At 70.9% G+C, this 44,766-nt stretch carries 32 protein-coding genes; 18 read left to right on the top strand and 14 right to left on the bottom strand.

Annotated features, from left to right (window positions below; translation table 11 throughout):
• The first annotated feature begins 234 nt into the window (after window positions 1–234).
• Window positions 235–828 (top strand): hypothetical protein, encoded by a 594-nt coding sequence (locus tag ACLBXX_RS18540; protein WP_447659231.1) that lies wholly within the window; start codon window positions 235–237, stop codon window positions 826–828.
• 1 nt (window position 829) lies between these two features.
• Here ACLBXX_RS18540 and ACLBXX_RS18535 read toward each other — a convergent pair whose 3' ends face one another.
• Window positions 830–1,444: a hypothetical protein gene (locus ACLBXX_RS18535; RefSeq protein WP_447659230.1), complete on the bottom strand. Its 615-nt coding sequence runs from the start codon at window positions 1,442–1,444 to the stop codon at window positions 830–832.
• Between the two features lie 278 nt (window positions 1,445–1,722).
• On the opposite strand from ACLBXX_RS18535, the gene ACLBXX_RS18530 reads away from it, so the two are divergent.
• From ACLBXX_RS18530 to ACLBXX_RS18520, 3 genes are read left to right on the top strand one after another with little or no spacing between them, the layout of a single operon-like run.
• Window positions 1,723–2,559 (top strand): hypothetical protein, encoded by an 837-nt coding sequence (locus ACLBXX_RS18530; RefSeq protein ID WP_447659229.1) that lies wholly within the window; start codon window positions 1,723–1,725, stop codon window positions 2,557–2,559.
• Window positions 2,556–2,975 carry a phage holin family protein gene (locus ACLBXX_RS18525; protein ID WP_447659228.1) on the top strand — a complete coding sequence of 140 codons (420 nt, stop codon included), beginning with the start codon at window positions 2,556–2,558 and terminating at the stop codon, window positions 2,973–2,975. Before ACLBXX_RS18530 ends, ACLBXX_RS18525 begins: the two co-directional genes overlap by 4 nt.
• Window positions 2,972–3,622, top strand: a complete 651-nt coding sequence (locus ACLBXX_RS18520) for a DUF3618 domain-containing protein (protein WP_447659227.1) — start codon at window positions 2,972–2,974, stop codon at window positions 3,620–3,622. The genes ACLBXX_RS18525 and ACLBXX_RS18520 overlap by 4 nt, the downstream gene beginning before the upstream one ends.
• An 82-nt stretch (window positions 3,623–3,704) precedes the next feature.
• Here ACLBXX_RS18520 and rpoC read toward each other — a convergent pair whose 3' ends face one another.
• The 3 genes from rpoC to ACLBXX_RS18505 form a co-directional block, all read right to left on the bottom strand.
• Window positions 3,705–7,577, bottom strand: coding sequence for a DNA-directed RNA polymerase subunit beta' (gene rpoC, locus ACLBXX_RS18515; RefSeq protein ID WP_310288308.1), 3,873 nt, complete (start codon window positions 7,575–7,577; stop codon window positions 3,705–3,707).
• Window positions 7,578–7,618: 41 nt separating this feature from the next.
• Window positions 7,619–11,122, bottom strand: a complete 3,504-nt coding sequence (rpoB, locus tag ACLBXX_RS18510) for a DNA-directed RNA polymerase subunit beta (RefSeq protein ID WP_447659226.1) — start codon at window positions 11,120–11,122, stop codon at window positions 7,619–7,621.
• Between the two features lie 291 nt (window positions 11,123–11,413).
• Window positions 11,414–11,761, bottom strand: a complete 348-nt coding sequence (locus ACLBXX_RS18505) for a hypothetical protein (RefSeq protein WP_447659225.1) — start codon at window positions 11,759–11,761, stop codon at window positions 11,414–11,416.
• A 218-nt stretch (window positions 11,762–11,979) separates the two neighbouring features.
• Between ACLBXX_RS18505 and ACLBXX_RS18500 the strand changes: the two genes are divergently transcribed.
• The 4 genes from ACLBXX_RS18500 to ACLBXX_RS18485 all read left to right on the top strand — a co-directional run bounded on the left by ACLBXX_RS18500 (window position 11,980) and on the right by ACLBXX_RS18485 (window position 21,835).
• The gene (locus ACLBXX_RS18500; protein ID WP_447659224.1) at window positions 11,980–14,598 is read left to right on the top strand and encodes a DUF4062 domain-containing protein; all 2,619 of its coding nucleotides are present in this window, start codon (window positions 11,980–11,982) and stop codon (window positions 14,596–14,598) included.
• The gene (locus ACLBXX_RS18495) at window positions 14,592–17,231 is read left to right on the top strand and encodes a DUF4062 domain-containing protein (protein WP_447659223.1); all 2,640 of its coding nucleotides are present in this window, start codon (window positions 14,592–14,594) and stop codon (window positions 17,229–17,231) included. The genes ACLBXX_RS18500 and ACLBXX_RS18495 overlap by 7 nt, the downstream gene beginning before the upstream one ends.
• 158 nt (window positions 17,232–17,389) lie before the next feature.
• Window positions 17,390–19,591, top strand: a complete 2,202-nt coding sequence (locus ACLBXX_RS18490) for a CHAT domain-containing protein (protein WP_447659222.1) — start codon at window positions 17,390–17,392, stop codon at window positions 19,589–19,591.
• 39 nt (window positions 19,592–19,630) lie between these two features.
• Window positions 19,631–21,835: a caspase family protein gene (locus ACLBXX_RS18485; RefSeq protein ID WP_447659221.1), complete on the top strand. Its 2,205-nt coding sequence runs from the start codon at window positions 19,631–19,633 to the stop codon at window positions 21,833–21,835.
• A 115-nt stretch (window positions 21,836–21,950) separates the two neighbouring features.
• Here the strand turns inward: ACLBXX_RS18485 and ACLBXX_RS18480 are convergent, their stop codons facing one another.
• Window positions 21,951–23,585, bottom strand: coding sequence for a 5-oxoprolinase subunit B/C family protein (locus ACLBXX_RS18480; protein ID WP_447659220.1), 1,635 nt, complete (start codon window positions 23,583–23,585; stop codon window positions 21,951–21,953).
• A complete protein-coding gene (locus ACLBXX_RS18475) occupies window positions 23,579–24,334 on the bottom strand; it encodes a LamB/YcsF family protein (RefSeq protein WP_447659219.1) in 756 nt (251 codons plus the stop codon). Before ACLBXX_RS18475 ends, ACLBXX_RS18480 begins: the two co-directional genes overlap by 7 nt.
• Before the next feature lie 92 nt (window positions 24,335–24,426).
• Here ACLBXX_RS18475 and ACLBXX_RS18470 point away from each other — a divergent pair, with 92 nt between their 5' ends.
• The 3 genes from ACLBXX_RS18470 (at window position 24,427) to ACLBXX_RS18460 (ending at window position 26,457) form a co-directional block, all read left to right on the top strand.
• Window positions 24,427–25,290: a spermidine synthase gene (locus tag ACLBXX_RS18470; protein WP_387144760.1), complete on the top strand. Its 864-nt coding sequence runs from the start codon at window positions 24,427–24,429 to the stop codon at window positions 25,288–25,290.
• A gap of 97 nt (window positions 25,291–25,387) precedes the next feature.
• Window positions 25,388–25,915 carry a hypothetical protein gene (locus ACLBXX_RS18465; protein WP_310288287.1) on the top strand — a complete coding sequence of 176 codons (528 nt, stop codon included), beginning with the start codon at window positions 25,388–25,390 and terminating at the stop codon, window positions 25,913–25,915.
• Window positions 25,916–25,965: 50 nt separating this feature from the next.
• The gene (locus ACLBXX_RS18460; protein WP_056372354.1) at window positions 25,966–26,457 is read left to right on the top strand and encodes a SprT-like domain-containing protein; all 492 of its coding nucleotides are present in this window, start codon (window positions 25,966–25,968) and stop codon (window positions 26,455–26,457) included.
• Between the two features lie 6 nt (window positions 26,458–26,463).
• Here the strand turns inward: ACLBXX_RS18460 and ACLBXX_RS18455 are convergent, their stop codons facing one another.
• The 3 genes from ACLBXX_RS18455 to ACLBXX_RS18445 all read right to left on the bottom strand — a co-directional run bounded on the left by ACLBXX_RS18455 (window position 26,464) and on the right by ACLBXX_RS18445 (window position 31,698).
• Complete coding sequence (locus tag ACLBXX_RS18455; RefSeq protein ID WP_447659218.1) at window positions 26,464–27,105, bottom strand: 2-phosphosulfolactate phosphatase; 642 nt, start codon at window positions 27,103–27,105, stop codon at window positions 26,464–26,466.
• 184 nt (window positions 27,106–27,289) lie between these two features.
• Window positions 27,290–30,088, bottom strand: a complete 2,799-nt coding sequence (locus ACLBXX_RS18450; RefSeq protein WP_447659217.1) for a LamG-like jellyroll fold domain-containing protein — start codon at window positions 30,086–30,088, stop codon at window positions 27,290–27,292.
• Window positions 30,089–30,138: 50 nt separating this feature from the next.
• Window positions 30,139–31,698, bottom strand: coding sequence for a hypothetical protein (locus ACLBXX_RS18445; protein WP_447659216.1), 1,560 nt, complete (start codon window positions 31,696–31,698; stop codon window positions 30,139–30,141).
• Window positions 31,699–32,001: 303 nt separating this feature from the next.
• Here ACLBXX_RS18445 and ACLBXX_RS18440 point away from each other — a divergent pair, with 303 nt between their 5' ends.
• Window positions 32,002–32,511, top strand: coding sequence for a hypothetical protein (locus ACLBXX_RS18440; protein WP_447659215.1), 510 nt, complete (start codon window positions 32,002–32,004; stop codon window positions 32,509–32,511).
• 93 nt (window positions 32,512–32,604) lie between these two features.
• Here ACLBXX_RS18440 and ACLBXX_RS18435 read toward each other — a convergent pair whose 3' ends face one another.
• On the bottom strand, window positions 32,605–33,198 hold the full coding sequence (locus ACLBXX_RS18435; protein WP_375871652.1) for an NADPH-dependent FMN reductase: 594 nt from the start codon (window positions 33,196–33,198) through the stop codon (window positions 32,605–32,607).
• A 139-nt stretch (window positions 33,199–33,337) separates the two neighbouring features.
• Here ACLBXX_RS18435 and ACLBXX_RS18430 point away from each other — a divergent pair, with 139 nt between their 5' ends.
• Both ACLBXX_RS18430 and ACLBXX_RS18425 read left to right on the top strand, forming a co-directional pair.
• A complete protein-coding gene (locus tag ACLBXX_RS18430; protein ID WP_447659214.1) occupies window positions 33,338–35,080 on the top strand; it encodes a hypothetical protein in 1,743 nt (580 codons plus the stop codon).
• Window positions 35,077–36,399, top strand: a complete 1,323-nt coding sequence (locus ACLBXX_RS18425) for a hypothetical protein (protein ID WP_447659213.1) — start codon at window positions 35,077–35,079, stop codon at window positions 36,397–36,399. The genes ACLBXX_RS18430 and ACLBXX_RS18425 overlap by 4 nt, the downstream gene beginning before the upstream one ends.
• 111 nt (window positions 36,400–36,510) lie before the next feature.
• On the opposite strand, the gene ACLBXX_RS18420 is transcribed toward ACLBXX_RS18425, so the two are convergent.
• Together ACLBXX_RS18420 and ACLBXX_RS18415 are read right to left on the bottom strand one after the other, a co-directional pair.
• Entirely contained in the window at window positions 36,511–37,893 is a 1,383-nt protein-coding gene (locus ACLBXX_RS18420) for an FtsX-like permease family protein (RefSeq protein WP_447659232.1), read from the bottom strand.
• Window positions 37,894–38,042: 149 nt separating this feature from the next.
• Window positions 38,043–38,825 (bottom strand): ABC transporter ATP-binding protein, encoded by a 783-nt coding sequence (locus ACLBXX_RS18415; protein ID WP_310288269.1) that lies wholly within the window; start codon window positions 38,823–38,825, stop codon window positions 38,043–38,045.
• Between the two features lie 140 nt (window positions 38,826–38,965).
• Between ACLBXX_RS18415 and ACLBXX_RS18410 the strand changes: the two genes are divergently transcribed.
• Entirely contained in the window at window positions 38,966–39,655 is a 690-nt protein-coding gene (locus ACLBXX_RS18410; RefSeq protein WP_447659212.1) for a hemerythrin domain-containing protein, read from the top strand.
• 3 nt (window positions 39,656–39,658) lie between these two features.
• On the opposite strand, the gene ACLBXX_RS18405 is transcribed toward ACLBXX_RS18410, so the two are convergent.
• Complete coding sequence (locus ACLBXX_RS18405; RefSeq protein WP_310288265.1) at window positions 39,659–40,297, bottom strand: response regulator transcription factor; 639 nt, start codon at window positions 40,295–40,297, stop codon at window positions 39,659–39,661.
• Window positions 40,294–41,481, bottom strand: a complete 1,188-nt coding sequence (locus ACLBXX_RS18400; RefSeq protein ID WP_447659211.1) for a sensor histidine kinase — start codon at window positions 41,479–41,481, stop codon at window positions 40,294–40,296. Before ACLBXX_RS18400 ends, ACLBXX_RS18405 begins: the two co-directional genes overlap by 4 nt.
• Window positions 41,482–41,790: 309 nt before the next feature.
• Here ACLBXX_RS18400 and ACLBXX_RS18395 point away from each other — a divergent pair, with 309 nt between their 5' ends.
• The 3 genes from ACLBXX_RS18395 to ACLBXX_RS18385 all read left to right on the top strand — a co-directional run.
• Window positions 41,791–42,639: a nitrilase-related carbon-nitrogen hydrolase gene (locus tag ACLBXX_RS18395; RefSeq protein ID WP_447659210.1), complete on the top strand. Its 849-nt coding sequence runs from the start codon at window positions 41,791–41,793 to the stop codon at window positions 42,637–42,639.
• Window positions 42,640–42,650: 11 nt separating this feature from the next.
• Window positions 42,651–44,093 (top strand): dihydropyrimidinase, encoded by a 1,443-nt coding sequence (gene hydA / locus ACLBXX_RS18390; RefSeq protein ID WP_447659209.1) that lies wholly within the window; start codon window positions 42,651–42,653, stop codon window positions 44,091–44,093.
• Window positions 44,094–44,103: 10 nt separating this feature from the next.
• A partial coding sequence (locus ACLBXX_RS18385) for a TIGR03842 family LLM class F420-dependent oxidoreductase (RefSeq protein ID WP_447659208.1) occupies window positions 44,104–44,766 on the top strand: 663 nt, incomplete at its 3' end.

The raw sequence follows: 44,766 nt of genomic DNA, 5'->3' as shown, positions 1-44,766 counted from the left end.
CGCGGGGGCCGCGGGGGGCGGCCGGGGCGCCGGGGGGCCCTTCGTTCGCACGGCCGACGACGTCGTCGACGCCGTTGGGCTCGTCGACGGGTTCGCCGTAGGACGACTTGGGGTCACTCATCGCAGGCACTCCTCACGCAGGGCTCATCCCCGCAGAGGCAGAGTAGCCCGCGGTCCCGCGCACACGACGGAGGCGTGCCGGGGGAATCCGCGCCCGCCCACTACCCTGAGCCCATGGCACCACGGGCGTTCCGGCTCGCCGCGGCCGCGGCATCGACCCTCCTCGCACTCGCCGCGCTGACGGCGTGCGCACCCGACGCGCCCTCGGGGGGCGGACTCACCTTCACGCCCACACCGTCCACGTCCGCGTCCGGATCGGCGACGCCCACCCCGACGCCGTCGCCCACCGCGAAGGCGGAGATCCCCGACGACTGCCGCGCGATCCTGACCGCCGACGTGCTCGCTGAGCTCGAGGGCGTGCCGCTCAACGACCCCGCCTTCGGCGCATCGGGACCGCAGCCCGACGGCAGCCTGGTGTGCGTGTGGGGCGATCCCGCCGCCGACACGACGGGTCTGGTCACCAAGATCTCCTACATGTCGCGGGGTCCGGCGCTCGACATGCTCAACAAGCTCGTCACCGACGAGGGCTACACCTGCTACACCCCCGATGGCGGCACGCGCTGCGAGAAGACCTGGCCGAACGAGACGTACCCGGTCACGGACGGGCGCACGCTGTTCTGGCGCGACGACATCCTCATCGACACGCAGTACTCGAACCTGGCGCCGACCGGCTACACGGCCGCCGTCGTCGCGAGCATCTTCGGCTGAGTCAGCCCCAGACCGTGTGGTCGAGCCGCGGGCCGTAGTCCTCGGGGTGCCACGTCGTCTCGACGCTCACGAGCCACAGTCCGTCGCGGAGGGTGTGCTCCTCGAGCACCGCGCCCCGCGTGCGGTCGCAGACGGTGGCGGCGTCCGCCGCCCTGCATGAGAACCCGTCCCCCGCCAGCGCGGCCTCCGCGATCGTCGCGGCATCCGCGTCCACCTTCGACAGTGTGGTGACGATCCCGCCCGAGTCGAACCGCCACGTGCACGTCACCAGCACGTCGGGGGCGGCGGCATCGGCGAACGCCGTCGCCGCCGTCGCGGGAGCCGCCATCGACTGGTTGAGCAGCGATCCCTCCCGCCACGTCAGCTCGTTCCAGAGGTCGTCGGAGTACAGCGTGCGGCAGTCGATCGCGCCGCCGTCCGCCGCGGTCCGGGCGGGTGTCTGCACCGGCGTCGCCTCGGGCCGCGGCGCGGTGGCACTGCGCAGCGTGTCTCCGACCCACGCGACGGCCACCGGGATCATCGGCAGCGCCAGCCACACGAGCGAGGCGACGACCGCGGCGCACAGCATCCCCGCGGGCACGGCGATCCACGAGTTGCGTCCACCGATCCTCGCCATGGGGCCCCCACCTCCGTCTCCACGGTAAGCCGGAGAGACGGATGCTGCGCCGCGGCGCGCGCGGGGCCTCCGAGGACGCGAGTGGCCACAGCACCCGTCCACATCCTCGCCCCTGAGACGGAGGTCCGCTGCCGCAGGCGTCGGCAGGATACTCCGTCGCGGCCGAGAACTCGACCCCCTCCTTTCTTCCCTCCTCCTGCCGGACGGTTGTTCGCCACGGCGGATTCCCCCGGCCGGCACACCGCCGGCCGACGCCGGCCGTGAGATGGAGGAGGAGCATGTCGACCTATGAGACCGGATCCCCCGTGGACCGCACCGCCGACGGGTCACCGGCAGGGCAGAGCCCGGGCACGCCGGACATGAAGGAGCGCGCCGTCGACTCGGTGGCCGAAGTGGACGCCGGAGCGATGCACGTCGCCGGTGTCGCAGGCGACGAGATCCAGAGCGTGGCACATGACGTGAAGGACGCCGCCCGCGGCTTCTTCGACGAGACGCGCGCGCAGTTGTCCGACCAGGCGTCCACGCAGCAGCAGCGCGCCGCCGCTGCGCTGCGAGGCACGAGCGACGAGCTCCACGGACTGGCCTCGGGGACGAGCACGGGCTCCGGGGGCATGGCGACGAGCGCCGTGCGCGCGATCGGCGAGCAGAGCCGGCGTGCGGCCGACTGGCTCGAACAACGTGAGCCCGCGGACGTCGTGCGCGAGGTGCGCGGATACGCTCGCCGGCACACGGGCGCGTTCCTGCTGATCGCCCTCGGCGTGGGCATCGTCGCCGGCCGCGTGACGCGCGCGCTCATGGCTGACGCCCACAACGGGAGCGGCACGCTGAGCGGCTCGTCGGGCGCGCCGCGGCCGGCTCTCGCTGCGGGCACGCCGGGCGTGACGAGGGCCACGCCGGCTGCGCGGACCGGCTCTGCCACCGGAGCCGACGGGTTCGGCGTCGGCGGCGGCACCCACGACGAGGGGACGCCCATCGCCGATGCCCTCGCCGACCAGGCGCCGGGTGACCCGTTGTCACCCGACGCCGGACGCACAGCGGCGAACGGGCAGAACCCCGCGTCCGCCGACGGACCGGTGCAGGTCGAGTGGTCACCGAGCGGGGAGGCGCAACGATGACCGACATGCCCACACCGTCGCAGCAGAAGGCGGCGGAGACGTCGCTGGGCGACCTCGTGGGCGAGGTCTCCCGCGACCTGTCGACCCTGATGCGCAAGGAGCTCGAGCTCGCCAAGGCGGAGCTCGCCGAGTCCGCCAAGCGCGCGGGCATCGGCGCAGGACTGCTCGGAGGCGCCGGCTACGCGGCCGTGATGGCCGTGTTCTTCCTGAGCGTCGCCCTGTGGTGGGCGCTCGGCGACCTGATCGACAGCCTCGGATGGTCGGCCGTGATCGTCGCCGTCATCTGGGCCGTGATCGCCGGGATCCTGTACGCCGTCGGGCGGAGCCGGCTGAAGACCGTGCAGGGGGCGCCCCAGACGGTGGAGACCGTCAAGGAGATCCCCGAGGCACTCAAGAGGAATGAGGAGAACCGATGATGAGCAACCCAGACCAGATCCGCGCCGACATCGAGGTGACGCGCGACGAACTCGGGCGCGATGTGGACGCCCTCGCCGACAAGGTGTCGCCTCCGAAGATCATGGAGCGACAGACCACCCGGGTGCGCCGCGCCTTCGGCGACATGAAAGGCCACGTGATGGGCGTGGCCGACGACGTCGGCGACACGGCCTCCTCGGCCGGTCATTCCGTCGGCGACGCGGTGGGCGCCGCCGGCGACGCCGTCAAGGAACTGCCGCACAAGGCGAAGCAGAAGGCGCAGGGCGCACCGATCGTCGTGGGACTGCTCGCCGCCGGCGTCGGGTTCCTCGTGGCCAGCCTGATTCCGACCACCGACTCCGAGACGCGGCTCGCGACCTCGCTGCGCGACAAGGCCCAGCCGCTGGTCGACAAGGCCGTGGACGAGGCGAAGGATGCTGCGCAGGAGATGGCCCAGAACCTCAAGGGTCCCGCGCAGGACGCCGTCGAGCAGGTCAAGGAATCGGCGGTGAGTTCCGCCGAGACCGTCAAGGAAGAGGCGCAGGACACCGCCGAGCGCGTCAAGGAGAACGTCGCCGACAACCTGTCACAGGGCGACCGCGCTGCATCTCAGCCCGATGACGCGGAGGGATGGCACCGCCTCGGCTGAGGCATCCGTCCCCGAAACGGCGAGAGGCCCCGGCGATGCCGGGGCCTCTCGTTCGAGCGTCAGGGTCTTTCAGACCCGGGACTCAGTTGTAGTCGGTGGTGAAACCGTCCGTGGAGAAGCTGTCGAAGTCGACGTAGCTCAGGTCGGCGTCGGTGTACGCGCCGTCCGAGGCGAAGATGCGGTTGGGGTACCGCTCGCTCTTGGCCTCCTCCGTCGCCTCGACCGTGACATCGCGGTACTTCGCGAGTCCGGTTCCGGCGGGGATGAGCTTTCCGATGATGACGTTCTCCTTGAGGCCCATGAGCGGGTCGCTCTTGCCCTCCATGGCCGCCTGCGTCAGGACGCGGGTGGTCTCCTGGAACGACGCGGCCGACAGCCACGACTCGGTCGCGAGCGACGCCTTCGTGATACCCATCAGCTCGGGACGACCCGACGCGGGACGCTTGCCCTCGCCGACCGCCTCGCGGTTGATGGTCTGGTACTTCTTGAAGTCGACCAGCTCACCCGGCAGCAGCGTGGTGTCGCCGTGGTCGACCACGGTGACCTTCCGCAGCATCTGACGGACGATGACCTCGATGTGCTTGTCGTGGATCGGCACACCCTGCGAGCGGTACACGCCCTGGACGCCGTTCACGAGGTACTTCTGCACCTCGCGGGCACCCATGACACGCATGACCTCCTTGGGGTCGAGCGTGCCGACCAGGATCGGCTGACCGACGGTGACGTGCTGTCCGTCCTCGACCAGGAGCGTCGCGCGCTTCAGGACCGGGTAGACGTGCGGCTCGTCGCCGTTGTCGGGCGTGAGGATGACCTTCTTGGCCTTGTCGGTCTCGTCGATCGTGATGCGGCCGTCGGCCTCGGCGATCGGCGACGCACCCTTCGGGGTGCGAGCCTCGAACAGCTCCTGCACGCGGGGAAGACCCTGCGTGATGTCGTCTGCCGACGCCGAACCACCGGTGTGGAAGGTACGCATCGTCAGCTGCGTGCCGGGCTCACCGATCGACTGGGCCGCGATGATGCCGACGGCCTCGCCGATGTCGACGATCTTGCCGGTCGCGAGCGAGCGGCCGTAGCACTTCGCGCAGACACCGACGGCCGAGTCGCACGTGAGCACCGAGCGCACCTTGATGGACTCGACACCCGCCGCGACCAGCTTGTCGATGAGCACGTCGCCGACGTCCTCACCGGCCGAGGCGACGACCTCGCCCTTCGGGTCGACCGCGTCGGCCGCGAGCGTGCGGGCGAACACCGAGTTCTCGACGTTCGCGTCGCGCACCAGCGTGCCGTCGGCACCGGGAGCGGCGATGGTGAACTCGAGGCCCTTGGTCGTGCTGCAGTCCTCTTCGCGGATGATGACATCCTGCGAGACGTCCACGAGGCGACGGGTCAGGTAGCCCGAGTCGGCCGTACGGAGGGCCGTGTCGGCCAGACCCTTACGGGCACCGTGCGTCGCGATGAAGTACTCCGCCACCGACAGACCCTCGCGGTACGAGGAGATGATCGGGCGCGGGATGATCTCACCCTTCGGGTTGTTCACCAGGCCTCGCATACCCGCGATGTTGCGGATCTGCAGCCAGTTACCACGAGCGCCCGACGAGACCATGCGGTTGATGGTGTTGTCGGCCGGGAAGTGGTCGCGCATCGCCTTCTGGACCTCGTCGGTCGCCTCGGTCCAGATCTTGATGAGCTCCTGACGACGCTCGGCGTCGGTGGTGAGACCCTTCTCGAACTGCGCCTGGACCTTCGCGGCCTGCTTCTCGTAGCCCGCGACGATCTCGCCCTTGTTCGGGGGCGTGAGGATGTCGCTGAGCGCCACGGTGACACCCGAACGGGTGGCCCAGTAGAAGCCGGCGTCCTTGATGCGGTCGAGGGATGCCGCGACCTCCACCTTGGGGTACTCCTCGGCGAGCTTGTTCACGATCTGCGACAGCTTGCCCTTGTCGGCCTGCTCGCGGACGAACGGGTAGCCCTTGGGGAGCGTGTCGTTGAAGATCGCCTGGCCGAGCGACGCGTCCACGAGGCCGTGGCGCTCGTAGCCCTCGGGGGCTTCGCCCTCGAGGAACGCGAGACCCGGGATGCGGATGCGGACCTTGGCCTGCAGGTCGAGGGTGCCCTCGTCCTTGGCCAGGATCGCCTCGCCGACCGAGCCGAACACGCGGCCCTCGCCGGCAGCACCCTCGATGACCGTGGTCAGGTGGTGCAGACCGATGATCATGTCCTGCGAGGGCAGGGTCACCGGGCGGCCGTCCGACGGCTTGAGGATGTTGTTCGAGGCGAGCATCAGGATGCGGGCCTCGGCCTGGGCCTCGACCGACAGCGGCAGGTGCACGGCCATCTGGTCACCGTCGAAGTCCGCGTTGAAGGCGGCGCAGACGAGCGGGTGCAGCTGGATGGCCTTGCCCTCGACGAGCTGCGGCTCGAAGGCCTGGATGCCGAGGCGGTGCAGCGTGGGTGCACGGTTGAGCAGCACGGGACGCTCGCGGATGATCTCCTCGAGCACGTCCCAGACCTCGGGACGCGTGCGCTCGACGGCGCGCTTGGCGGCCTTGATGTTCTGCGAGTGACCGAGGTCGATCAGGCGCTTGATCACGAACGGCTTGAACAGCTCGAGCGCCATCTGCTTGGGCAGACCGCACTGGTGGAGCTTGAGCTGCGGACCCACGATGATGACCGAACGGCCCGAGTAGTCCACGCGCTTGCCGAGCAGGTTCTGGCGGAAGCGACCCTGCTTTCCCTTGAGCATGTCGCTCAGGGATTTGAGGGCGCGGTTGCCGGTACCGGTGACGGGGCGACCGCGGCGGCCGTTGTCGAACAGCGCGTCGACGGCCTCCTGCAGCATGCGCTTCTCGTTGTTGACGATGATCTCGGGGGCACCGAGGTCGATCAGGCGACGGAGGCGGTTGTTGCGGTTGATCACGCGGCGGTACAGGTCGTTCAGGTCGGAGGTCGCGAAGCGGCCACCGTCCAGCTGCACCATCGGGCGCAGCTCCGGCGGGATCACCGGGACGACGTCGAGCACCATCGAGGCCGGCGACATGCCGGTCTGCAGGAACGAGTTGACGACCTTCAGGCGCTTGATCGCACGGATCTTGCGCTGGCCCTTGCCCTCGGAGATCTGCAGGTGCAGGCTGTCGGCCTCGGCCGCCAGGTCGAACGCCTCGAGGCGACGCTTGATCGACTCCGCGCCCATGTGGGCCTCGAAGTACTGACCGAAGCGGTCCTGGAGCTCGTGGAAGATCTCGTCCTCGCCCTTGAGCTGGCCGACTTCGAGCGTGCGGAAGTCCTCCCACACCTTCTCGAGACGGGTGATCTGGTCGTCGGTGCCCTTGCGGATCGACGCCATCTCCTTCTCGGCGGCGTCCTTGACCTTCTTCTTCTGGTCGGCCTTGGCACCCTCCTCCTCGAGCGCGGCGAGCTCCTCCTCCAGCTTCTGGAGGCGAGCGGCCACACGTGCGTCGCGGCGGTCGGCGAGCGTCTTCAGCTCGAGGCGGATGTTGTTCTCCTGCGTCGACAGGTCGCGGTGACGAGCGTCCTGATCGACCGAGATCACCATGTAGGCGGCGAAGTAGATGACCTTCTCGAGGTCCTTCGGCGCCATGTCGAGCAGGTACCCGAGGCGCGAGGGCACGCCCTTGAAGTACCAGATGTGCGTGACGGGCGCGGCGAGCTCGATGTGGCCCATGCGCTCACGGCGGACCGAGGACTTGGTGACCTCGACGCCGCAGCGCTCGCAGACGATGCCCTTGAAGCGGACGCGCTTGTACTTGCCGCACGCGCACTCCCAGTCGCGCGAGGGTCCGAAGATCTGCTCGCCGAACAGACCGTCCTTCTCGGGCTTCAGGGTGCGGTAGTTGATGGTCTCGGGCTTCTTGACCTCGCCGTAGGACCAACGACGGATGTCGTCAGCGGTGGCCAGGCCGATGCGAAGCTGATCGAAAGTGGTTGATTCGAGCACTGGTTCTCCTGTGTCGGAAATTCGTTCGTTACCTGGCGCGCTTAGATCTCGTCGATCGACGAGGACTCGAAGCGGCTGGAGATGTTGATGCCGAGCTCTTCAGCGGCGCGGAAGGCGTCATCGTCGGTGTCGCGGAGGTTGACCGCGGTGCCGTCGGCCGAGAGGACCTCGACGTTCAGGCAGAGCGACTGCATCTCCTTCATGAGCACCTTGAACGACTCGGGGATGCCGGGCTCCTGGATGTTCTCGCCCTTGACGATCGCCTCGTAGACCTTGACGCGGCCGAGGATGTCGTCGGACTTGATCGTGAGGAGCTCCTGGAGCGCGTACGCGGCGCCGTAGGCCTCGAGGGCCCACACCTCCATCTCACCGAAGCGCTGGCCACCGAACTGCGCCTTACCACCGAGCGGCTGCTGGGTGATCATCGAGTACGGACCCGTCGAGCGCGCGTGGATCTTGTCGTCCACGAGGTGGTGCAGCTTCAGGATGTACATGTAGCCGACCGAGATCGGAGCCGGGAACGGCTCGCCGGAGCGACCGTCGAACAGCTGCGTCTTGCCCGACGAGTCGATCAGGCGCTCGCCGTCGCGGGTCGGGTTCGTCGAGTCGAGCAGACCCGCGATCTCGGCCTCGAACGCGCCGTCGAACACCGGCGTGGCGACCTTGGTGCCGGCCGGAGCCTCGAAGGCCTGCTCGGGCAGCTGGGCGGCCCACTCGGGGGTGCCCTCGACCTTCCAGCCCTGCTTGGCGATCCAGCCGAGGTGGAGCTCGAGGACCTGGCCGAAGTTCATTCGACCGGGGATGCCGAGCGGGTTCAGGATGACCTGGACCGGCGTGCCGTCCGCGAGGAACGGCATGTCTTCGACGGGGAGGATCTTCGCGATGACGCCCTTGTTGCCGTGACGGCCGGCGAGCTTGTCACCCTCGGTGATCTTGCGCTTCTGGGCGATGTAGACCACGACGCGGCGGTTGACGCCCGAGCCGAGCTCGTCGTCGCCGTCCTCGGCGTTGAACTCCTTGACCGCGATGATCGTGCCCTGCTCACCGTGAGGCACCTTCAGCGACGTGTCGCGGACCTCGCGGCTCTTCTCGTTGAAGATCGCGCGGAGCAGGCGCTCCTCGGCCGAGAGCTCGGTCTCGCCCTTCGGCGTGACCTTGCCGACGAGGATGTCGCCGGGACGCACCTCGGCGCCGATGCGGATGATGCCGCGCTCGTCGAGGTCCTTCAGGAGGTCGGGGCTGACGTTGGGGAGGTCACGCGTGATCTCCTCCTTGCCGAGCTTCGTGTCGCGGGCGTCGACCTCGTACTCCTCGATGTGGATCGAGGAGAGGGTGTCGTCCTTCACCAGGTCCTGGCTGAGGATGATCGCGTCCTCGAAGTTGTGACCCTCCCACGTCATGAACGCGACGAGGAGGTTCTTTCCGAGGGCGAGCTCGCCGTTCTCGGTCGCGGGACCGTCGGCGATGACCTCGCCGGCCTCGACGCGCTCGCCGGCCGAGACGACCACGCGCTGGTTGTACGACGTGCCCTGGTTCGAGCGGTCGAACTTGCGCAGGAAGTAGTCCTGGGTGCCGCCCTCGTCGAGCTGCACGGTCACGACGTCGGCCGAGACCTCGACGACGACACCGGCCTTGTCGGCGGTGACGACGTCACCGGCGTCGATCGCGGCGAAGCCCTCCATGCCCGTGCCGACCACCGGCGACTCCGAGCGGAGAAGCGGAACGGCCTGGCGCTGCATGTTCGCACCCATGAGGGCGCGGTTGGCGTCGTCGTGCTCGAGGAACGGGATGAGCGAGGTCGCCACCGACACCATCTGGCGCGGCGAGACGTCCATGTAGCCGATCTCCTCCGAGTGGAAGAGGTCGACCTCGCCGCCGTTGCCGCGACGGGCGAGGACACGGTCCTGCGCGAAGCTGCCGTCGGCCTTCAACTCGACACCGGCCTGGGCGACGATGTAGTCGCTCTCCTCCGAGGCGGTCAGGTAGTCGATCTCGTCGGTGACCTTGCCCTCGACGACACGACGGTACGGCGTCTCGATGAAGCCGAACGCGTTGATGCGCGCGAACGAGGCGAGCGAGCCGATCAGACCGATGTTCGGGCCTTCCGGCGTCTCGATGGGGCACATGCGGCCGTAGTGCGACGGGTGGACGTCGCGGACCTCGACGCCTGCCCGCTCACGCGACAGACCGCCGGGGCCGAGCGCCGAGAGGCGACGCTTGTGGGTCAGACCCGCGAGCGGGTTGTTCTGGTCCATGAACTGCGACAGCTGCGACGTTCCGAAGAACTCCTTGATCGCGGCCACGACGGGGCGGACGTTGATCAGGGTCTGCGGCGTGATCGCCTCGATGTCCTGCGTGGTCATGCGCTCGCGGACGACGCGCTCCATGCGCGACAGACCGGTGCGGACCTGGTTCTGGATGAGCTCGCCGACCGCGCGGATGCGACGGTTGCCGAAGTTGTCGATGTCGTCGACGTCGAGACGGATCTCGGCCGGCTTGCCGCCGCGCACGCCGTCGAACGTCACGTCGCCGCGGTGCAGGCGGACGAGGTACTTGATCGTCGCGACGATGTCGTCGACCGTCAGCACCGAGTCGGTGAGCGGCTTGTCGAGACCGAGCTTGTGGTTGATCTTGTACCGGCCGACCTTGGCGAGGTCGTAGCGCTTCGGGTTGAAGTAGAAGTTGTCCAGGAGCGCGCGGGCGGCCTCGGCGGCGACCTGCTCGCCCGGACGGAGCTTGCGGTAGATGTCGCGGAGCGCGTCCTCCTTGGTGAGGATCGTGTCCTTCGACAGGGTCTCTTCGATCGAGTCGAAGCCGGCGAACTCGGCGAGGATGTCCTCGCTGGTGAGACCGAGGGCCTTCAGGAAGACGGTGACCGACTGCTTGCGCTTGCGGTCGATGCGGACGCCGACCTGGTCGCGCTTGTCGATCTCGAACTCGAGCCAGGCGCCGCGCGACGGGATGACGCGCGCCGACACGATGTCCTTGTCGGAGGTCTTGTCGGGGGTCTTGTCGAAGTAGACACCGGGCGAACGGACGAGCTGCGACACGACGACGCGCTCGGTGCCGTTGATGATGAACGTGCCCTTGTCGGTCTGGAGCGGGAAGTCGCCCATGAAGACCGTCTGGGTCTTGATCTCACCGGTCTGGTGGTTCATGAACTCGGCCTCGACGTAGAGCGGGGCCGCGTACGTCTTGCCGCGCTCCTTGCACTCCTCGATGGAGTACTTCTCGGGCTCGAGGTACGGGTTCGTGAACGAGAGCTGCATGGTCTCGCTCAGGTCCTCGATGGGCGAGATCTCCTCGAAGATCTCCTCGAGGCCGCTGACCTCGGGCACGTCGGTGCGACCGGCGGCCTTCGCGTCCGCGACGCGCGCCTTCCAGGCCTCGTTGCCGACGAGCCAGTCGAACGACTCGGTCTGCAGCGCGAGAAGGTCGGGGACCGTCAGCGTGTCGGAGATCTTGGCGAACGAGAGGCGGGATGCTCCGCGTCCGTTCTTGGGGGTGGTGGTGGTGGGGTTGGATGCGTTGCGCGCAGCAGCCAAGGGGATTACCTCCGTGGGCCCGTAGGGCTCGTTTCCTTGTCGTCAGGTGGAGTGCTCCTCATCCCCGAAACCCGCGCGGCACTCCTCACGTGAACGTGAGGGGGCGCAGGCACAGCCGACCACCATATGAGGGCAGGGGGAATCCAAGAGCGCAAAGACCCACTATACGTCGCACGACGCGCCGTGTCCAGTCGGATTCTTGAAAAGTTCTGGATGCTGCGGTATAAGCCGCAAGACGACCGCACCCGCGCGCCCGGCACAGGGCCGGAACACGCGGGCGCGGAGGTCAGATCAGTGCTTCTTCCCCAGGTTTCCGCGGCAGGCGTCACCGGGGTTGATGCCGACGTCGATGCCCGCACTGATGAACATGCCGTAGCTCTGGATGCCCTTGTACCCGTGCTTCTGGTTCCCCCGCATCGCGAGAGCGTCGTCGTCGAACATCGGGTTGTAGTCGGGCGCCGTCGGCGGGTTCTCGATCGCGTCAGCCGTGTCCTGGCCCGAGAACGCGCACTCCGACGCGGAGTTGTTGGCTCCCTGCGCCTCGCCGCCGTTCCCGTTGACCTCGCCCGCCATCGCGGCTCCGCCGCTGCCGAGCACCAGCCCGATCGCCACCACCGCGCACGCCAAGGCCTTCTTCATCGCTTCCCCTCCCATTGGTGAATGCCCGGAGCCCCGATCCGGACAACAGCGTCCTCTTCGACGCCGTCACCGCCGCAACATACTCCTGCGCACGCCCGCGTGGAAGAGAGGGTCGGGGATGCGAAGCAGGGCGCCGCGAACCGAGACGGCGACGGCATCGGATACATCCGTGCACCGAAACCATGGCGAAACGCCGCCGATCGCGCCAATATATGCACATGACTGGGGTGGAACACCCCGTGATCCGTACGCCCGACCAGCGGATCCGGGTGTTCGTGAGCTCGACCCTGCGCGAGCTCGCGGAAGAACGCGAAGCAGTGCGGTCGGCCATCGAGCGACTCCGGCTCGCCCCCGTGATGTTCGAACTCGGCGCCCGCCCCCACCCGCCCCGAGACCTCTACCGCTCCTACCTCGCCCAATCCGACGTCTTCATCGGCATCTACGGCGCCAGCTACGGCTGGGTCGCCCCCGACGAAGACGTCTCCGGCCTCGAAGACGAATACAACCTCGCCCCCGCCGGCATGCCCAAACTCATCTACGTCAAAGACACCGACACCCGCGACGAACGACTCACCGACCTCATCGCCCGCATCCAAGCCGACGACACCGCCGCCTACCTCCACTTCCACAACACCCAAGACCTCGAAGACCACGTCGCCGGCGACCTCGCCATGCTCCTCGCCGAACGATTCGACCAGTCGCGGCGCACCGAGCCGGCCACGGCGGCCGAGATCTCGCTCGCGGCGCGCGTGCCGGAGCCGTACACCGAGACGATCGGGCGCGAGGGCGAGCTCGCCGAGATCCGGGCGCTGCTGGCCGGAGGCCTCCACCGAGTGGTGAGCCTCATCGGACCCGGCGGCATCGGCAAGAGCCGGCTCGCGATCGAAGCGGCCCACGCGAACACCGACCTGTTCCCCGACGGCGTGTACTTCGTGCCGCTGGAGGGCGTGCTCGAACCGGGGCTCCTGCTGCCGACGATCGCCTACATCCTCGGCGTGCGCGACACCGGGGCGGCCACGCTCGAGGAGCGCATCGCGCAGGCGATCGGCGACCGCCACGTGCTCATCGTGCTCGACAACTTCGAGCAGATCATCGACGAGGCCCCCGTCCTGGTGCGCCTGTACTCGCTCGCGCCGCGTGCGTGCTTCCTGGTGACGAGCCGGATCGTGCTGCGCATCCGCGGGGAGCGCGTGTTCGAGGTCGAGACGCTCGAGACGCCCGCGCCGGATCTCCCTGCGACGCTCGCGCAGGCGCAGGCGTCGTCGGCATGCGTGCTGTTCGCCGAGCGCGCCGCGTCCGCACTCCCCGGCTTCGAGCTCACCGCCGAGAACGCGGCCGACGTCATCGGCATCTGCCGCCGGCTGGACGGGCTGCCGCTCGCCATCGAACTGGCCGCGGCGAAGATCCGGCTGCTCTCGCCGCACGACGTCGCCGAGCGTCTCGGGCGCACCCTCCCACTGCTGTCGACCTCGGTGCGTGATCTGCCGGACCGCCATCGCACCATGCGGGCGACGATCGATTGGAGCGTGGGACTGCTGTCTGACGATCAGCGCGCGATGCTCGAGGACCTCGGTGTGTTCGCCGCACGGTTCAGCCTCGAGTCGGTCGAGGCGGTGGGCGAGACCCGCTCGTGGGGTCCTCACACGATCGAGACGCTGGCCGGGCTGATCGATGCGTCGCTGGTGCAGCGCATCGACTCCGGCGGCCGCTCGGTGTTCTCGCTTCTCGCGATCGTCCGCGAGTACGCCCTCGAGACGCTCGAGTCCCGCCGGGCGGCGGATGCGATGCGGATCGCGCACGCCGACTACTACCTCGACCTGGTGCGCCGGGTCGCGCCGCGGCTGCGCGGAGCCGACCAGATCGACGCCGTCGCGGAACTGGGGCTCGAGGTGCCGAACCTGCGCGCCGCGGCCCGCCATCTGGTCTCGATGGACCGGCTCGACGACGCCGGCGACTTCGCGTGGACGATGCTCGCCTACTGGTGGATCTGCGGGTACTTCGCCGACGTGCGGCTGTGGATGCTGGAGCTTCTCGAGAAGCGGATGCCGCTGACACCGCGCACGCGCGCGATCGCGACGTTCTTCCCGCTGTGGGCAGAGCTGTGGCAGCGCCCGAGCGACCAGGTGGTGGAGGACCTCGGCGAGGTCGTGAGGCTCTTCACCGCGAGCGGCGACGAGCAGGCCGCCGCGATGGCGCTCGCTGCGAAGGCGTCGACGCGGCTGCAGTTCGCCGACCTCGACGAAGAGGTGTTCCGGGCCGAGATCGGCGAGGCGATCGCGACGCTCCACGAGCTCGGCGACCGCTGGGCCGAGTCGCTCGCCGAGGTGGTGCTCGGCCAGTTCGGCATGCTGCGTCGCGACATCCCGGCGGCTCTCGAGCACCTCGGCCGGGCGGTCGACATCGCCGACGCAGCCGATGATGCGTTCACCCGCGTCGTGGCAGGCAACAATCGCGCGCGCCTGCGCTTCGTGCTGGGCGAGCGCGACGAGGCGGAGGCGGAGTTCCTGTTGACGCTGATGCTGTCGATCCGGCTGCACTTCGTCGACGGCGCCACGTACGGGCTGGAGGGAATGTCGGCGATCGCCGCCTCACACGGCGACGCGTGGCGCGCGGGAGCCCTGGCCGCGGTCGCGGCGACGATCCGCGAGACGACGGGCATCTACGACATCGAAGGGTTCGCCGTGCATCTCGCCCCGCTGGAGGCGCTGCGGGCGGTCGACCCCGACAGCGTCGAGGCCGGTGAGCGCGCGGGCAGGGAGATGGGCCTCGCGGAGGCCATCGCCATCGCGCTGCCCGATGCCGACGCGGACGTCCGCGAGAAGGTCCCTTCGTGGTGACGGGCCTCGAGCGGGCGCCTGTGATCCGCACGCCCGACCAGCGGATCCGGGTGTTCGTGAGCTCGACCCTGCGCGAGCTCGCGGAAGAACGCGAAGCAGTGCGGTCGGCCATCGAGCGACTCCGGCTCGCCCCCGTGATGTTCGAACTCGGCGCCCGCCCCCACCCGCCCCGAGACCTCTACCGCTCCTACCTCGCCCAATCCGACGTCTTCATCGGCATCTACGGCGCCAGCTACGGCTGGGTCGCCCCCGACGAAGACGTCTCCGGCCTCGAAGACGAATACAACCTCGCCCCCGCCGGCATGCCCAAACTCATCTACGTCAAAGACACCGACACCCGCGACGAACGACTCACCGACCTCATCGCCCGCATCCAAGCCGACGACACCGCCGCCTACCTCCACTTCCACAACACCCAAGACCTCGAAGACCACGTCGCCGGCGACCTCGCCATGCTCCTCGCCGAACGATTCGACGAATCCCGCACGCCGGAGGCGCCCGACACCGGTGCCGCGCCGGTCAGCCTGGTGGGCCGGGTCCCGGTGCCCTACACGACCACCATCGGGCGCGAGGGCGACATCGATGCGGTGCGCACTCTGCTCGCGAGGGGCACGGACCGCGTGGTGAGCCTCATCGGGCCGGGCGGCATCGGCAAGAGCCGGCTCGCGATCGAGGCGGCCCTCGCCTGCGCCGACCTCTTCCCGGACGGGGTCTACTTCGTCCTCCTCGAGGGCGTGCTCGAGCCGGGACTGCTGCTGCCGACGATCGCCTACTATCTCGGCATCCGCGACAACGGCGAGGCCGCGCTCGAGGAGCGCATCGCCCACGCCCTCGCGGATCGCCGCGTGCTGATCGTGCTCGACAACTTCGAGCAGATCGTGGATGCCGCACCCGTGCTCGTGCGGCTGTACACGGTCGCGCCGACGGCGACCTTCCTGGTGACGAGCCGCATCGTCCTGCGGATCCGCGGCGAGCGCGTCTACGACGTGCCGCCGCTCACGACGCCCGCCGGCGAGGGCCCCGCGAGCCTCGACCGCACCTCACGCTCGGCGGCGGTGTCGCTGTTCGTCGACCGGGCACGCGCGATCGATCCGCAGTTCGACGTGACACCCGACAACGCGCGGGATCTCGCCGACATCTGCCGCAGGCTCGAGGGGCTGCCGCTGGCGATCGAGCTCGCGGCGGCGAAGGTGCGCATCCTGAACCCCGCGCAGATCGCCGGGCGTCTCGAGAAGAGCCTGCCGCTGCTCACGGCCGCGGTGCGCGATCTGCCCGAACGGCACCGCACGATGCGGGCGACGATCGACTGGAGCGTGAGCCTCCTGCCGCCCGCGCAGCGCGACCTGCTCGAGGACCTCGGCGTGTTCGCGACGAGGTTCACGCTCGATGCGGTCGAGGCCCTCGGCGAGGGCCGCCCGTGGGGTGGTCACGCGATCGACGCCCTCGCCGCCCTGGCGGACGGCTCGCTCGTGAAGCAGAGCGAGCTGGGCGGACGCCGCGTCTTCTCGCTGCTCGCGATCGTGCGGGAGTACGCGCTGGACCATCTCAAGGAACGCGGCGACGCGCAGCGCGTGCGGCGCGCCCACGCCGACTACTACCGGGAGCTCGTCCAGCAGATCGCCCCCGACCTCGGCGGGCGCGGGCAGGCCGACGCCGTGGTGCGGCTCGGGCTCGAGCTGCCGAACCTGCGCGCGGCCGTGCGCCACCTCGTCTACACCAACCGTCTCGACGACGCCGGCGACTTCGCGTGGTGCCTGCTCATCTACTGGTGGATCTCCGGCTTCTTCGCGGAGGTGCGCGTGTGGATGCTCGAGCTGCTCGAGAAGCAGCACGAGCAGCCGATCACTCCGCACACCCGCGCGATCGCGTGGTTCTTCGCGCTGTGGGGCGAGATGTGGCAGCGGCCGAGCGAGCAGGTGGTGGCGGGCCTCGGTGAGTGCGTGCGCCTGTTCCGTGAGAGCGGCGACGAGGATGCCGCGGCGATGGCGCTCGCCGCTCGCGCGACGGCCCGCGTGCAGTTCTCGCATCTCGACACCGACAAGGCCGAAGCCGAGCTGCGCGAGGCCGTGGTCACGCTGCGCGAGCGCGGGAACACGTGGGCGGAGGCGATCACCGAGGTCTCGCTCGGCCGGCTCGCCTGGGTGCGCGGATCCACCGACGACGCCCTCGCACACTTCGACCGCGCCACCTCGGTCGCCGAGTCGCGGGGGGATCTGTTCACGACCTCGGTCGCCGGCAACCTGCGGTCCCGCCTGAACTTCCAGCTCGGCCGCATCGAGGAGGCGGAGCGCGAGTTCGTGCACACCCTGCTGCTCTCGGTCGGGCTGCACTACGAAGAGGGCGTCGCGTACGGCCTCGAGGGCGTGTGCGCGGTCGCGGCGGCCCACGGCGAAGCATGGCGGGCGGCGGCGCTCGCCGTCGCCGCCGGCGAGATCCGCCGGCGCATCGGCATCTTCGACGTGGAGTCGTTCACGGTGCACACGCCGTACCTCGAGATCCTCCGCGGCCGCGATGCGCAGAGCGTCGAGGCCGGCGAGATCGCCGGGGCCGAGCTCACCGTCGCCGAAGCGGTGCAGCTGGCACTGCCGGAACACGAGTTCGCGACGGTCGTCGACGCGCTGCGCGCCTGGTAGAGCCGAGTGGATGCCGCGGGCCGCGGCATCCACTCGGTCCAGAGGTATCAGCCGCCCACGACGCCGCTCTGGTGTGGTGAGGAGCGCGCTCGTATGCTGTGCACCGAGCAGCGCTCTCGGATCGTCAGGTGACTGGGCACCGGTGCGAGGGGGTCGACATGGCGCGTGTTCCAGACGTGCCGCACGGCGCAGTCGACGTCGATTCCGACGCCGACGCCGTGGACGTGCGCGTCGACGCGGCCCCGCCGGACGTCGAGCCGAACGAATTCGGCGTGACCCTCCTGGCCGACATCATGCTGCACGGCCTCTCCGACACCGTCGTGCGGGTGCGCGTCAAGGGCAGCGACGACTTCCACTACGCGGCGATCGTCGTACGCGGCGGGGTTGCCGAACTCGTCCACTTCGAGGCGCTCGGCGCCGGCCGGTACAGCGCGCGGATCGCGGTCGCACGCGACGAGACCCTCCACCTCACGGTCGTGGCGAGCGACTTCGAGACGGGCATCGCGTGGCTCGAGCACCAGGTCGCACAGGGCGGCATGGGGATAGGCGGCGAGCTCGAGGCGGCCGCTGAACCGCCCCCGCCGCCCCTGGTCCCCGATGTCGTGTTCGGCGGCGGTGGATTCGGCGGACGCTCACCCGGGCTCGCGCCCGTGGTCCCCCCACCATCACCCGACCCGACTCCGATGCCCGCGCCCGCGCCGCCCCCCGTGGCCGCCGAGCCGGCGCCGGCCCCCGAGGCAGTCACGCCGTCCGGCGGGCTCGACGGTGCGTCTCCCGTCCCGGCGTTCGTCGATGCCGAGGTGCCCGCGCGCGTCGTGGAGGGCGTCCCGTTCGACGCGGTCGTGCGGCTGTCGCTCGCGGACCTCGCTCCGACGGCCGGGACGGCACGCAAGAAGGCCAAGGCGCTGTTCGACCCCGCGCGCGAGATCGAGGTGGCCATGCAGCTGCGGGGCCTCGCCTTCGCCGACGGCACCCCGTCGATCCTCTCGACCACGCTCCCCGCGAAAGTCTCCGATCCGCGTCGACTCGTCTTCGCGCTGGTCCCCGACGGGCCCGGACGCGGACACATCACCGTCACGTTCACCCAGCCGCCCATCGTGACGCCGCTCGCGGTGCTGGCGCTGAGCACGCCGATCCTCGCGGCCGACGACGCCGTCGAGGGCATCGTCGCCGAGGACCCGCGCACCACGGTCGCCTCGGTCGCGGCCCCGCCCCGGAGCATCGCCGACCTTCCGACGCTCGTCATCGACGAGTCCATGTCGCGCGGCGCATCGGAGCTGCTCGTCACGGCGAAGATCGGGCGCACCGTCGCCAAGAACTCCGTGCGACTGCCCGACAAGAGCGCGTACGTCGAAGGCATCTACGCGGAGCTCTCCAGGATTCGCAAGACGTTCCTCGATTCCGTCGAAGACGATCCCGACGAGGCCGCCGACACCGCCCGGCGCGACGTGCGCACCCTCGGTGCCCGGGTCGCCGAGGAGCTCCTCGGCGACGACGTCAACGCGCTGCTCTGGAGCCGACGCCGCCGGATCTCGCAGCTCGTGCTGCAGACCTCCGGCGAACTCGACATCCCCTGGGAGATCGTCCATCTCGTGCCGGTCGGCAAGCAACGGCCCGATCCGGAGCGCTACTTCCTCGGTGACCTCGGACTCACCCGATGGATGTACGGCACGTCGCGACCCACCGTCATCCCCGTCGACCCCACGCGCGTCGTCGCTATCGCACCCGACTACGTCGACCACAGTCTCGACCTCCCGCGCGCCCGAGAGGAGATCGAGACGCTCGGCGACCTGCTCGCGGGTCCCCCGCGATCCGCCGCCGACCCGGTCGAGTTCCGCCAGGCGATCGAGGACGGCTTCGACCTGCTCCACTTCGCCGGGCACGGCCGCTGGCGCGACATCGCGCCGCTCGGTCAGGAGATCGCCTTCGCGGCCTTCTCCGAGGATCACGACGACGGGTCGGCGTCGTACACCGACTCCGACGCGCGCCGAGATCTCCCCGAGCTCGACACGTCCGCCGCGACCTCCACCCCCTTCGTCTTCCTCAGCGCGTGCGACGTCGGCCGGCTGCGCTCGGGCGCCACCGGCCTCGGCGGCTTCGCGGAGGTCTTCCTCCGCGGCGGCGTCGGCGTGTTCATCGGCTGCTCATGGGCCGTGCGAGACGACGTCACGGCCCTCTTCGTCCGCACCTTCTACCAGCGCACACTCGGCCAGAACGCGACAGTCGGCGAGGCGGTCCTCGCGGCGCGGCAGGCGGCGCGCGAGGCGGGCGATCTCACGTCGCTGGCCTTCACCGTGTTCGCCGACCCGCGCGCGAGGCTCGTGCCCCACGCCGCAGGGGACGCCGGCGACAACCCTTGACCTTCAGCCACCCATCACCAGCAGACAGGACGTGACACCATGCCCGAGACCACGACGACCGCCCGGGGCGCGAGCCTCACGGCGGCCGAGCTCACCGCGCTGCGCAAGCACGTCGTCCACACCGCGGACGGCCGTCTCGCCAAGACCGCGGTCGCGAAGCCCCGCACCGTGGCGGACTTCGCCACGACGGCGGCCGACGTCCGCCGCATGATCGAGGTCGATCTCGCCGCGTTCGTCGACCAGCAGGCGAAGAAGACCCCCGCCGGTGAGACGCCCGCACCCGTCCCGGTGTTCATCTGGGCGCACGGCGGTCTCACCGACAAGGATGCGGGCCTGCTGACGGCGCAGCGGCAGACCGGCTGGTGGAAGAAGAACGGGGTGTACCCGATCCACCTCGTGTGGGAGAGCGGGTTCAAGACCACCCTCGAGGACGTCGTCCGCGGCAAGGCGGGCAAGCGTGGCTTCACGGACCTCACGGACCTCGCGGTCGAGGCGGCGGCGCGCGTGCTCGGAGGTCGCAAGTTCTGGGACGACATGAAGCTCGACTCGGCCGGCGCGTGCCTTCCCAGTGTCGACGGCGGCGACCCGGGCGGGGCCTTCGTGCTGGCCGGCGCGCTGCGCGAGTTCATGGCGGCGAATGCGGGCGCCATCGAACTGCACATCGGCGGGCACAGCGCGGGCTCGATCTACCACTCGCACTTCGTCCCGCGGCTGTTCGAGGGCGATGACCGCGTGGACAGCGTCAAGACGGTGACGTTCCTCGCCCCGGCGGTGCGCATCGACACCTTCGAGGCGACGCTGCTGCCGCTCGCGGAGGCCGGGAAGATCGAGAACCTCTCGATCTTCACGATGGACGAGAACCACGAGAAGCGCGACAACACCGCGGGGGTGTACCGCAAGTCCCTCCTGTATCTCGTCTCACGAGCCTTCGAAGCGGAGAAGGATGCCGAGATCCTCGGTGTCGAGGAGCACCTGCGCGGCTCCGGCCGCACGATGGCGTACCTGGGCGACCGGAGCGAGCGTCTGGTTCTCGGCCCCGTCACCCGCGGGCCCCGCAGCAGCACGCAGGCGACGTCGCACGGCGACTTCGACAACGACGAGCAGACCATGATGAGTCTCGCCCGGCGCGTGGTCGGCGTGCCCGACAGCAACGAGGCGGACCACGTCGCCGTGTTCCCGGCGCGGGCGCGCGAGGTCGGAGAGTTCGTCCCGGCGCCCCGCCCCGAGCCGACCGGCGCGCGAGGCGCGGCATCGCGCAAGCTCGCCCTGTGCATCGGCATCGACGCGTACCCGAGGGACCCGCTCAGCGGCTGCGTCGCCGATGCGGAGTCCTGGGCCAAGGCGCTCGGCGACGCGGGCTTCCAGGTGGAGTCGATCCACAACGGCGACGCGACCCGCGACGCGATCCTGCGGGCGATGCTCGACAAGGTCTCGTCGGCCCGCGACGGCGACATCGTCGCGATCCAGTTCGCCGGCCACGGCACGTTCGTGCCGGATCTCGACGGCGACGAGACCGACGAGTTCGGCCCGAAGGACGAGGCCCTCTGCCCGGTCGACTTCCGCGACGGACAGCTGATCGTCGACGACGATCTCGGCGTCATCTGGGACGCGATCCCCGAGGGCGTCGCGGTGACGCTGTTCTTCGACTCGTGCCACTCCGGCTCGGTGAACCGCGAGATCACGCCGACCGAGTTCGAGTCGCGCAAGATCCCGGCAGGTGCGACGCCGCGGATGACGGTGCTGAACGCCGCCGAAGAGGCGGCGTTCCGCGAGGAGCGGGCGGCGTCGCCGGACGATCCCTTCCGCACGGCCGCGTGGAAGCGGGTGGTCGAGGTCGAGACCGACCGCGCGGCGGTGCCGACGAAGCCCCGCGCCGACGGCAGGGAGGTGCTCATCAGCGCCTGCCAGCCCGACCAGGTCGCGCTCGAGACCAACGGCCACGGCGTGTTCACCACGGCCGCCCTCGGCGTGCTGGCGAAGACACCGAAGCTGAGCAACACCGCCTTCGTGGCGGCCGTCTTCGACGTCCTCGACGACACCTACGAGCAGCGTCCGATGCTGTCCGCCGCCGGCGACCTCGCCGCCCGCGGGCTGCTGACCTCGGTGCACGACGCCCTCGCGGCGGTGGCCCCGGCGGCCGCCGAGGCGGACGGCCACCGCGCGGCGGGCGACGTGCGTACGGCCGCGATCGTCGCGATCCTGCGGGCTACCGCCGACCTGCTGGAGGCGGGCGGCGGCGACTGACGCCGTCTTCGGGGGTCACGACACACGGGATGGCCTCGGCGAGCCCGCGTGTCGCGCCCCCTGAAGCGGGTGTCGAGCGCCCGCGAGAGGGACGGATGCCTCGACCCGGCGCTGCTCAGCTGCCCGGGCGGGCGTGGCGGAAGCGGATTCGCGTGCCCGGCCGGGCCTGCGCGACGAGGTCGAGGCTCGCGTCCACCACCACCGCGATCACGGGGTAGCCGCCGGTGACGGGGCCGTCGGCGAGCAGGATCGTGGGACGGCCACTCGGCGGCACCTGCAGCGCGCCGGGCACCATCGCCTCGCTCGCGAGCTCGCCGGTTCGCACGCGCGCCAGCTCGGGTCCGTCGAGGCGTGCGCCGACGCGGTCGGCGTGGTTCGAGACGGTCCAGACCGTGTCGTAGAGGGCGGCGAGCGCCGCCGGGGCGAACCAGTCAGCCCGCGGGCCCGGCGCGAGCTCCAGCTCGAGCTCGTCGTCGTGCGGCGGACCCCACCCGGCGGGCGGCGCCAACGGGATCGGCCCGGCCGCGTCGTCGCGCACGCGCACGACGTCACCGGCGCGCAGCGCCGCGGGTCCGAGCCCCGCGAGCAGATCCGTCGCCCGCGAGCCCAGCGCCGCACGGGCGTCGAGCCCGCCGCGGACGGCGACGTAACCGCGCGCGCCGTGCGCGAACCAGTCGAGGTGCAGCTCGGAGCCCGCCCGCCACTCGTGAGCCTCGTACGGATCCACCTCGCGCCCGTCGAGGCGCACCGTGCCCCACGCGCCGGTCACCGCGACCCACAGGTCGGCCTCGGCCACGGCGCGCAGCCCGCCCATCGTGACCTCGAGCCCGGCGGCCCCCTCAGGGTTGCCCACCAGGCGGTTCGCGGTGCGCAGCGCCCCACGGTCGAGCGCCCCCGACACCGCGACGCCGACCGACGCCGAACCTTCGCGCCCGAGATCCTGCAGCGTCGTCAGAAGGCCCGATTCGACGACACGGATGCTGCGACCCGTCGCCCCCGGTCCGGCAGGCGCTCCGGCATCCCCGGCAGGTGACCGCTCCCCTGTCGCGACCCGCCGCTCCGGCCGGCCGTTCGTGACAGGAGAGCGGCTCTCGATCGAGGTCGAGGGGGCTGTGGTGACTGCGGCGGACACGGGGCGGAACCGCACGCGCGCTCCGGGTTCGAGGAGCGCGGGGGACGCGGCATCCGGGTCGAAGAGGGGCGCCGTGGTCGTGCCGATGAGCCGCCAGCCGCCGGGGGTGTCGCGGGGATAGGCACCGCTGAAGACGCCGGCGAGTCCGACGGATCCGGCGGGCACGCGCGTGCGGGGCGACTCGAGCCGGGGCACGTCGAACGTCCAGTCGTCGCTCACGAGGTACCCGAAGCCGGGCGCGAAGCCCGTGAACGCGACTCGCCAGTCCGCCTCGGCGTGGCGCCGCGCGAGTTCGTGGGCGTCGACGCCCAGCAGGCGCGCGGTGTCGGCCAGGTCGGCCCCGTCGTACGCGATGGCGAGCTCGACGGGCGGGGACGCAGCATCCGTCGCCTCCCGGGTCTCGGTCGCCGCACCGAGCGCCCACGAGCGCGCAGCCGCCGGGGGAAGCACCCGCGGGTCGACCCGGACGAGCACCGTGCGCGCGGCAGGGACGAGGTCGATGACGCCATCGGGACGCGAGGCGGCGAGCGTGGCGTGCAGCGGGAGCACCTCGTCGAGCGCGCCGACCTCCAGGAGGAACGCGCGCTCCCCCATCGGCCGCACGCGCGGGGTCACCATGGCGCCCGCACCTCCACGCCGGCGGCGTCGAGCGCCGCGCGCACGGCGCGGGCCATGTCGACCGCCGACGGCGAGTCGCCGTGCACGCACAGCGACGCGGCATCCGCGCGCACGAGGGAGCCGTCGACCGCCTCGACCACGCCCTCGTCCGCGAGGCGGACGGCTCTCGCCGCCACCAGTGCGGGGTCGTCGAGCAGCGCGCCCGGCTGCGTGCGCGGCACGAGGGAGCCGTCCGGGAGGTAGCCGCGATCGAGGAACGCCTCGGGGACGAACGGCAGACCGACGGATGCCGCCGCCCGCACGATCTCACCGCCCAGGCCCAGCACGGGCAGCGGCCGGCCGAGCAGCGCGGAGCGATCCGCGATCGCCCGGGCGACGGCGCCCGCCTGCTCCCGGTCGACGGTGACCGCGTGATACAGCGCGCCGTGGGGCTTGACGTAGCGGAGGTCGGCGCCGGCGTCGGCGAGCGCGGCGAGCTGCTCCGCGACCGTGGCGGCGAGCTCGGCGGGGTCGATCACGACGGCGACGCGGCCGAAGTGCGCGCGATCCGGGTACGACGGGTGGGCCCCGACGGCGACCCCGAAGCGCTGCGCGCGGACCACGGCCTCGTGCATCGAAGCGGCATCGCCCGCGTGCCCGCCGCAGGCCACGTTCGCGCTCGAGATGACCGCGAACATCGCCTCGTCGTCGGCCGTGGGCACCCCGTCGACGGTCTCGCCGAGGTCCGCGTTGAGGTCGATCGCCGCCATGCCTCCACGGTATCCCCGCTCCACCCCCTGTTCGGGCGGCCGGCGAGGGTCGGCGGGGTGGCGCTCGGCCGGGTGCGGCTAACGTGGAGGCCATGGCACGCGCGCGGGAGGAAGGATCCGTCCCCTCCGTCCGGCTCTCGGACGGGACGCTCGCCCGCGTGGTGCGCTCGCCGTTCGGCGGCGGGTGGGAGCTCGACGTCGACGGCACGCCGCAGTCGCACGTGGACCTCGACGATCCGACGCACCTGCACTTCGAGTACGTCGCGCGCATGGGCGCCGTGATCGACCGCCTGCGGATGCCCGGGCAGCCGCTCACCGCGATCCACCTGGGCGCCGGCGCGCTGACGATCCCGCGGTACATCGAGCAGACGCGTCCGGGCTCGCGGCAGCAGGTGGTCGAGCTCGAACCGGCGCTGTGGGACCTGGTGCGCGAGAACCTGCCGCTCCCCCGCGGTGCCTCGATCCGGGTGCGCATCGGCGACGCGCGCGAGACGCTCGGGCGCCTGCCCGCGGGTCTCGTGGGTGCTGCCGACCTCGTCGTCTCGGACGTGTACTCGGGCGCGCAGACACCCGCGCACCTCACGACCGTGGAGTTCTTCACCGAGGCCGCACGGTTCCTCGCCCCCGACGGAGTGCTCCTCGTGAACGTCGCCGACGGCGCGGGCCTCGCCTTCGCCCGCCGCGAGGTCGCGACCGTGCAGGCCGTGCTCGAGCACGTCATCGTGCTCGCCGAGGTGCAGACGCTCAAGGGCCGCCGCTTCGGCAACCTCGTGATCGCGGCCTCGCGCGCGCCCCTTCCGACCGAGTGGCTCCCGCGCCTCATGGCCGCGGGTCCGCACCCCGCCAAGGTCGCCGAAGGACGCGAGCTCGACGAGTTCGCGCGCGGCGCGCGGGTGGCCACCGACGCCGACGCGACGCCGTCGCCCAAGCCCTCGGCATCCGTCTTCACCCGCTGACGGTTCACGGATGCCGCGACCCGGCGTGGCACGACCGCGTCCCGGGAAGCGGCAAGGCACACTGGAGAGGCCACCGGCGCGGCGAAGGGAGTCAGACGTGAGCTACATCAGCGGGTACGACCCCGACACTCTCCGCGAGAAGGTGAACGCGAGCCAGTGCAAGGAGCGGCTCGAAGAGATCGGCGATCAGCGCAGTCTTCCGGCGCTGCTCGAGCGCGTGTGGCTGCTCAAGGTCCTGGATCGCCCTGACGAGGCCCTCGTCATCTCGGAGCAGTCGGTGCGCGTCGCGCGCATGGCCGGCACCCGCAAGGACCTGCTGCGCGCCCGCATCCTGCACGCCACCGTGCTGCAGGCCCGCGGCGCGTACGGAGCCGCCGATCAGGAGCTCACCACGTGCGCCGAAGAGGCGGACGGGCAGGGCTGGGCCGGCATCGGCGCCTTCGCCTATCAGCACCGCGGCAAGGTCAACTACGACGCCGGCGACTTCGAGGCCGCCCGCAAGGACTTCAAGCGCGCACTGTTCCTGCGCCAGGAGTCCGGCGCCACCGAGGACCAGCTCGAGTCGACCCTCCTCGCGATCGACGCCGCCGACCGGCGCCGGGCCGCGGCATCCGTCGCCAGCTGAGGTGGGCACCCTGAGCCGGAGTGTCGGAGATACGTTCTAGTCTCGCGCACATGTCGGATCTGCATCGCGTGCGGCACTGGGCCGAGGCCCTCATCGCCCTCCACCTCGACGACTCGTGGAGCTTCGCGTTCGACAACGCGAAGCGCCGGGCGGGGCTGTGCGACTACACGCACAAGCGCATCAGCGTCTCGCGCTACCTCGCCGCGCGGTACGACGACGACACCAACCACCAGACGCTGCTGCACGAGGTGGCCCACGCCCTCGCCGGGCCGCGTGCCGGCCACGGCGCGCGGTGGAAGGCCGTCGCGCGCGACCTCGGCTACGTCGGCGGCACCACGCACAACGGCGAGACGGCGACCGAGCTCGCGCCGTGGATCGGCGTCTGCCCCGCGGGGCACGTCGCGTACCGGCACCGCAAGGCGACCCGGCCGACGTCGTGCGCGAAGTGCGCCCCGCACTTCGACGAACGCCACGCCTTCACCTGGACACGCCGCGAGATCACGCGAGCGACGCGCCTGGCAGCGATGACCCCGCGCGACTGAGCCGCGTCAGTACGCGACGAACGCCCCGTCGCGCAGGACCGGGACGACGGATGCCGCATCCACCGCGGCCGCGTTCAGCACCTCGTCGCGGGCGTCGCGGTCGAGGAGCTCCTGCCCCGAGCCGCCGGCCGTGAGCAGGTGCCGGACGGCGCCGCGCAGCCCGCGGAAAGCCTCGCACGCCGCCGCCGCCTCGGGCGAGGTGTGGTCCACGCCGAGGCCGCCGAGCGCGTCGACGATCGCACCCGCGCCGAGCTGGTCCTCGACCGCGAACCGGAGCGGAGCGCCGAGGTCACGGCCGGCGAGCTCGCCCGCCGCGATCACGGTGATGCTCGTGCGCACGCCGCGCTCGTGCTGGAGGTCGAGCACGGCCCGGGCGACCGCGGCGGCGTTGCGGAGGCATCCGAGCAGCACGACGGCCCCCGACCCTGCCGCGGCCTCGGCGACGGCCGCGCCGTTGATCGACACCGCGTGCGCATCCGCGTCGAGCCGAACGCTTTCGCCTCGCGCGACAGCATCCGTCACCGTCGTGGAGAACCGCAGCACGTCGACGACCACGACGATGTCCGCGGGGGCGAGGCGCCGGAGCCCCTCAACGCCCCAGTCGTGGCGGACCTGGTAGCGCTGCTGGTCGAACGGGCTCTCGGGCATCCGTCCAGCGTAGGCCGCAGCATCCGGGATCCGCCCGCGTTCACATCACGTGCTCTCACCGAGACCACGCGATCCGCACGTCAACAACGGGTGCGCTCGGTGACAGCACGCGATGTGAACATGCGACCCACGCGAGAGGGCCGGGCGGAACCCTCGTTCCGCCCGGCCCCTGAACCCGCGTGGGTCAGCCGATGCGGCGGCGGCGCACCGCGAACACACCGAGCACGACCGCCGCGGCCGCGACGAGCGCGAGCACCACGAGCACCGTGGTGGTGATGCCGGTCACGGCGAGCTCCTCAGCCGAGGGGCTGCCCGCGGCCTCCCCTGCCGGATCGTCCGAGCCAGTCGAGCCGGCGGCCGGGTCGACGAACACGGTGTTCCAGCCGACCATCTCACCCTCGGCGGTGTACGCCGCGACGCGGTGCACACCGGCCGCGAGCATCACGGGCGTCGTGACGGTGATCGCGCCGTCGGCCACGGTTCCCGAACCGAGCGCCGTCGGGGTCGAGAACGCGAAGGCGTGGATCTCGGTGCCCTCGTATCCCTCGGGCAGCTCGATCGTGATCGTGTCGCCGGGGGCGAACGTCTCGGGCGTGATGGTGATGCGGCCCTCGAGGTCGGGCATCGACTCGGGGTCGGCCGGCGTCCAGCCGGCGTCCTCGGCGATCACGACGACCGCCTCGTACGGCTCGCCGTCGCGGGTGCCGATCGACTGGACGAACGACAGCTCGTGCGTGCCCGATCCGGCGACGGCCTCGTCGAGCGCGATCGACCAGCGCCCGTCGGAGCCGACCTCGGCCGAGCCGCGGACCTCGCCCGCGACCTCGACGCGGACGGCGGCGCCGGCGTGGCCGGTGCCCTCGAACGCGGCGATCTCGGCATCCGCCGGCTGCACCTGGCTCAGGTCGGTCCCGAGCGTGAACGAGCCGCCGTCACCGTCGATGTCGACGCGGTTGTAGAGGAACTCGCCGGTGTCGAGCGCCTGCTCGACGATGCGGGTCTCGCCCACGCAGCCGTGCCAGCCGTGGTCGGGCTCCGTGTACCAGGTCGACGTGCCGATCAGCCACGGCATGTAGTCCTCGGCGATCATGCCGGCCACGTTCGACGCGTTGCGCAGCACCGGGACGCCGTCGACGTACATGATGACGGTGTTCTTGGCGGGGTCGTTGACGATGGCGACGTGGTGCCAGGCGCCGGGCATGATCTCGCCGGACCACAGCGTGTACGAGTTCGAGCTCGCGGCGTCGGCCGCGGAGAACTGGTACTCGCGGAGGTTCGAGATGCCGAGCCACGAGACGCCGGCGCCCGGGTCGGAGCCGTCGTTGATCCCGGCCCACTCGCGCGCGCCGCCGCGGGTGAGCGCGGCGCTCCAGCGGTTGTCGGTCTCGGTCCAGTCGGCGTCGAGCTGCAGGAACGTCTCGATCGTGTAGCCCGCGTCCGAGTTCAGGTCGGCGAAGGTCGCCGGCGCGCCGTATCCGGTCGTCAGGAACGAGAGCCTGTCGGGCCCGCCTGCCGCGTCGCGGGAGACGTTCGTGAAGCACGAGGCGCCCGCGTCGGCCGAGTAGAACGCCGTGTTCTCGTGGGTGACGGTGAGGTCCTCGAGCTCTTCGGGCGCGTCGGTCTCATCGATCGGGTTGCGGTGCATCGGGCTCTCGCCGGCGATGTCGGGCACGACGGTGTTCTCGTCGACCACGCCCTCCGCGACGTCGCCGAAGCGCCAGTGCGCCACGGTCCCCGCGGCCTCGATGTAGTCGGCCGGGCTGCCGGCGGGATGCAGTGCGGCGCCCGCGCCGTCACCGTCCCAGCCTTCGGACACGATGGCCTTGGCGAGCTCGGACAGGTCGGCGCCGGTCTCGTCGGCGGGGTCCACGGTCCAGCCGAAGCGCGCGCCGAAGTCCAGGGGCAGGCTGAACGACTGCCAGGTGCCGTCGAGCACGGGGGCGTCCGACGAGGTCAGCGACGCCTCGTGCTTGACGGTGACCCACGGCGAGACCGTCTCGACGTCGATGGCGTTTTTCGACAGGTCGAATTCGAACAGCGACATGATGCCGTTGCCGCCATCGGCGGCCATCTGGTAGTCGGTGAGCACCTGGTGCACGGGGTTGCCGGCGTCGTTGAGGCGCGTCTGCGAGGTCGCACCGTGGAAGTGGCCGTTGAGCGTCAGGATGATCTGGTCGTTGCGGCGGATCAGCTTCTCCCAGAGCTCCTCGCCCCATCCCCAGCTGGCGGGCGACACCTGGTCCTCGGCGATGTTGATGATCGCGTGCGACGACAGGATCACCGGCACGCCCGGGTGCGCGTCGAGGATGCCCTGCGCCCACGCGAACGTGTCGTCCGACGCGTTCCACGCCAGCGCCAGCGACATCCACGTGTGCCCCTCGGCTTCGAACAGGTACGCGCTCGACAGCCCGTCCTGGAACGTGCCGATCAGCGCCGGACCGGCCTGGGCGGCGAGGTCCGCCGCGCCGAAGCGGGCGAGGTAGTTGCCCGAGCTCGCCACCGACGAGCGGGCGCCGGAGTTCTTCACATCGTGGTTGCCGGGGACGACCGAGTACGGCATGCCGCCGTCCGTGAGGATGCGCATCGCCTTCTCGGCGGCATCCCATTCGGTGGTCACCCACTCCTGGTCGACGACGTCGCCGACGTGCACCGTGAAGGGCATGTCGAGCTCGTCCTGGTGATCGACGATCCACTTCGCCTGCACCTCGAACGGGTTGGTGCCGTAGCTCGGCACGAACTGCGAGGCGCTGTAGCGCGAGTAGAACTGGGTGTCGGGCAGCACCGGCAGCACGAAGCTCGACCGGTCGCCGGCGGGCGCGTCGGCCGCGGCAGCCACGCTCGTGGCGGACGATGGGATGCTGCGGGCCGGCGCCTGCGGTGCGGCCGCCGCAGCGCCGCCCGTCGTGACGATGAGGCCCGCCGCGACGGCGAGCGACGCGGTGGCGAGCACGCCGCGGGCGCGGCGCGTTGCGGGGGAAGGCATCGGGGTTCCTTGCGAGTGGGGTTCGGGAGGGGTTGTGGCGGTGCGCATCATCAGCTCGCCGGCACCGTGCCGGGTCCGTAGACCTCGACCTCGGACAGCGACATCCAGGTGGCGGTCGACTTGTTGCCGATCGCGACGCGCACGCCGGTGGCGAGCACGGTCTCGCTGTCGACGACGAGGCTGAGGTCCGCCGTCGGGTTCGTGGCGGGCCACGTCGTGCTCTCGGCCGGAAGGTCGCGCCAGCCGCCGGTGAGCGTGCGGTACTGCACCGTCACCGAGCCGATGTTCTTCGTGCCGCCGATGTCGTACACGGCGGCACCGGTGATCTGACGCGGCGCGTCGAAGTAGAACGACACGGTGTTCGGGTTGACCCGGTTGGCCGCGCCGCCGCTGCGCCAGTCGGCGAAGCCGGGGACCGCGCGCACCCCGTCGGTCAGGGCGAAGCGGGTGTCGTCCTTGTGCGTGAAGGTGTAGTGCACGCCTGCCTCGCGGAGGATGTCGACCTCCTCGACGGCGACGACCGTGACGACGAGCTGCGCGGCGAAGCCGGTCGCGGCGGTCGCGGGCACGGTGAACGTGCCTTCCTCGGCCATCGACGCGTCTGTCACCGCGGACCAGTCCCACGCGACCGGGGCCGTGACGGTGACATCGGAGCCCGAGACGGTGCGCTCGACCTTGCTCGGGGCGAGCATCCGCAGCTGCGCCACCGTCATGCCCACGTGCGCCGACACGGGCACATCGCGGGCGGCACCGAGCGACCCGACGAGGTATTCCGCGGCGACGGGCACGGCCTCGCCGAAGTACCCGGTCGCGGTGCCCGTGACACGCACGGTGCCTTCGGCCTGCCACGCGCCGGCTCCGGGATCGGTCCACGCGATCGGGGTGAGCGTGTGGCTCAGCCCCCAGCTGTACGAGGCGACGAGCGAAAAGGGCAGCGTCGGGGCGACGCCCAGGTCGGTGCGGCCGGTCTGCGGCGCGACGGTCGCGTCGAGCGAGCGCAGGTACCACTTCTGCACCGCGGCGCTGCCGGCGTCGTAGGTCTGGATCTCGGCGCCGTCGGCGGTGGCCCAGTTGTACATGTCGAGCGCGGCGGTGGCGCCGTTCGTGTACAGACGCACGTTGTGCAGGTACACCGCGCCTCCGCCCGCGTCGACCGCTCGCCACTGGGCGCCCGGGTCGGTCGCAGCCTCGGCGACCGTCAGATCCGAGATCTCCACGTAGCGCGCCCACGGGTCGTCGTTCGCCTTGCGCGCGAGCACGTCGCCGTCGGCGTTCGCGAACACGTACGTGTCGGCGGCACCGGTCACGGGGTACGCGAGCACGGCCTGCGCGCGCAGGGAGGCGGCATCCGTCTCCTTCGAGAAGATCGCGGCAGCGGCGAGCCAAGGCGCGTCCGACGGGCCGGTCGACTGCGCGTCGTCGGCGCCGATCTCGAGCACCTTGCCGGCGGCGTGCACGTTCTCGATGAGATACGGCACCGGCTCGCCGAGCGTGGCCGTCGCCTCGGCGGGGGCCGATGCGACGGAGGGCGCGGCGATCGCCAAGGTGAGTGCGACGGCTCCGCCGATCGCGATGATGTGCCGGAGTGTCCGGCTGGGGTGGGGCCTCATTCCCGGGGTCCTTTCACGGCCGCGCTCGGGGCTGGCGCAGGCCAGGGGCGAAGCTATCGAGCGGTTGTCCGGTACCGGAGAGCATCGGGTAAACGTTCACCGACGTCGAGGTGAATGTCGAGCGCTGCTCGGTTTTGTGGTATCCCCGGGCGGGAGCGTCCGCCCGGCCGCGCACGGATCGTGTGCTCTCACCGAGGCGACACGTCGCGCACGCGCACATCGTGTGATCTCGGCGAGATCGCACGATGTCGACGCGCGCGCAAGCCCGAGCCCCGCCGCGAGGCGGGTGCGACACTGGAGCGCATGCGGATTCTGCTGAAGTTCGTGATCGACTGCGACGCCGATGCCGCGTGGCGGGCGGTGCATTCGCCCCGTGCCGTCGCCGAGCTCTACGGCCCGCTGATGGACCTCGCCCCGCTCGTGCCCAGTGGGCTGCCGACGTCGTGGACCCCCGGCGACGACGTGCCGGTGCAGCTTTCGGCGTTCGGCGCGGTGCCGATGGGGCGCCAGCTCATCCACATCAGCGAGCGGTCGGTGGACGAGGCCGGCGGCCGCGTCCGGATCTTCCGCGACAGCGGCATCCCGCTCACGGGCCCGCTCGCGAGCCTCGACGTGTGGGACCACCAGATGGCGGTGTCGCCGGCGCCCGGTCAGCCGGGAAAGACGCTGTGGCGCGACCGGCTCGTCATCGGCGGCCCGACGGCACCCCTCCTGTGGCCGGTGCTGTGGGGCATGTGGCAATGGCGCGCCGCACGCGTGCGCGCCCTCGCGCCCTCGTGGGCCCACGACCCCGAACTCGTCGACGAGGAGTGAACAGGTCCCCACGCCCTCTCCACGCGCCGCTGGCGCGTCGCGCGGAGCCTGTGGGCGCGTGGTCCCAGCTGCGGGCCGCAGCATCCGTTCCCATCACGCCTGCGGGATCACCGTCAGCACGCGCGCGGTGTACTCGAGGAACTTCACCATGAAGGTGCGGAGGAACTCCTCCGTCGAGGCGACGGTCACCTCGCCGTCGGCCTCGATGAGCCCCGGCGTGAAGTGGATGTACGCCTCTGGGGTGGTCATCTGGCGTGCGTTGAGGAAGCTCAGGGTGCTCCGCAGCGACTGCTGGCCGACGGCGGTGCCGATCTGCCCGGGCGAGGCGCCGATGACGGCGACCGGCTTGTCGCTCCACGCGTTCTGACCCCACGGCCGGCTGCCCCAGTCGATCGCGTTCTTGAGCGCGCCGGGGATCGAGCGGTTGTACTCGGGCGTCACGAAGAGCAGCGCGTCGGAGGAGCGCACCGCCTCCTTGAAGTCGAGCGCCGCCTGCGGGTAGTCGGCGTCGAGGTCGCGGTTGTACAGCGGGAGATCGGCGTACGAGATCTCGAAGAACTCGAGTTCGGGCGGCGCGAGGCGTTGCAAGGCGAGCGCCAGACGCCGGTTGACGGATTCGCGCGAGAGGCTGCCGACGATGACGCCGACGCGATAGGGCGGTTCGTGCTCGACGATCTCGATCTGCATGCGGCCAGCCTGCACCCGTGCACCCGCTCACGCACCCCCTTGCGCTCGGGACCCCACGGGTATCAGGACTGCGCGGCGACCCTCTTCCAGAGCGGGGCAAGTCGCTGCATTGTGGAGCCGTAGACCCTGGGGGTGTGACATGGCGGACGGTGTCGAATACGCGGAACCGGCCGACGAACCGCGCACGCACGTGACGCTGCGGCTCATCGCGCAGGATCCGTCGGTGAGCGGGGACGACGCGAGCATCCTCACCGCCAACGTGAAGGTGCCGTGGTCGCGCATGGAGGACGGACCCCGCGGAGCCCGCCTGCACGTGGTCGACTACGACACCGCCACCGGCCGCTACGTCAAGCACGAGCCGCTCGGCAAGGACGACCTCTTCGCGGAGGCGACCGACGACGTGCTGCGCACCGACTGGGCCTTCCACGCGCAGCATGTGTACGCCACCGCCGCGCGCACGCTCGCGACGTTCGAGACGGCATTGGGCCGGCGGCTCCCGTGGGGGTTCCGCAGCCACCAGCTGTTCCTCGTGCCGCACGCGTTCGCCGAGGCGAATGCCTACTACTCGTTCGAGGACCGCGCGCTGCTGTTCGGCTACGTGCCGCCTGCGGACCCGACCGGAGACACGATCTACACGTGCCTGAGCCACGACGTGGTGGTGCACGAGACGACGCACGCCGTGCTCGACGGGCTGCGCGGCCGGTTCCTCGAGCCGAGCCTTCCCGACCAGGCCGCGTTCCACGAGGGCTTCGCCGACATCGTGGCGCTGCTCTCGGTGTTCTCGATGCGCCCGGTGATCGAGCAGGCGCTCGGCAAGCCCGACAAGAGCGGGCGCATCCCGCGAAGCCACGTGGAGCCCGAGGCGCTGCGCAGGAACATGCTCGCCCGCGTCGCCGAGCAGATCGGCAGCGTGCTGACGCAGGGCCGCGGCGCGCTGCGGGAGTCGGCGCTGACTCCGCCGCCCGCCGACTGGGCGAAGCGGACCGACTTCCTCGAGCCGCACCGGCGCGGCGAGGTGCTGGTGGCGATCGCCTTCGACCTGCTCATCGACATCTGGTACATGAGGCTGCAGGCGCTGTTCTCGCGCCCGAACGGTGAGGCGGCGACCGGCAAGGGGGTCACCGTCGACAGGGCCCGGGCCGCCGAGGAGGGCGCGAAGGCGGCGTCCCAGCTGCTCACGATGCTGATCCGCGGCCTCGACTACCTGCCGCCCGTCGAGTTCGACTTCGGCGACCTCCTCAACGCGGTGCTGCTGGCAGACAACGAGGTCGTGCCCGACGACGACCTCGGCTATCGCAAGCTCCTGGTCGACGGGTTTGCCAAGGCGGGCATCAAGCTCCCGTCCGGTCGGGTGACCGACGTGCTCGAGTCGGAGCTGCCGCCGCGCTACCTCGGGATCAACTTCGCGGGGCTCCGCAGCGACCGTGACGAGGTGTCGCGATTCCTCTGGCAGAACGCCCGCCGCCTCGACGTGTCGACCGACTACTACACCGTGATCGAATCGGTGCTCCCGACGCAGCGGATCGGTCCCGACGGACTGATCGTGCCGGAGTCGGTCGCCACGTACGTCCAGATGGCCGACATGACCGCGCGGGAGTTCACCGACGAGTCGGGGCTCCAGCTCTCCCCGCTGATCGATCCGAGCACGCCCGTGCAGCTGTTCGGCGGCGGGACGCTGATCTTCGACCAGTTCGGCCGGCTCAAGCTGCACATCCACAAGCGGCTCGACGACTGGCGTCGCCAGCAGCTGCGGCTCGACCACCTCGCCCGCACCGGCCGCATGGACTCGAAGCGCCGCCTCGGCTTCTCGGACGGGGCGGCCCGCGGGCAGACGTTCGCCGAGCTGCACCGCACCGAGCAGAGCTCCGGGGAGACATGGTGAGCACTCCGACCCGCGTTCGCGTCCGCATGTACCAGGTCGGCTTCGGCGATTGCTTCCTGGTGTCCGTCGAGTACGACGAGCCCCTCCCCGACGGCCGCGCCGAGCGGCACATCCTCATCGACTACGGCACGAGCCACTCCCCCCGCGAAGGCATGGCCCGCGGTCGTATGGGCGATGTCGCCGCAATGATCGAGAAGCACACGGGCGGCCGGCTGGACGTGCTCGTGGTCACCCACCGCCACCGGGACCACCTGCGCGGGTTCGAGGTCGACGCGGGAGCGGAGATCATGAAGAAGCTCGCGCCCACGCTCGTGCTGCGGTCGTGGACCGAGAATCCGAAGCTGTCGGCGACGGCGAACGGCCCCGGCGACCCGGGCCTCGCTGCGGCCGAGCCGCCGAACGGCCTCACCAGCGCCTCCGTGCGGTACGCCGCGCTGCTCGCACAGGCCCAGGAGCACGTCGCGAAGCTGACCCAGCTCGTGGGGCTCGACGACGATGTGAGGGCCGCCGCCGAGGACCAGCTCAAGAACGCCGAAGCGGTGGCTCTGCTGGACGAACTGTCGCTCGACGACCGGGGCCGCTACCTGCACGCCGGGATGGACTCGGGCATCGACGACCTGGTGCCGGGGATGCGCACGACCGTGCTCGGCCCTCCCACCGTGGACCAGGACCCGCGCGTCGCGAAGCAGCGGGAGGACGACCCGGAGTACTGGCTCCGTGCGCTCGGCGCCTCCCTGCGCGTCGTCGGCTCGTCCGCCGACGCGGGCGCCCCGGCCCCGATCGCGCACGGTCCCGGTCCGGTGCGCTGGCTCATCGACCGCCTCGCGAACCAGCGGTCGCACTCGGCGGCGCGTCTGGTGCGCGACCTCGACGACGCCCTCAACAACACGAGCATCATCCTGCTGCTGGAGATCGAGGGACTGTCGATGCTGTTCCCGGGCGATGCGCAGATCGAGAACTGGCGGCTCACGCTGGAGCGCCTCGCGGACGAGCCGCAGCTTCGCGAGCGGCTCGCCGGCATCGACCTGTACAAGGTCGGTCACCACGGCAGCCGCAACGCCACACCCCGCTCGCTGCACGCGCTGTGGAAGGACCGGGGGCCCGACCGTCCCCGGCTCGCCGCCGTCATGTCGACCCGCCAGGACGTCCACGGCGAGGGCGACGGCGCCGTGCCGCAGCCGCAGCTCGTCTCCGCCCTCCGCGAGGTCGCCGACCTCTACTCGACCGACGATCTCACCGGCGGTGAGGAGTGGATCGAGCTCGAGGCCGACGCCGCGCACGGCCCCTTCCGTCAGGTCCCGTTCGTCGACGACGAATGATGGTCCCCACGCCCCCTCCACGCGCCGCTGGCGCGTCGCGCGGAGCCTCGGGCGCGTGGGCCCAGCTGCGGCGCGAAGCCGTGCGGCGCAGCATCCATCCCCTGGCCGGTCTCAGTCCGCGAGCGCCTCGACCGGGACGACCCTCGTCGCGAGCCGCGTCGGGACGACCGCCGCGACGAGGGTGAGCACCGCCGTCGCGGCCACGATGATCGCCACGGGGAGCCACGGCACGGCGGGCGCGACGAGCGTCGGCGACGAGAACGACGGCGGCATCGGCACGGCGCCGAGCAGCGACTGCGCCCCGGCCCAGCCGTAGGCGATGCCGAGCACGAGCCCCGTGATGGTCGCGGTGATCGTGATGTGCGCGGCCTCGAGCAGCACCATGCGGCGCACCTGCCCGGTCGAGACGCCGAGCGCGCGCAGGAGCCCCAACTCACGGCGGCGCTGCACCACGCCGATCGTGAGGAGGTTCACGAGCCCCACCGCGGCGGTGACCGCCGAGACCGCGACGAGACCCATCATGATCCCGGCGAACGTGTCGAGCAGCGTGGTCATCTCCTGCGGGGCCTCGCCGCCGGCCGACGTCGTCAGCACGGCCTTCACGGTCTCGAGCGCGACCGCGAACATCGTCACGAGCGTCACGCCCATCACGACGCCGATCGCCATGCGGCTGGAGCGCTCCGGGTAGCGCAGCGCGTTCTCCGACGCCAGCCGCGCCGTCGCCGACGCACCGAACAGCTTGCCCACGAGCCGCAGGACCGGAGGCATCACGAGCGTGGCGCCGAGCGCGAGCCCGGTGAACGAGAAGATCCCGCCGAAGAACGCGACGATCACCCCGAGCGGCGACACCAGTCCGAGGGCGATGCCTCCCGCGAGCAGCGCCCCGCCGATCGCGAACAGCGTGATCGCCGCACCGTTGCGTGCTCCCTTGCGGGTGAACGCGTCGTGGGATGCCTCGACAGAGCCGCCGAGCGCCTGCAGCGGCGTGACGGTCAGCACGCGCCGGGACCCCGCCCACGCGGCTGCCCACGTCGTGAGCGCGACCACCACCGCCGGGACCACGAGCACCGGCTGGACGACGGCGTACTCCACGTCCGCGATGCCGAACGCGACACCCGCGAGCACGACGCCCGCCCACGAGGCGAGCGTGCCGCCGACGAGCCCGAGCACGGCGCCGATGACGCCGACGACGAGCCCCTGGCGAGCGACCTCGGAACGCTGCGAGCGCGCCGAGGCGCCGATCAGCCGCAGCAGCGCGATGCGCCGTGTACGCCCCGCGATGACCGTGGCGAAGGTGTTCGCGGTGACGATGGCCGCGACGTACACCGCGACGCCGATCAACAGGAAGCTCATGATCGCGAGCACCACGGCCAATGTGCCGCTCTCGCCGATGAACGGATCGGCCTTCAGCACGGCGGCGATGAACCCGGTCGCGCTCAGCAGGATCGCCCCGAACGCGCTCGAGATCGCGGCGACCAGGATGCTCGCCCCCATCCCGCGCTCCCGCAGCCACCCGAGCGGAGCGGCGGCGCTGCGCGGGACGGATGCTGCGGGCCCCGGGTGGGCCCCCGCCCCGCTCGCCTCGAGTCGCGCCAGCGACGCGCGGCGACGGCGTGGGGACCGCGCGGTCTCGGCGATCGCGGTCACGATGCCACCGCCGCGGCGCCCGCGCCGAGTTCGGACGCGAGCATGTAGGCCGAGATCTCCTCGGCGCTCTGGCGCGGCTTGTCGGCGACGATGCGTCCGTCGCCGAGGAACAGCACGCGGTCCGCGTGGGAGGCCGCGACCGGGTCGTGCGTGACCATGGCGATGGACTGGCCGTGCTCGCGCGTGGCGGCGGCGAGGAGCGTGAGCACCTCGCGGCCCGAGCGCGAGTCGAGGTTGCCCGTGGGCTCGTCGGCGAAGACCAGGTCGGGTGCGGTGGCGAGTGCGCGGGCGATCGCGACGCGCTGCTGCTGGCCGCCCGACAGCTGGTGGGGGCGGTGGTTCAGGCGCGACGCGAGCCCCAGGCGCTCGACGAGGCCGTCGATGCGCGCCCGTTCGAGCGTCGTGGGCCGGCGGCCGTCGAGGTCGAACGGCAGCAGGATGTTGCCCAGCGCGTCGAGCGTGGGCACGAGGTTGAACGCCTGGAACACGAACCCGACGCGGCGGCGCCGCAGGATCGTGAGCTCGAGGTCCGAAAGGCCGGTGATGTCGGTGTCGCCGATCCACGCGCGCCCCGACGAGGGTGCGTCGAGTCCCGCCATGATGTGCATGAGCGTCGACTTGCCCGAGCCCGACGGGCCCATGATCGCGGTGAACTCGCCGCGGCGGATGCCGACGCTCACGCCGTCGAGCGCGTGCACCGTGCTCTCGCCGGTTCCGTAGGTCTTGGTGAGCTGCTGCACCCGGGCGGCCAGGCCCAGGTCGGTCGATGAGAGTTCCATGCTTCGACGCTAGGAACGACCCGGTGTCGCCCGCGTCGCCCGGGAGAGGCATCCGTCTACATCTCGAGGATGACCTTCCGTGCGCCGGTGCTCAGGACTAGCCTCGCGGGGAGCCCGAACCACCGACGCGAGGAGCAACGATGCCCGCCACGCCCCTGCCGCCCAGCGGCGATCTGCCCGGCGGTGCGAAGACGTGCGATACGAGCGGGATGGCCGAGATCCACCGCATGTTCAAGCGCGGGTTCGGCGAAGGCCCGGACCTCGTGCGCGGCGTGCGCGAGGGCGACACGGCACACGCCGCCGCGGTCGCGACGCAGCTCGAGACGCTGTCACTGGGTCTGCACGCACACCACGAGGGCGAGGACGAGCGCCTGTGGCCCGCGCTCGACGAGCGCGCACCGTCGTGCGCCGCGCACGTCGAGCGCATGAAGGCGCAGCACGCCGAGCTCCTCGTGCACCTGACGGCGCTCGATCGGGCGCTGCCCGCGTGGCGGGCCGCGGCCGAGGCGACGGATGCCGAGCCCGTGCTCTCCGCACTCGCCGGCGTGAACAAGGCGATGGCCGTGCACCTCCCCGACGAGGAGACCAACATCGTGCCGGTGATGGAGTACACCATCACCGATCCCGAGATCGAGTGGTTCGCGGAGCACGGCCGCAACGCGATCCCGAAGGGCCAGACCTGGCAGCAGCTCGGCGAGATCCTCGCGTCGCAGCCGGACGGCGGCGACGAGTGGCTCCACAAGCACATGCCCGCGCCCGGCCGGCTGGCGTGGCGACTGATCGGGCGACGCGCCTACGCCAAGCATCGCGCGGCCCTCGAGGGCCGCTGAGCGCTATACGAGGCCGTGCTCGAAGGCGAAGACCACGAGCTGCACGCGGTCGCGCAGGCCGAGCTTCGTGAGGATGCGGCTGATGTGCGTCTTCACCGTCGCCTCCGACAGGTACTCGCGCGCGGCGATCTCGGCGTTCGAGAGCCCGCGTGCGGCGAGCGCGAAGATCTCGCGCTCGCGCTCGGTGAGCTCGGCGTAGGCGGCCGGGACCGGCCGGGGCGCAGCATCCGTGAATCTCTCGAACAGCTCTCGCGTGGCGGATGCTGCGATCACGGCCGACCCCGCATGCACGGTGCGGATCGCCGCGAGGAGGAACTCGGGGTCGGCGTCCTTGAGGAGGAACCCGCTCGCGCCCTGGCGGATCGCGCGGGCGGCGGCCTCGTCGAGGTCGAACGTCGTCAGCATCACGATGCGCGGAGGTTCCGGGTCGGTGAGCAGCTCGGCCGTGGCGGCGAGGCCGTCCATGACGGGCATGCGGATGTCCATGAGGACGACGTCGGGCCGCGACTGACGCACCGCGTCGATCGCCTCGCGACCGTCGGATGCCTCGGCCACCACCTCGAGGTCGGGCTGCGAGTCCACGAGCATGCGGATGCCGGCGCGGAACAGCGACTGGTCGTCGACGAGCGCGACGCGGATCATGCGGTTCCTCCCAGGGGAATGGTGGCACGCACGATGAAGGCGCCGCCTTCGTCGGCCGCATCGAGCCGGCCGCCGGCGAGTTGGGCGCGCTCTCGCATGCCGATGATGCCGTGGCCCGACCGTCCGGGCTGCGAGCCCGGAGAGACGGGATTGCGGACGTCGAGCTCGACGCGGTCAGGGAGCCACGACAGTCGCACGTCGACCGAGCCGCCGGGCGCGCCGTGCCGGAGCGTGTTGGTCAGCGCCTCCTGCAGGATGCGGTAGACCGCGAGCTGCACGGCCGCCGGGGGCTCGCCCGGAGGCGCAGGGTCGACGTCGACCCGCAGCTGCACCCCGGCCGTGCGCACCTGGGCGTACAGCTCCTCGAGATCGGCGATGGTGGGCTGCGGGCCGTCGCCCTGGCGGTGCCGCAGCTGCCCGAGCAACAGCCGCACGTCGGCGAGGGCGGAGCGGGCGGTGGTCGAGATCGTCGCGAGCGCGTCGGTCGCGATCGCGGGATCTGATGCTGCCGCATAGCGCGCGCCGTCGGCCTGGGCGATCACCACCGCGAGCGAGTGGGCGACGACGTCATGCATGTCACGGGCGATGCGCACGCGCTCCTGCTCGGCGGCGGTCTCGGCCTCGGCGCGCTGCTGCGCCTCGCGGTTCTCCCGGGCCCGCACGGCGGTGCGCACGAGGGCGCCGATCGTCCACGACAGCCCGAGCGCGAACGCACCGGCGACGAGCACCACGAGCGCCAGCGGCAGGGTCTGCCACGACAGCCCGCCGCCGGCGAACACCGGGCCGGCGAAGAGGTAGACGGTGATCACGAGCGCTCCGACGAGCGCCGAGGCGAAGCCGGCCCAGTAGACGAGCCGGGTCCCGTAGGCGGCTGTCGTGTAGAGGATGCCGAAGATGGCGACGTCCGAGAAGCTGGGCGGGCGTCCGAGCCCCATCTGCGCGAGAGCCCCGACCCACGCGATGCCGAGGGCGAGCGGAGGTGACAGCCGGCGGAGCGCCAGCGCGCCGCTGAACAGCGCGGCGATGAGCAGGCCGGTGATGATCTGGCCGAGTGACCCGAGCCGGTACTCCAGGCCCAGCGTGCCGGTCGCCAGCACCGTCTCCACCGGCCACGCGATGAGGAAGAAGCCGACCGCCACGATGACGTCGACGACGAGCTGGGACGTCTTCAGGCGGCGGAACACCGTCTCACGCTACGCGAGCGCTTCGCGCCGAGGCATCCGTCCCGCGCTGTATCCGTCGGGGGCGTGGATCATTCGAGGGATGTACGCACCGGATGCCGCAGCATCCCGTTCCCTGGATCCATAAGGTCTGCCCAGCCGACCATTGCGCCGCACGGGGCAAGGCTTTACTGTCGCGTCACAGGCCGAAACCGACGGGAAACGTCGGATGGCCAGGATCGGGAAGCGGGGCTGCTCCATCGATCGGACCCCGCCCGACCCGCCCGAGGGACGGACGGACACGGCGCCAGCCGGTTCATGAACGGAGAGACGATGACGACGGTACGCGCGGCGATTTCGCAGACCACCTGGACGGGCGACAAGGAGTCGATGCTCGACAAGCACGAAGGGTTCGCGCGGGACGCCGCGGCCCAGGGTGCGCAGGTGGTGTGCTTCCAGGAGCTGTTCTACGGCCCCTATTTCGGGATCACGCAGGACAAGAAGTACTACCGCTTCGCGGAGTCGTCGGAGGGGCCGATCGTGCAGCGCTTCGCCGCGACCGCGAAGGAGCTCGGGATCGTCACCGTGCTGCCGATCTACGAGGAGGCGGAGACCGGCGTCTACTACAACACGGCGGTGCTCGTCGACGCCGACGGCACGATCCTCGGCAAGTACCGCAAGCACCACCTCCCGCATCTCGACCGGTTCTGGGAGAAGTTCTACTTCCGGCCGGGCAACATGGGCTACCCCGTGTTCGACACCGCGGTCGGCCGGATCGGCATGTACATCTGCTACGACCGCCACTTCCCTGAGGGATGGCGCGAACTCGGCCTGAACGACGCCCACATCGTCTTCAACCCGAACGCCACCAAGCCCGGTCTCTCGAACCGGCTGTGGGAGGTCGAAGGACCCGCCGCAGCCGTCGCGAACGGGTACTTCGTGCTGCAGCCGAACCGCGTGGGTCGTGAGGACAACGAGTACGGCGACCTCGCCGTCGACTTCTACGGCACGAGCCAGGTCATCGACCCGCGGGGCGACTTCGTCGGCGAGCGCGGCTCGGGCACGCACGAGGAGCTGCTGGTGCGCGACCTCGACCTCGAGATGGTGCGCGAGATGCGCGACGACTGGCAGTTCTACCGCGATCGCCGCCCCGACTCCTACACGAAGATCGCGAAGCCGTAAGGGGGCGGGACATGGCGACGACACTCATCAAGGGCGGCACCGTCGTCTCGGCGACCGGCCGGGGCGAAGCGGACGTGCTCATCGACGGCGAGACGATCACCGCGGTGCTCGCGCCCGGCTCGCAGCTCCTCGGGACGGATGTCGCGGCATCCGTCGACACCGTCATCGACGCCACCGGCAAGTACGTGATCCCGGGCGGCATCGATGCGCACACGCACATGGAGCTGCCGTTCGGCGGCACCAACGCGTCCGACACTTTCGAGACCGGCACGCGGGCGGCCGCGTGGGGCGGCACGACGTCGATCATCGACTTCGCCGTGCAGCGCTACGGCGAGCGCGTGCAGGACGGCCTGGCCGCCTGGCACGAGAAGGCCGCGGGCAACTGCGCGATCGACTACGGCTTCCACCAGATCGTCGGCGGCGTCGACGACGACTCGCTCGCCGCGATGCGAGGACTCGTCGACGAGGGTGTGTCGAGCTTCAAGCTCTTCATGGCCTATCCCGGCGTCTTCTACTCCGACGACGCCCAGGTGCTGAAGGCGATGCAGGTCTCGCAGGAGACCGGACTCCTCACGATGATGCACGCCGAGAACGGGCCGGCGATCGACGTGCTGGCGGCGCAGCTGGCCGAGGCGGGCAAGAAGGCGCCGTACTACCACGGCATCGCCCGCGCCTGGCAGATGGAGGAGGAGGCGACGCATCGCGCGATCATGCTCGCGAACCTCACCGGTGCCCCGCTGTACGTCGTCCACGTGTCGGCGAAGCAGGCCGTGGATCAGCTCGCCTGGGCCCGCGACCAGGGCTGGAACGTCTTCGGCGAGACGTGCCCGCAGTACCTGTACCTCTCGCTCGAGGAGCAGCTGGGCGCGTTCAGCGAGGAGTGGGGGCAGTTCGAGGGCGCCAAGTGGGTGTGCTCGACCCCGCTGCGCTCGCGTCAGGAAGGCCACCAGCACCACATGTGGCAGGCGCTGCGCACGAACGACATCCAGATGGTGTCGACCGACCACTGCCCGTTCTGCATGAAGGGCCAGAAGGAGCTCGGGCTCGACGACTTCCGCGCGATCCCGAACGGAATCGGCTCGGTCGAGCACCGCATGGACCTCATGTACCAGGGCGTCGTGACCGGCAAGATCACGCTCGAGCGGTGGGTCGAGCTCACTTCGACCACCCCCGCGCGCATGTTCGGCCTGTACGGGCGCAAGGGAGTCATCCAGCCCGGCGCCGACGGAGATGTCGTGGTCTACGACCCGAACGGCCACACCTCGATCGGGTTCGGTGAAGGCAAGACCCACCACATGAACATGGACCACTCCGCGTGGGAGGGCTACGAGATCGACGGGCACGTCGACACCGTCATCTCGCGCGGCAAGGTCGTGGTCGACGGCGGCGAGTACCTCGGCGCCAAGGGCGACGGCCGGTTCCTCAAGCGCGGCCTGTCGCAGTACCTGATCTGAGGAGCAGCCCATGGACTTCGGTGTCGTCCTTCAGACCAATCCGCCCGCCTCACGCACGGTGCAGCTCGCGAAGCTCGCCGAGGCGCACGGCTTCAGCCACGTGTGGACGTTCGACTCGCACCTGCTGTGGCAGGAGCCGTACGTCATCCACTCTGCGATCCTCGCCGAGACCAAGCGCGTCACGGTGGGGCCGTTCGTGACCAACCCCGCGACGAGGGACTGGACGGTCACGGCATCCGTCTTCGCCACGCTCAACGAGATGTACGGCAACCGCACGATCTGCGGCATCGGCCGCGGCGACTCGGCGGTGCGGGTGACGAACGGCAGGCCCACGACGATGGCCGAGCTGCGCGAGTCCATCCACGTGATCCGCGAGCTCGCCAACTCGCGGGCTGTGGAGTACAAGGGCGCCACGCTGCAGTTCCCGTGGAGCCGGGGATCCGAGCTCGATGTGTGGGTCGCCGCGTACGGGCCGATGGCGCTGAAGCTCACCGGCGAGGTGGGCGACGGCTTCATCCTTCAGCTTGCGGACGTCGACATCGCCGCCTGGATGATCAAGACGGTGAAGGATGCCGCGGCCTCCGCCGGCCGCGACCCCGAGTCGCTGGCGTTCTGCGTGGCGGCGCCGATGTACATCGGCGACGACTGGGAGCACATGCGCGAGCAGTGCCGC

This window comes from Microbacterium sp. C23T (genome assembly GCF_053345975.1).
This window is presented reverse-complemented; position numbering and strand designations above follow the sequence as displayed.

Coding starts and splice junctions, on each gene's coding strand:
- ACLBXX_RS18540 (WP_447659231.1), top strand. CDS start 235: ATGGCACCACGGGCGTTCCGGCTCGCCGCGGCCGCGGCATCGACCCTC.
- ACLBXX_RS18535 (WP_447659230.1), bottom strand. CDS start 1,444: ATGGCGAGGATCGGTGGACGCAACTCGTGGATCGCCGTGCCCGCGGGG.
- ACLBXX_RS18530 (WP_447659229.1), top strand. CDS start 1,723: ATGTCGACCTATGAGACCGGATCCCCCGTGGACCGCACCGCCGACGGG.
- ACLBXX_RS18525 (WP_447659228.1), top strand. CDS start 2,556: ATGACCGACATGCCCACACCGTCGCAGCAGAAGGCGGCGGAGACGTCG.
- ACLBXX_RS18520 (WP_447659227.1), top strand. CDS start 2,972: ATGATGAGCAACCCAGACCAGATCCGCGCCGACATCGAGGTGACGCGC.
- ACLBXX_RS18505 (WP_447659225.1), bottom strand. CDS start 11,761: ATGAAGAAGGCCTTGGCGTGCGCGGTGGTGGCGATCGGGCTGGTGCTC.
- ACLBXX_RS18500 (WP_447659224.1), top strand. CDS start 11,980: ATGACTGGGGTGGAACACCCCGTGATCCGTACGCCCGACCAGCGGATC.
- ACLBXX_RS18490 (WP_447659222.1), top strand. CDS start 17,390: ATGGCGCGTGTTCCAGACGTGCCGCACGGCGCAGTCGACGTCGATTCC.
- ACLBXX_RS18485 (WP_447659221.1), top strand. CDS start 19,631: ATGCCCGAGACCACGACGACCGCCCGGGGCGCGAGCCTCACGGCGGCC.
- ACLBXX_RS18480 (WP_447659220.1), bottom strand. CDS start 23,585: ATGGTGACCCCGCGCGTGCGGCCGATGGGGGAGCGCGCGTTCCTCCTG.
- ACLBXX_RS18475 (WP_447659219.1), bottom strand. CDS start 24,334: ATGGCGGCGATCGACCTCAACGCGGACCTCGGCGAGACCGTCGACGGG.
- ACLBXX_RS18470 (WP_387144760.1), top strand. CDS start 24,427: ATGGCACGCGCGCGGGAGGAAGGATCCGTCCCCTCCGTCCGGCTCTCG.
- ACLBXX_RS18460 (WP_056372354.1), top strand. CDS start 25,966: ATGTCGGATCTGCATCGCGTGCGGCACTGGGCCGAGGCCCTCATCGCC.
- ACLBXX_RS18455 (WP_447659218.1), bottom strand. CDS start 27,105: ATGCCCGAGAGCCCGTTCGACCAGCAGCGCTACCAGGTCCGCCACGAC.
- ACLBXX_RS18450 (WP_447659217.1), bottom strand. CDS start 30,088: ATGCCTTCCCCCGCAACGCGCCGCGCCCGCGGCGTGCTCGCCACCGCG.
- ACLBXX_RS18445 (WP_447659216.1), bottom strand. CDS start 31,698: ATGAGGCCCCACCCCAGCCGGACACTCCGGCACATCATCGCGATCGGC.
- ACLBXX_RS18440 (WP_447659215.1), top strand. CDS start 32,002: ATGCGGATTCTGCTGAAGTTCGTGATCGACTGCGACGCCGATGCCGCG.
- ACLBXX_RS18435 (WP_375871652.1), bottom strand. CDS start 33,198: ATGCAGATCGAGATCGTCGAGCACGAACCGCCCTATCGCGTCGGCGTC.
- ACLBXX_RS18430 (WP_447659214.1), top strand. CDS start 33,338: ATGGCGGACGGTGTCGAATACGCGGAACCGGCCGACGAACCGCGCACG.
- ACLBXX_RS18420 (WP_447659232.1), bottom strand. CDS start 37,893: ATGGGGGCGAGCATCCTGGTCGCCGCGATCTCGAGCGCGTTCGGGGCG.
- ACLBXX_RS18415 (WP_310288269.1), bottom strand. CDS start 38,825: ATGGAACTCTCATCGACCGACCTGGGCCTGGCCGCCCGGGTGCAGCAG.
- ACLBXX_RS18410 (WP_447659212.1), top strand. CDS start 38,966: ATGCCCGCCACGCCCCTGCCGCCCAGCGGCGATCTGCCCGGCGGTGCG.
- ACLBXX_RS18405 (WP_310288265.1), bottom strand. CDS start 40,297: ATGATCCGCGTCGCGCTCGTCGACGACCAGTCGCTGTTCCGCGCCGGC.
- ACLBXX_RS18395 (WP_447659210.1), top strand. CDS start 41,791: ATGACGACGGTACGCGCGGCGATTTCGCAGACCACCTGGACGGGCGAC.
- hydA (WP_447659209.1), top strand. CDS start 42,651: ATGGCGACGACACTCATCAAGGGCGGCACCGTCGTCTCGGCGACCGGC.